At 54.1% G+C, this 57671-nt stretch carries 49 protein-coding genes and 1 pseudogene (2 of these 50 cut by a window edge); 16 read left to right on the top strand and 34 right to left on the bottom strand.

All coding sequences use genetic code 11. The features are described from left to right. The 6 genes from AC6I8I_RS23815 to budA form a co-directional block, all read right to left on the bottom strand. Nucleotides 1–766 carry the 5' portion of an MBL fold metallo-hydrolase gene (locus AC6I8I_RS23815; protein WP_312056621.1) on the bottom strand. The gene continues 74 nt to the left of window position 1, outside the view, so the window shows 766 of its 840 coding nt (coding positions 1–766); it begins with the start codon at nt 764–766; its stop codon lies beyond the left edge, outside the window. A gap of 163 nt (nt 767–929) precedes the next feature. Continuing rightward, nucleotides 930–2243 carry a CitMHS family transporter gene (locus AC6I8I_RS23810; protein ID WP_497821139.1) on the bottom strand — a complete coding sequence of 438 codons (1314 nt, stop codon included), beginning with the start codon at nt 2241–2243 and terminating at the stop codon, nt 930–932. A 356-nt stretch (nt 2244–2599) separates the two neighbouring features. Continuing rightward, nucleotides 2600–4051 (bottom strand): flagellin N-terminal helical domain-containing protein, encoded by a 1452-nt coding sequence (locus tag AC6I8I_RS23805; protein ID WP_312056242.1) that lies wholly within the window; start codon nt 4049–4051, stop codon nt 2600–2602. Nucleotides 4052–4258: 207 nt separating this feature from the next. Continuing rightward, a complete protein-coding gene (locus AC6I8I_RS23800; RefSeq protein ID WP_312760043.1) occupies nt 4259–5032 on the bottom strand; it encodes a (S)-acetoin forming diacetyl reductase in 774 nt (257 codons plus the stop codon). Between the two features lie 23 nt (nt 5033–5055). Then, complete coding sequence (alsS, locus tag AC6I8I_RS23795; RefSeq protein WP_497828947.1) at nt 5056–6735, bottom strand: acetolactate synthase AlsS; 1680 nt, start codon at nt 6733–6735, stop codon at nt 5056–5058. Nucleotides 6736–6749: 14 nt separating this feature from the next. Further along, nucleotides 6750–7532 carry an acetolactate decarboxylase gene (gene budA, locus AC6I8I_RS23790; protein ID WP_069729936.1) on the bottom strand — a complete coding sequence of 261 codons (783 nt, stop codon included), beginning with the start codon at nt 7530–7532 and terminating at the stop codon, nt 6750–6752. Nucleotides 7533–7636: 104 nt separating this feature from the next. Between budA and AC6I8I_RS23785 the strand changes: the two genes are divergently transcribed. After that, nucleotides 7637–8527, top strand: coding sequence for a LysR family transcriptional regulator (locus tag AC6I8I_RS23785; RefSeq protein ID WP_497828946.1), 891 nt, complete (start codon nt 7637–7639; stop codon nt 8525–8527). 87 nt (nt 8528–8614) lie between these two features. Further along, complete coding sequence (locus AC6I8I_RS23780) at nt 8615–8860, top strand: hypothetical protein (RefSeq protein WP_031378213.1); 246 nt, start codon at nt 8615–8617, stop codon at nt 8858–8860. Between the two features lie 52 nt (nt 8861–8912). On the opposite strand, the gene AC6I8I_RS23775 is transcribed toward AC6I8I_RS23780, so the two are convergent. The 4 genes from AC6I8I_RS23775 to AC6I8I_RS23760 form a co-directional block, all read right to left on the bottom strand. Continuing rightward, on the bottom strand, nt 8913–11957 hold the full coding sequence (locus AC6I8I_RS23775; protein ID WP_497828945.1) for an efflux RND transporter permease subunit: 3045 nt from the start codon (nt 11955–11957) through the stop codon (nt 8913–8915). After that, on the bottom strand, nt 11954–13090 hold the full coding sequence (locus tag AC6I8I_RS23770; protein ID WP_497828944.1) for an efflux RND transporter periplasmic adaptor subunit: 1137 nt from the start codon (nt 13088–13090) through the stop codon (nt 11954–11956). The genes AC6I8I_RS23775 and AC6I8I_RS23770 overlap by 4 nt, the downstream gene beginning before the upstream one ends. A gap of 93 nt (nt 13091–13183) precedes the next feature. After that, nucleotides 13184–14353, bottom strand: coding sequence for a sensor histidine kinase (locus AC6I8I_RS23765; RefSeq protein ID WP_031378228.1), 1170 nt, complete (start codon nt 14351–14353; stop codon nt 13184–13186). Then, a complete protein-coding gene (locus AC6I8I_RS23760; protein WP_497828943.1) occupies nt 14350–15045 on the bottom strand; it encodes a response regulator in 696 nt (231 codons plus the stop codon). The genes AC6I8I_RS23765 and AC6I8I_RS23760 overlap by 4 nt, the downstream gene beginning before the upstream one ends. Before the next feature lie 130 nt (nt 15046–15175). Here AC6I8I_RS23760 and AC6I8I_RS23755 point away from each other — a divergent pair, with 130 nt between their 5' ends. Beyond that, on the top strand, nt 15176–15964 hold the full coding sequence (locus AC6I8I_RS23755; protein ID WP_497828942.1) for a MipA/OmpV family protein: 789 nt from the start codon (nt 15176–15178) through the stop codon (nt 15962–15964). A 225-nt stretch (nt 15965–16189) separates the two neighbouring features. On the opposite strand, the gene AC6I8I_RS23750 is transcribed toward AC6I8I_RS23755, so the two are convergent. The 4 genes from AC6I8I_RS23750 to AC6I8I_RS23735 are packed head-to-tail and all read right to left on the bottom strand — an operon-like array spanning nt 16190 to nt 19576. Further along, nucleotides 16190–16504 (bottom strand): PTS lactose/cellobiose transporter subunit IIA, encoded by a 315-nt coding sequence (locus tag AC6I8I_RS23750; protein ID WP_031378229.1) that lies wholly within the window; start codon nt 16502–16504, stop codon nt 16190–16192. Further along, complete coding sequence (locus AC6I8I_RS23745) at nt 16501–17901, bottom strand: glycoside hydrolase family 1 protein (protein WP_497828941.1); 1401 nt, start codon at nt 17899–17901, stop codon at nt 16501–16503. Before AC6I8I_RS23745 ends, AC6I8I_RS23750 begins: the two co-directional genes overlap by 4 nt. A gap of 20 nt (nt 17902–17921) precedes the next feature. Continuing rightward, on the bottom strand, nt 17922–19250 hold the full coding sequence (locus AC6I8I_RS23740; protein ID WP_312056229.1) for a PTS sugar transporter subunit IIC: 1329 nt from the start codon (nt 19248–19250) through the stop codon (nt 17922–17924). After that, nucleotides 19247–19576 (bottom strand): PTS sugar transporter subunit IIB, encoded by a 330-nt coding sequence (locus tag AC6I8I_RS23735; RefSeq protein ID WP_312056228.1) that lies wholly within the window; start codon nt 19574–19576, stop codon nt 19247–19249. The genes AC6I8I_RS23740 and AC6I8I_RS23735 overlap by 4 nt, the downstream gene beginning before the upstream one ends. Nucleotides 19577–19865: 289 nt before the next feature. Here AC6I8I_RS23735 and AC6I8I_RS23730 point away from each other — a divergent pair, with 289 nt between their 5' ends. Then, nucleotides 19866–20819, top strand: coding sequence for a LacI family DNA-binding transcriptional regulator (locus tag AC6I8I_RS23730; RefSeq protein ID WP_497828940.1), 954 nt, complete (start codon nt 19866–19868; stop codon nt 20817–20819). Between the two features lie 18 nt (nt 20820–20837). Here AC6I8I_RS23730 and AC6I8I_RS23725 read toward each other — a convergent pair whose 3' ends face one another. The 4 genes from AC6I8I_RS23725 to AC6I8I_RS23710 form a co-directional block, all read right to left on the bottom strand. Beyond that, nucleotides 20838–21722, bottom strand: a complete 885-nt coding sequence (locus AC6I8I_RS23725) for an ROK family protein (protein ID WP_312056226.1) — start codon at nt 21720–21722, stop codon at nt 20838–20840. Nucleotides 21723–22026: 304 nt separating this feature from the next. Further along, on the bottom strand, nt 22027–23313 hold the full coding sequence (fabF, locus tag AC6I8I_RS23720; RefSeq protein WP_497828939.1) for a beta-ketoacyl-ACP synthase II: 1287 nt from the start codon (nt 23311–23313) through the stop codon (nt 22027–22029). A gap of 247 nt (nt 23314–23560) precedes the next feature. Next, nucleotides 23561–24175: a TetR/AcrR family transcriptional regulator gene (locus tag AC6I8I_RS23715; protein WP_312056223.1), complete on the bottom strand. Its 615-nt coding sequence runs from the start codon at nt 24173–24175 to the stop codon at nt 23561–23563. A 151-nt stretch (nt 24176–24326) separates the two neighbouring features. Next, nucleotides 24327–26285: a sigma-54-dependent Fis family transcriptional regulator gene (locus AC6I8I_RS23710; protein WP_312056222.1), complete on the bottom strand. Its 1959-nt coding sequence runs from the start codon at nt 26283–26285 to the stop codon at nt 24327–24329. Nucleotides 26286–26474: 189 nt separating this feature from the next. On the opposite strand from AC6I8I_RS23710, the gene AC6I8I_RS23705 reads away from it, so the two are divergent. From AC6I8I_RS23705 to AC6I8I_RS23690, 4 genes are all read left to right on the top strand, one after another. After that, on the top strand, nt 26475–27923 hold the full coding sequence (locus tag AC6I8I_RS23705) for a sugar porter family MFS transporter (RefSeq protein WP_312056221.1): 1449 nt from the start codon (nt 26475–26477) through the stop codon (nt 27921–27923). Between the two features lie 12 nt (nt 27924–27935). Next, the gene (locus AC6I8I_RS23700; RefSeq protein WP_312760064.1) at nt 27936–28949 is read left to right on the top strand and encodes a Gfo/Idh/MocA family oxidoreductase; all 1014 of its coding nucleotides are present in this window, start codon (nt 27936–27938) and stop codon (nt 28947–28949) included. Further along, nucleotides 28949–29731 (top strand): TIM barrel protein, encoded by a 783-nt coding sequence (locus tag AC6I8I_RS23695; protein WP_312760066.1) that lies wholly within the window; start codon nt 28949–28951, stop codon nt 29729–29731. Before AC6I8I_RS23700 ends, AC6I8I_RS23695 begins: the two co-directional genes overlap by 1 nt. 72 nt (nt 29732–29803) lie before the next feature. Continuing rightward, nucleotides 29804–30724 (top strand): substrate-binding domain-containing protein, encoded by a 921-nt coding sequence (locus AC6I8I_RS23690; RefSeq protein ID WP_497821125.1) that lies wholly within the window; start codon nt 29804–29806, stop codon nt 30722–30724. Nucleotides 30725–31138: 414 nt separating this feature from the next. Here AC6I8I_RS23690 and AC6I8I_RS23685 read toward each other — a convergent pair whose 3' ends face one another. The 11 genes from AC6I8I_RS23685 to AC6I8I_RS23635 form a co-directional block, all read right to left on the bottom strand. Beyond that, entirely contained in the window at nt 31139–31573 is a 435-nt protein-coding gene (locus AC6I8I_RS23685; protein WP_312056215.1) for a DcrB-related protein, read from the bottom strand. Further along, the gene (locus tag AC6I8I_RS23680) at nt 31554–33743 is read right to left on the bottom strand and encodes a peptidase domain-containing ABC transporter (RefSeq protein ID WP_312760070.1); all 2190 of its coding nucleotides are present in this window, start codon (nt 33741–33743) and stop codon (nt 31554–31556) included. The genes AC6I8I_RS23685 and AC6I8I_RS23680 overlap by 20 nt, the downstream gene beginning before the upstream one ends. 16 nt (nt 33744–33759) lie before the next feature. Next, nucleotides 33760–35019, bottom strand: a complete 1260-nt coding sequence (locus AC6I8I_RS23675) for an HlyD family secretion protein (protein WP_497828938.1) — start codon at nt 35017–35019, stop codon at nt 33760–33762. Between the two features lie 26 nt (nt 35020–35045). Then, the gene (locus AC6I8I_RS23670) at nt 35046–36368 is read right to left on the bottom strand and encodes a TolC family outer membrane protein (RefSeq protein ID WP_497828937.1); all 1323 of its coding nucleotides are present in this window, start codon (nt 36366–36368) and stop codon (nt 35046–35048) included. A 35-nt stretch (nt 36369–36403) separates the two neighbouring features. Beyond that, nucleotides 36404–37066 (bottom strand): response regulator, encoded by a 663-nt coding sequence (locus tag AC6I8I_RS23665; RefSeq protein WP_497821123.1) that lies wholly within the window; start codon nt 37064–37066, stop codon nt 36404–36406. Nucleotides 37067–37127: 61 nt separating this feature from the next. Continuing rightward, complete coding sequence (locus tag AC6I8I_RS23660; RefSeq protein ID WP_497828936.1) at nt 37128–38186, bottom strand: fimbrial protein; 1059 nt, start codon at nt 38184–38186, stop codon at nt 37128–37130. Nucleotides 38187–38194: 8 nt separating this feature from the next. Then, nucleotides 38195–40789 (bottom strand): fimbria/pilus outer membrane usher protein, encoded by a 2595-nt coding sequence (locus AC6I8I_RS23655; protein ID WP_497828935.1) that lies wholly within the window; start codon nt 40787–40789, stop codon nt 38195–38197. Nucleotides 40790–40816: 27 nt separating this feature from the next. Beyond that, the gene (locus AC6I8I_RS23650; protein ID WP_312056204.1) at nt 40817–41554 is read right to left on the bottom strand and encodes a fimbrial biogenesis chaperone; all 738 of its coding nucleotides are present in this window, start codon (nt 41552–41554) and stop codon (nt 40817–40819) included. Between the two features lie 66 nt (nt 41555–41620). Then, entirely contained in the window at nt 41621–42151 is a 531-nt protein-coding gene (locus AC6I8I_RS23645; protein ID WP_312056203.1) for a fimbrial protein, read from the bottom strand. A 110-nt stretch (nt 42152–42261) separates the two neighbouring features. Beyond that, complete coding sequence (locus AC6I8I_RS23640; protein ID WP_312056202.1) at nt 42262–42486, bottom strand: hypothetical protein; 225 nt, start codon at nt 42484–42486, stop codon at nt 42262–42264. 9 nt (nt 42487–42495) lie between these two features. Then, entirely contained in the window at nt 42496–42813 is a 318-nt protein-coding gene (locus tag AC6I8I_RS23635) for a hypothetical protein (protein ID WP_312056200.1), read from the bottom strand. Between the two features lie 384 nt (nt 42814–43197). Here AC6I8I_RS23635 and AC6I8I_RS23630 point away from each other — a divergent pair, with 384 nt between their 5' ends. The 4 genes from AC6I8I_RS23630 to AC6I8I_RS23615 all read left to right on the top strand — a co-directional run bounded on the left by AC6I8I_RS23630 (nt 43198) and on the right by AC6I8I_RS23615 (nt 45797). Next, the gene (locus AC6I8I_RS23630) at nt 43198–43395 is read left to right on the top strand and encodes a hypothetical protein (protein WP_497828934.1); all 198 of its coding nucleotides are present in this window, start codon (nt 43198–43200) and stop codon (nt 43393–43395) included. Between the two features lie 434 nt (nt 43396–43829). Further along, nucleotides 43830–44420, top strand: a complete 591-nt coding sequence (locus AC6I8I_RS23625; RefSeq protein WP_312056199.1) for a helix-turn-helix domain-containing protein — start codon at nt 43830–43832, stop codon at nt 44418–44420. Nucleotides 44421–44466: 46 nt separating this feature from the next. Next, entirely contained in the window at nt 44467–45099 is a 633-nt protein-coding gene (locus AC6I8I_RS23620) for a LuxR C-terminal-related transcriptional regulator (RefSeq protein WP_312056198.1), read from the top strand. Nucleotides 45100–45227: 128 nt separating this feature from the next. Beyond that, nucleotides 45228–45797, top strand: a complete 570-nt coding sequence (locus AC6I8I_RS23615; protein ID WP_497828933.1) for a hypothetical protein — start codon at nt 45228–45230, stop codon at nt 45795–45797. A 697-nt stretch (nt 45798–46494) separates the two neighbouring features. Here the strand turns inward: AC6I8I_RS23615 and AC6I8I_RS23610 are convergent. The 4 genes from AC6I8I_RS23610 to AC6I8I_RS23595 form a co-directional block, all read right to left on the bottom strand. After that, entirely contained in the window at nt 46495–49464 is a 2970-nt protein-coding gene (locus AC6I8I_RS23610) for an autotransporter outer membrane beta-barrel domain-containing protein (protein ID WP_497828932.1), read from the bottom strand. 1065 nt (nt 49465–50529) lie between these two features. After that, nucleotides 50530–50733 (bottom strand): Hha/YmoA family nucleoid-associated regulatory protein, encoded by a 204-nt coding sequence (locus AC6I8I_RS23605; protein WP_497828931.1) that lies wholly within the window; start codon nt 50731–50733, stop codon nt 50530–50532. Between the two features lie 47 nt (nt 50734–50780). Continuing rightward, entirely contained in the window at nt 50781–50954 is a 174-nt protein-coding gene (locus AC6I8I_RS23600) for a hypothetical protein (protein WP_312056194.1), read from the bottom strand. 599 nt (nt 50955–51553) lie between these two features. Then, the gene (locus AC6I8I_RS23595; protein WP_497828930.1) at nt 51554–52564 is read right to left on the bottom strand and encodes a LacI family DNA-binding transcriptional regulator; all 1011 of its coding nucleotides are present in this window, start codon (nt 52562–52564) and stop codon (nt 51554–51556) included. A 108-nt stretch (nt 52565–52672) separates the two neighbouring features. On the opposite strand from AC6I8I_RS23595, the gene AC6I8I_RS23590 reads away from it, so the two are divergent. Continuing rightward, nucleotides 52673–53686, top strand: a complete 1014-nt coding sequence (locus tag AC6I8I_RS23590; RefSeq protein ID WP_312056192.1) for a Gfo/Idh/MocA family oxidoreductase — start codon at nt 52673–52675, stop codon at nt 53684–53686. A gap of 126 nt (nt 53687–53812) precedes the next feature. Further along, a pseudogene (locus tag AC6I8I_RS23585) lies at nt 53813–54320 on the top strand (anti-sigma factor family protein); the annotation flags it as partial. Nucleotides 54321–54331: 11 nt separating this feature from the next. Here the strand turns inward: AC6I8I_RS23585 and AC6I8I_RS23580 are convergent. Continuing rightward, a complete protein-coding gene (locus tag AC6I8I_RS23580) occupies nt 54332–54910 on the bottom strand; it encodes a YceI family protein (RefSeq protein WP_312056191.1) in 579 nt (192 codons plus the stop codon). A gap of 762 nt (nt 54911–55672) precedes the next feature. Between AC6I8I_RS23580 and arnB the strand changes: the two genes are divergently transcribed. Further along, the gene (gene arnB / locus AC6I8I_RS23575) at nt 55673–56818 is read left to right on the top strand and encodes a UDP-4-amino-4-deoxy-L-arabinose aminotransferase (protein ID WP_497828929.1); all 1146 of its coding nucleotides are present in this window, start codon (nt 55673–55675) and stop codon (nt 56816–56818) included. Then, a protein-coding gene (gene arnC / locus AC6I8I_RS23570) for an undecaprenyl-phosphate 4-deoxy-4-formamido-L-arabinose transferase (RefSeq protein ID WP_312056189.1) crosses the window boundary here: on the top strand, nt 56811–57671 show its 5' portion. Its footprint extends 135 nt past the window's final position; only the first 861 of its 996 coding nucleotides appear in the window; the start codon lies at nt 56811–56813; its stop codon lies off the right edge, out of view. Before arnB ends, arnC begins: the two co-directional genes overlap by 8 nt.

Below are 57671 nucleotides of genomic sequence, written 5' to 3'. Positions count from 1 at the left end.
CGCCACGCTGGCAGGAAAGTTCGCGCAGTCGCTGCTGATTATGCCGGCGCGCCGCGTTATCCATCGCCATCATCCACTGATAAAAACGCAGCCCCGGCGTGCAGTGGCGCGTCGGCTGGCGCATCTCACCGCGATAAAACCAGGCGTCGCCACCGTGCAGCAGCCAGCCATCGGGCTGCTGGATCGCGATACCGGCATGGCCTGGCGTATGTCCCGCCAGCGGCACCAGCAAAATCTCCGGCGGCAGATTGCGCAATCCGTGCACCGCCTCAAAGCCAAACCACTTTTCCCCCTGCGGCTGATAGGTTTCCCAGTTGCTGATCCCGCCCCATTGGCCGGGACGGTAGCGCTCACGCGACAGCCAGCTATGCCGCTGATGGGCGGTATCAACCTCCTGCTGAAGCAGATGAATGCGCGCCTGCGGGAAGTCCGTTAAACCACCAGCATGATCAAAATCGAGATGGGTCAGAATAATGTGGCGCACATCCTCAGCCCTGAAGCCCAGCGCGGTAATCTGTGCCAGTGCGGTCAGCTCATCGCGGCGCTGAATGTTGTTCATGGCGCGGAAAAAACCGGACAGGCGGCTGCCGGGTGCCCGCATATCCTGACGGCCAAACCCGGTATCGACCAGCACCAGACCTTCGCGGTCGGTCTCAATCAGCAGACAGTGGCACACCAGCTGGGCCGTCAGGCCTTTGCTGAATCCATCATAGAGCGCGCCGCCTAGCGGGCACATACAGCCACAGTTGAGGTGGTGAATTTTCATCTGGCCTCCATAAGCTCAATACACAAGATACGACGCGGCCCGGCCAGCCTGGCGCGTGGCACGTCTGTCTGGCTTTAGAGTGTAGAAAGGGATGACGCAGTAGGCGGAGCGGTGCAGCGGATAACCGGGCAAAATTGCCGGTTATCCGCCACAAAGCAGAGAGTTAACGGTGGAACAGCGGGAATGCGCCGGTGAGGAGACCACCAGCCATCAGCACCAGGCTGACCAGAATCCCCCACTTAATCGCAAAGCGCTGATGATCGCCGATATCGACCTTCGCCAGCCCGACCAGCAGATAGACCGACGGCACCAGCGGGCTGAGCAGGTGGAACGGTTGTCCGATGATCGACGCGCGGGCGATCTCTTCTGCCGAAATGCCGTAACTGGCCGCGGTCTGGGCGATAACCGGCAGGATACCGAAGTAGAACGCATCATTGGACATGAAGAAGGTAAACGGCAGGCTGACCAGCGCGGTGAATACCGCCAGATAAGGCCCGAAACTGTGCGGGATCACCGCCAGCAGGCTCTTCGCCATCGCATCGACCATGCCGGTGCCGGAGAGAATGCCGGTGAACACGCCGGCGGCAAAAATCAGCGCGGTAACTGCCAGCACGTTACCGGCATGGGCACCAATACGCGCTTTCTGCTCTTCCAGCGATGGATAGTTGAGCATCACCGCGATCGCAAATGCCAGCATGAACAGGATCTGGATCGGCATCAATCCAATCACCAGCAACACCAGTAGTACGGTGGTCAGAAAGAAATTAGGCCAGAACATTTTCGGCCGGCGATTGGCGGCACACTCTTCGGCATCACCGAGCCCCAGTTCGATATTATCCAGATGATGATCTTTCAGGGTCATTACGCCTAAACGCTTACGTTCACGCAGGCCAAACAGCACCGCCATCGCCACCAGGCTCATGCAGGCCATCAACATCGCGGGCAGCATCGGAATGAAGATATCGAGCGCATCAATGCGCAGCGCCGCCGCAGCGCGCGCCGTCGGTCCGCCCCACGGCGACAGGTTCATAATGCCGCTGGCGAGGTTAACCAGGCAGGTCATCGCCAGCACGTTCATGCCAAGCCGCTGATAGAGCGGTAAGAAGGCGGCGATAGCGATCATGTAGGTGGTGGAGCTGTCGCCATCCAGTGAGACCAGTAAGGTCAGCACCGCGGTGCCGACCAGCACCTTGAGCGGATCGCCGCGCACGATTTTCAGGATAAAGCGCACCAGCGGATCGAACAGACCGGCATCAATCATCAGCCCGAAATAGAGAATAGAGAAGGTGAGCATCACGCCGGTCGGGGCCAGCGTTTTGACACCGTCCAGCATCATGGTGCCCAGACCCTGATAAAAGCCGCCGATCAGCGCAAACAGGGTCGGGATCAGGATCAGCGCAATCAAGGCTGACATGCGTTTGGTCATGATCAGATACATGAAGCAAACTACCATCGAAAAACCCAGTATGGTCAGCAAATTAATGGCCCTCGTCATGGCTAAAAAGTAATAGAAAAGTTACATAGTGTGATAAAAACTTAAGGTATATTTAGCGCGATAATGATTAACCGATTGTTTTAATTAACCCTGCACCTAAAGATGATAATAATGAGGCATCAGGATTTAGCATTTTTTTAACAAAAAAGAGTGATCCCGATCGTTATTAAACGGTTGTTAAACGAGTTTGTGTGATTGCGATCAACTGAGGCGCACGATACACCGGCTTTTCAGGGCCAGAGAACGGGCAACGTAGCGGGAGTTTTTATTGCGAAAGCGGAGAGCAACGCAGCATAGCTGAGCCGGCAAGCTCAGCTATAAAATAGAGAGTAACGGGATTAACTGCCTAACAACTGCATGATCAATTCAGGTGATTTATTCGCCATTTTCATCACCGCATTCTGGCCCTGCTGGAGGATTTGACTGCGCGCCAGCTGGCTGGCTTCTTCTGCATAGTCAGCATCCTGAATCCGGCTGCGGGCCGCCGAGGTATCCACGCTCTGCTGAGACAACACCGCGCGATTAGACTCATAGCGGTTTATCTTCGCGCCATAGGTCGACTGATAGCGGCTGACTTTGTCCAGCGCGCTGTCCAGTGCGAGCATGGTGCTGCTGATATCGCCCGCAGTCAGTAAGGTGGTGTTATTCAACCCGAGCGCTTTGGTATCGGACGGCGTGGCCGGAATATGATCAGACTGTATCGGCTGACCGTAGTCGGCGCTGGTGATCACTTCTAATGGCTCGCTCTGATGCGGCGGGGTAACCGGATTCGATTTTGGCTCAGGCAGATTTCCCCAGGTCAGGTTGCTGGTGAACGAACCATTGCCGACCACCACCACAATCAGGTCTTCGCTGACGGTATCCAGCGTAATGCGCTCCAGCCGGGTGGTGGTGTTGGTACCGTTGTTGAAATCGCCGCTGGCGACATCTTCATAGCGATCGCCGTCACCACTGTAGGTGATATTCATCCCGTTATAACTGCCGCTATTACTGCCGGCCAGCGACCAGCTGGCGCCGCCTTCCAGCAGCTGCGAACCGTCATAGGCCGCGCCGCTGGCGAAGCCGTTGTTACTGGTCAGCAGGCGAGACTGCGCGGTGGCGTCATCGGTGATGCCTTTACTCACCCAGGTATAATCGGGCGCGCTGCCGTCAATCGGGGTGCCGGCCAGATGCTTACCGTCGCGGGTAAACAGCTGCAGGTCATCATCCTGACCCAGTGAGTCAATAGAGATGGTGATGGCGGTCGAGCCGGCCGGAATATAGGCCAGCGGGATCACCCCGGAGGTAAATGAATAGCTCTTGCCCGCCACCGGGAATTTGGTGTTGATCGGCTGGACGTTGCCGAGCAGCGCTGGCGGCAGGTCCGGATCGTTGGTGGCTAACGGGTATTTACCGAAAATTTCCGTCTGGTCAGCAATCTCGTTAATGCCGGCCAGAATCTGCTGGTATTCGCCGTTGATGCTTTGGCGGTCGGTATCCGACAGCGTACCGGTCGCGGCCTGGATAGAGAGCGTTTTAGCCCGTATCAACAGGTCCGCTATGCTGCCCAGGCCACCGCCTGCCGTCTGGGCATAGCTGATGGCATCGTTCAGGCCGCGGGCGACCACACTATCGGCACCAATATTGGCCGTCATGCGGTTGGCAATCGCCTGGCCCGCTGCATCGTCTCTGGCACTGTTTATCCGCATCCCTGATGATAACCGTTCAATCGTTCTTCCCAGAACTGACTCAGTGCTGTACCGCATAGTGTTCGTAAATGCGGCGGTTTCGTTATGGTTGATCGTTAACATAGTCGCTTCGAACAGGGAGTAGGGTCTGTGTTTTATCGGCATGACGATTAGCAGCTTTAACCTGCGAAGACGCATATGCTGGCTGTTATAGCGGTCGTACGGGCAAGTGGCTGAAGGCAGTGGGCTTTTTTGATAAAAAAATTTAACGATTCAGCGAGGGGAAAGCCTGCTGCGCGCGGGCGCAGCAGGGGAAGCGTGAGGCGGTTATCAGTTAAACACCATGCCGCCGTCAATCAGTAACGCCTGTCCGGTCATGTAATCGGAGTCGGGACCGGCGAGGTAGGCGACACAGGCCGCCACATCTTCCGGCTCGGAGAGGCGTCCAAGGGTGATGCGTTTGGCAAACTCGCGGGTGCCATAACCGGCGGGCTGACCGGCCGCATCGGAGATCTGCCGGTCAATCTCATCCCACATCGGTGTTCTGACAATGCCGGGGCAGTAGGCGTTAACCGTGATGCCTGACGGAGCCAGGTCACGCGCCGCTGTCTGGGTCAGGCCCCGTACCGCGAACTTACTGGAGCTGTAAACGGCCAGTTCCGGATTACCAACATGACCGGCCTGTGAACAGGCGTTGATGATTTTACCGCCGTGTCCTTCCGCGGCAAACGCCTGGATGGCGGCCTGCATGCCCCAGATCACCCCTTTCACATTGACGTTGTAGACTTTATCCACCACCGCTTCGGTGATCTCCGCGATCGGCGTGGAGGGCGCGATGCCGGCATTATTAACGATCACGTCAAAGCCGCCCAGCGTCTGACGAGCCTCCTCAACGGCGTGCATCACCTGGTCACGCTGGGAGACATCAACTTTCAACGCCACCGCTTTACCGCCACTCTGAATGATCTTCTCTGCCACCTGGCGGGCAGTTTCAGGATTGAAATCGGCCACCGCCACGGCAAAACCGTCGCGGGCCAGCCGCAGGGCGATAGCTTCACCAATGCCTTGTCCTGCCCCGGTCACAAACGCTACGTTGGTTTTCATCATCATATCCTTTCAGGTTGAAATTAAAGAAGCTGGCTCAGATGCAGCTGGCCCATCAGCAGAGGGTTGTCGGCATAATCGACCGGAACCGCCACCACGGCAGGGCCCTGAACATCCATCGCTTTACGCAGGGTCGGTTCAAGTTCTGCCGCACTGTTGACTGCAAAACCGGCGGCACCAAACGCCTCGGCGTAGACTTTGAAATCGACCGGGCCAAAATTTACGCCGGAAACGCGCTGGTATTTTTTCTCTTCCTGCATCGCCACCATGTTGTAGGCGTTGTCGACCCAGACAATGTGCAGAATATTGGCTTTCAGCCGCACCGCGGTTTCCAGCTCCATGCTGGACTGCAGGAAACCGCCGTCGCCCGATACCGACACCACTTTGCGCTGCGGGTCGACCAGCCAGGCACCAATCGCCCACGGCAGCGCCACGCCCATGGTCTGCTGACCGTTGGAGATCATGATCTGGCGGGCGCGGAAGCTGTAGAGATAGCGGGCGATCCAGATGTGGAAGCTGCCCATATCGACGGTCAGGCTGACGTCACTGTTAATGATGTCCTGCATGGCGCGCACGATGCGTAACGGGTGCAGAGCAAACTGATTAAGGCTGGCACCCTGCATCGCCAGTAATTTGCGCTGATGTTGCCGATCTTCCAGCACGCTGGCCGCTTCCGGGCTGAGCTGAAGCGGTGCCGTGATCCGGCTTGCCAGTTTGCGCAATGTGGCAGCGATATCCCCGACCAGCTCGGCGTCCGGCAGATAGCGGTTGTCGGTTTCGGCGGGCATCACGTCAATATGGATCAGGGTGGCGTTGCCGCTGTTCCACATTGCCGGTTCATATTCCACCGGGCTATAACCGATGGTGATAATCAGATCGGCCTGTTGCAGCAGCCGGTCGCCCGCCTGGTTGTTGAACAATCCGACGCGTCCGGCAAAGCGGGAGAAATGTTCCTGTCGGACCGCGCCTGCCGCCTGATAGGTGCTGGTGACCGGAATATGGCTGCTGTTTAGCAGATGGTGAATCGCCTCGCTGTTTTCTGGCTGGCTCGCCATCAGGCCCAGCAGGATCACCGGGTTTTTCGCCGCGGCAATGGCCAGGCCGACGGTGTCGATCATCGCATCAGGCGCTGCGCCGAGCACCGGGCGGCCTTTGCTGCTGAGCGCCTTACCGGTGACCGGCTGATCAACGATATCCTGTGGCAGGCTGATGAACGCACCGCCGCCGCGGCCATGTTCGGCGTGGCGAAACGCATTCGACAGACATTCAGACAGCGCGGCCGGATCGGTTACCTCAACCGCATATTTGGTGACCGGACGAAACATCGAAACGGTGTCCATGCTCTGGTGCACCTGCTTGGCGCTGTCAGAACGCTTCACGGCACCGCCAATCGCCACCACCGGATCGCCTTCGCTGGTGGCGGTTGCCATGCCGGTGATCAGGTTAGAACAGCCGGGACCGGAGGTGACCAGCGCGACGCCAGCGTTGCCGGTCAGCCGGCCCACCGCTGCCGCCATAAAGGCCGCATTGGCTTCATGGCGCACCGGGATGGTCTGAATCGGGGAATCCAGCAGCGAGTCGAAAACTTTATCGATTTTTGCGCCGGGAATACCGAACACGTGGCTCACGCCCTGTGCTTCAAGTTGCGCCACCACCAGGTCGGCACCGCAGGTCCAGAGTGTGTTATCGGTTGGGTTTTTCATCTTCATTCCTCTGTTTAGCTTTCAACTGCACGAATGGCGGCGTCAAGATTGGCGGGATTCAGGTTGGCATTAAGAAAATCGCTGTCCTGCGGCAAATCAACCACCAGCTTGCTGATGGCGCCAAAGGTCAGGGTGCCTTTTTCCAGCGCATAATCGAGAATGTGGCCGCCGCCTTCGCGATCGTCAGTAATGAAATGTTCGTGATAGCCCGCTACGTTGATGCCCTGCATATACTGCGGCGTGCGGAAGCCAATCAGCTCGCCGCCGCGCTGGCTGAAGGTAAAGGTCGGCTGATTGCCAAGCACTTCCGGCATCGAACGGTAAGGGCGGCACTGGCAGGGCACGGTGCGGGTCTCGACGCGGCTAAAGCGTCCGCTGATCCGCAATGCGCAGAACTGGTTATCAGAAGTGATTTCGCTGTCGATCACCCGGTGAATCTCTTCACGTGAGACCGGCCGTTCAAATTCGTACAGATGCTGCGGTTTGAAAAAAGTCATTACCGCAAACGGGGTTTTTTGTTGCGGATCGGCAGGGTGCGCCGTGCCGTCTGAATGCAGCTGATAAACCTGGCTGTCAAAGGCGATCAGTTCGCCATCCAGCCGGTTAAAGGTGCCCAGACCGAAATCCCCCTTGCGCAGCAGATCGGCAATCCGGGTGCTGCCATCGTAAACGCCGCTCAGCAGGGCGCTCATCAGTGAGGTCTGATAGATAACGCTTTCTGGTGCATCCTGTGCCAGTTTTCGCACGGTATGCTTTAGTTGATCCTCACAGGAACAATCAGTTACATAATTGCTCATTTGGTGCCTCATCAGTTAACCGTTAAGCCGTGTTAACCTAAGGTTGAACCGATTCAGTCGGTGGGTCCAATAGCAAAACCTGTTAACTTTGAGACGTTTTTGATATGGAACTTCGCCATCTGCGTTATTTCGTCGCCGTCGCCCAGACGCTTCACTTCACCCGGGCTGCTGAAATGCTCGGGATATCGCAGCCGCCGCTGAGTCAGCAGATCCTGCGGCTGGAGCAGGAGATCGGGACGCCGCTGCTGAAGCGGCTGACGCGCGGGGTTGAGCTTACCGAAGCGGGTGAAGCTTTCCTCGAAGAGGCACAGCAGATTGTCCAGCTGGCCGATCATGCGCTGGAAAATGCGCGAGGCATTGCCCGGGGGATCAGTGGGCAGATGTCGCTGGGGTTTGCCAGTTCGGTGGCGTTTAATCCGCGCATATTTGCGCTGATCCGTCAGTTCACCGAGCGCTATCCGGCAATGGAGCTGCTGACGCGTGAAGAGAACATGGCGCTGCTGATGCAGGATTTACAGGAAGGCTTGCTGGATGCGGCGTTTATCCGCCTGCCGTGCGAGAGCAGCAAGGCGTTTAACCTGCGGGTGATTTCCACCGAGAAAATGCTGATCGCGCTGCCGCGTCAGCACCCACTCAGTCAGGCTCCGGCGGTGGCGCTGTCGGCACTGGCGCAAGAAACACTGGTGATCTTCCCGCGCGAGGTTGCACCCAGCCTGTATGAACTGATCGTCAGCGCCTGCCTGCGGGCCGGCTTTTCGCGCCAGGCTTTTCAGCAGGCACCGCAAATCACCTCTTCACTGGGGATGGTCGGTGCCGGATGCGGCATCGCGCTGGTGCCGGAGTCGATGCGCTGCGTCGATAATCCCCAAATCTGCTTCTGCGAAATCGAAAATAACACCTTATTCACCGACGTGGCATTCGCCTGGCGGCGCTACCATCCGTCAAAAGCGGTGCTGCATTTGCTGTCGATGCTGGCGGAAAAACCACCGGTCTGAGGCGAAGCGGCGTTGATAAGCGCAGGCTATTGAACTGAACACAATAACCGACTGGCTACGCGGGTCCGGGTTGCGAATAATCGAGCCATGACTACATACCGCGTAAGAGTCGGGTTTCACAACCCGTCAGCCCTGACATTCAGGCAACTGGATGAGATTCTGGAGCCGCAGCGATTCTGGAGAACAGCGTCCGCCAGCGGCAGGTTCCGCTATTTTATGGAGTATGAGTATCAATCTGACATCCGCGATCTCTGCTCAGTCTGCTCACTGGCCTACAGCCAGGCCTGTAAGGTCCGCAAGTGCCCGCTGATTCTGGTTGAAGTGATGAAGTAATCCTGCTGGCCGATCCCGCCGCTGCGTGGCGGGATCGGCACGTGCGCCTGAATCAGCCCGGCTTTCGGTTCATCAACAGGCTCAGCGCGGCAGGCAGCACCGTCAGCGTAACCAGCGTGCCGCTCACCAGTCCGCCAATAATCGCAAACGCCATCGGGCCCCAGAAAACCTGATGCGAGATGGGGATCATGCCGAGGATCGCGGCGCAGGCGGTCAGCAGAATGGGCCGGACGCGATGATGTGCCGCCTGGCTGATCGCCCGATCAGCCGCCAGCCCGGCGCGGCTATTGGCATCCACTTCACTGATCATGATCACCGCGTTACGGATGATAATACCGGCCAGCGCGATAATCCCCAGCAGGGCCACAAATCCCAGCGGGGTGCCCGCCGGCAACATGGCTAACACGATGCCCGGCAGGCCAAACGGTGCCATGCAGAGCGCCAGCAGCATGCTGGAAAAGCGCTGAAGCTGGATCATCAGCAGCACCAGCATGGCGCAGATCGTCACCGGCAGCAGCGCGAACACCGAACCGTTACCTTTGTCCGATTCCGCCACCACGCCACCTTCCTCAATACCGTATCCGGTGGGCAGGGTGGCACGCAGCGCGTCGACCTGCGGTGCGAGCTGTGCTGACACCGTTTCAGCACGCTGGCCCGGCGCGATATCGGTCTGCACGGTAATGTAAGCCAGCCGCTGACGTCGCCAGATCACCGGATCGTCGACGCCCCACTGCAGAGTTGCCACCTGACTCAGCGGGATTTTCTGCCCGCTGGCGGTGGTGAGCATCAGACCGGCCAGCACCGCCGTATCCTGCCGACCGGCATCATTGCCGCGCAGCACTACATCGATTAACCGGTTGCGGTCGCGCAGTGAGGTGATCACGCTGCCGGACATCACGGTGTTCAGCGCGCGGGCAATGCTGTCAGATGAGACCCCAACCGCGCGGGCCGCGGTCTGATTGACCGCCACAGTGATCGCCCGTTCCGGTTCGCCGGCAGTAAGATTGACTTCGCGGGTGAGCGGCGAGCGGGCAATCACCGCCGCCAGCTGGTCAGCAGCCTGCCGCACCCGGGCATTATCCGGCCCGGTAATGCGGTATTTGAGTGGCCAGCCGACCGGCGGGCCGAGTTCGAGCGGCGAAACCCGGGTGGTGATGTCGCTGAAGCTGTTTGCCAGTATGCGTTCGAGCCGCTTACGCAGCCGATCGCGTGCCGCCAGATCTTTCGCTACCACCACCAGCTGGGCGGTATTTTCATTATCCAGCAGCACATCCATCGGCAGATAAAAGCGCACCGCACCGGAGCCAATGTAGCTGGTAAAATTGGCGACGTCAGGATCGTGATGGAGGCTCTGTTCCAGCCGTTCAGTGCGGCGCGCGGTTTCGGCCTGGGCGGCATTGGCGGGTAGCGTCAGGCTGACCAGCAGTTCGGGGCGATCGGACGACGGGAAAAACTCTCCCTGCATAAACGTGGTGGCGTAAAGGCTGACGGCTAATACCGCCAGCGCTGCGCCGAGGGTAATTAACCGTCGCTGCAGGATCGCCGCCAGCAGCCGGTGGTAGGCACGCATCAGGATACCCGGCGGCCGGTGTGCCTTGATGCTGTCCGCTGACAGCAGCCAGCTACCGGTCAGCGGTGAAAACAGAATGGCGACCACCCACGAGCAGAGCAGGGCCAGGGCGATCACCACAAACAGTGAGTAGCAATACTCGCCCGCGCTGGAGGCGGCGAATCCGACCGGAATGAAGCCGGCTATCATCACCAGCGTACCGGTCAGCATCGGGAAGGCGGTGGTTTTAAATGCATAGGTGGCGGCCTGCCATTTGCTGTCGCCCGCTTCCAGCCGCGCCACCATCGCTTCCACGGTAATCATGGCGTCATCCACCAGCAGTCCCAGCGCGATGATCAGCGCACCGAGCGAAATGCGTTGCAGCCCGATCCCCGCCAGCAGCATGCCGGTGAAGGTCATCGCCAGCACCAGCGGGATCGCTGCGGCCACCACCAGACCGGCCCGCAGCCCCAGTGACACAAACGAGACGGCCAGCACAATCACAATCGCCTCGCCCAGCACCCGGACAAAGCCGCTGACCGCCGTTTTGACCACCGCAGACTGATCGGCCACCCGGGTCAGGGTAATGCCGTGCGGTAGCTGACTGGCTAATCGGGTCATCCGCCGATCCAGCTGCAGGCCAAAGTCGAGCATATTGCCGGTCGCGGCCATGGAAATAGCCAGTCCTATGGCCGGTACGCCGTTAACCCGAAATTCTGGCGCTGGCGGCTCGGCGGATTGCAGGCTGATGGTCGCCAGATCGGTCAGCGGAATAAAACGCTGGCCGATATGCAGCGTCACCGCCTGCAGGCTGGCGACCGAGGTCAGAGTCCCGCTCACCCGCAGCGCGATGTTTTCGCGGTCGGTACGCAGGCTGCCGGCAGGCACTACGTCATTTTGCGACCTGAGCGCATCGCTGACCTGTTGTAAATCCAGCCCCATCCCATCCAGCCGGCGCGGAGAAAAGGCAATCACCACCTGCTGCTCCTGTACTCCGAGTAAGCGGGTTTTGCCGATGTCCGGCAGATCGGCCAGACTGCGCCGCAGATTATCGACCCGATCGCGCAGCTCCCGCGAGGTGAAGCCTTCGGCGGTAAAACCATAAATGGTGCCGAAGGTGTCATCAAATTCATCGTTGACGGCAGGCCCCTGCACGCCCTGCGGCAGCGAAGGCGCGATATCCTGCATTTTTTTACGCAGTTGATACCAGATGCCTGCTACCGCGGCAGGTGAGGTGTCATCGCGCAGATTGACATAAATCACCGTCTGCCCGGCCCGGGTTTCGCTCTCAACCGCGTCCAGTGACGGGATCTCCTGCACCTTTTTTTCCAGCACGTCGGTGACCAGCTGCACGGTAGTGTCCACGTCCGCGCCCGGCCATTGGGCGGAGATCACCGCAGTTTTGACGGTAAATGCTGGATCTTCGTTACGCGACAGGTGCTCATAGCTCAGAACGCCTGTCGCCATCACCAGCAGCATGAAAAAGATCACCAGCTGCTGATGCGCCAGCGCCCAGCCTGACAGGTTAAAGCCGTTTTGCGCTTTCATGGCTGCTCCTGCTGTAACGCGACCTGTTCGCCCGGCTGCAGCGTACTGACGCCGGCGGTCACTACCTGGTCACCCGGCGCGATCCCGCCGCTGATGAAAATCTGATCCGCCGTGAAGCGGGCCAGTACCACCGGACGCAGCTGCAACCGCCGGGTCGGGCGATCCACCACCAGCAGCGCCGGCTTTTCACCGGCGCGGGTCAGGGTGCTGGCGGGTAAGGCGATCACCGGCGGCTGACCATCGGGCAGGCTGACCATCACCGTGGCACCCAGCGCCATCGCGGGCGGTGGGTCAGTCAGGTTGAGCCGCAGTCGCCAGGTCCGGGTCTGCGGATCGGCCTGCGGACTGATGTCACGCACCCGGCCGCTGACCTGCACCTGCGGGTCGGCAAGCAGCGTCACCTTCAGCGGCGTGGCGTCGTCAGGCCGCAGCAGACCCGGCTCTGACAGATCAAACACCGCATCGCGGGCGTCGCCCGCCGCCAGCGTCATCACGCTTTGCCCGGCGCTGACGACCTGACCTGGCTGAACGTTGACGGCCGTGATCCGGCCAGCGGCTGGTGCCCTGAGCTGGGTCCAGCTGAGCTGATCTTCGGCATTTTTCAGCGCTGCTTCACTGCTGAGGCGACGGGATTGGGCGCTCTGAAAGTCCGCCTGCGCGCTGTCCAGCTGGCTGCGGGCGATAGCACCGCCTGGCATCAGCAACCGCATCCGGTGCAGATTGAGGGCGGCAACACGTTCGGCGGCGCGGGCGCTGTCCAGGTCGGCCCGGGCGCTGCTCAACTGGTTTTGCGCCGGGTTGTCATCAAGCATGGCCAGCGGCTGACCGGCTGTGACGCTGTCACCCAATTCGACCGTCCGGCGGATAACGCGGCCGTCGAGCCGGAAGGCCAGCGCCACCTCCTGATGGGCGTGGATCTCACCGGTCAGGGAGGCAGATGCATCATTGCTGAAGGGCGGCGCAACCACGGTGTTAACCGGCCGCAGCGGGGCAGCGGGCGGGGCGGAATTATCATCACGGCAGCCGGTGATGATCAGTACGCCCAGCAACACCAACACTATCGGGGCAAAGATGTGAACATTGAGCAGATGACGCCACAGCTGTCGGGCAGCATCCGGAAGTAAGTCTGTCATAACCGGGTTCCTGTAATGAGTTGTGCTCATTGAACCCGGCTTGTGTCCAGAATCCTTCGATGATCCGTCAAGAAACGGTCAAGTTGCGCCGATTCAGCTCACCGGCAGGGTCATACCGATTAACAGACCGCCTCCGGCGGGCAGGCTGGCGTGGAGGGTACCGCCGTGCGCGTCGACTATCGCTTTGGCGATCGATAAGCCGAGGCCGCTGCCGCCGGAGTGGCGGGCACGTGACGAATCTGCCCGGGTAAAGCGATCAAACAGCGTCGGCAGGAAATTAAGATCCACTGCCTGGCCGTAATCGCGGAAGGTCAGAACCGTGGCGCGATCGCTCTGGCTGGCGTGGATCTCCAGCCGTCCGCCCTCCGCGCCGTAGCGCAGGGCGTTTTCGCAGATGATGGTCACCACCTGACCCAGACGAAACGGATCGGCAGTGAGGTAAAGATCCTGCGCCGGCGTCACGCTGATGGCGACACCCGCTTCCCGCGCCTGTGGCATCAGCCAGCCGGTCCGCTCCCGCAGCAGTTCACTGAGATTAAAGCGATCGCGGTTCAGGGTCAGCTGGCCGGCATCCGCCAGTGACAACAGATGCAGCTCATCGGTCAGACGACTGAGCTGCGTCAGCTGTTTCATGATCATCGCCAGCTGCTGCGGCTCAGGCTGGAACACGCCGTCGAGAATTCCCTGTAACCGGCCGATAGCGGCCGTCAGCGGCGATCGCAGTTCGTGCGCCATCGCAACGTGCGAGGCACGCAGTTCGCGCTCGTAGCGCGCCAGCTGTTGCGTCATCTGGTTGAAGTCTTCGGTGAAGCGCACCAGCTCCTGCGGTGCCTCTTTCACCAGCGCTGCCGATCGACCAAATTCCCCTTTTGAGACTGCACGCGCCGCCGTTGCCAGTTGGCTGAACTGCGCAGACAGCGGACGGGCGAAACGCAGCGCCATCAGCACCATAAACGGGATCGTCACCACCACCAGCACGATCACCGTAAGCCAGTCTGACGAAGCCAGCGACGGATCAGAAAAGTTGATGCCCCACCACTGATCGATAATTTGATGGAAGCGGGCCGGATCGCTGGCGGGATGTTGCCGCAGCTGGGTGAACTCCTCCAGCACCGCGGGCGGCATACGGTAATAAACCCAGAATGCCTGTACTGCGAATCGCAGCCACATGCAGATGGCGATCAGCACAACGCTGCCTATCGCCAGAAACAGCACCCGCAGGCAGATCCAGCGCCAGAGTGAAGGATGAGAAGTGTTTTTCATGGTTGTCTGAACCGGTAGCCCACGCTGCGTACCGCCGGTAACACGTCGGTAATACCCGCCACTTCCAGCTTGCGCCGCAGGTTATAGACGTGGGTATCCACCACCCGCTCCAGCGCATCGCTTTCCGGCAGGCAGTGCTCCAGCAGGAACAGGCGGGTAAACGGGCGGGTTGGCGCACGCATCATCGTTACCAGCAGAGAAAACTCGGTTGGGGTCAGATCGAGGCGGCGGGGTTCGGCACCGTCATGCTTTACCACGGCGATCAGCGCCAGCGGATCGACCTCTAACCCGGCCCAGCGTAAGGTTTCCGGCTGCGGTGTTGGGTTCTGACTGCGGCGTAATACCGCCTGAACCCGTGCCACCACTTCGCCTGGGTTGTAGGGCTTAACGACGTAGTCGTCCGCGCCATAGCGCAGCGCACCGATGCGGTCCGGTGCATCGCCCATCGCGGTGACCATAATCACCGGCGTGTCGTCGCGCCGCCGCAGCGCCGCCAGCACTTCGGTGCCGTTCATGCCGGGCAGCATGATATCCAGCAGGATCAGATTGGGCTGCCAGCGTCGGGCCGCATCCAGACCGCTCAGGCCATCTCCGGCAATCGTAACGTCATAATTTTCACGTTTCAGATAGGCCTCAAGCACGCCGGCCGCATCCGCATCATCTTCAATAATCAGTACACGTTTTGACTGCATTTTCGCACCACCTTGACTGTTTCTTCATAAATCCCTGGCCGTTCATTGATACGTGCCTCGCATACTCCGGCCAGAAACGCGGCACTGACCCCCTCAGTTCCGCAACGTGATGTGATGATGAGGAAAGGTGATGATAACCGGAAAAATAAAGCTTCACATGGTCTGTTTTTCGCTGAGCATAAGCGCAGCGGCAGCCATGGCCGATCAGGGTACAACGCCCGCGCCCAGCCTGACGCTGGGCATCGCGGGTATCAATGCGCCGCGCTACAGCGGGGCGGATAAACGCCACTGGCAGTTAATGCCGCTGATTCAGGCGCGTGACGGCGCCTTCTTTCTCGATACGCAAAAGGGTGTCGGTTATGACCTGCAGGCGGATAACGGTCTCTATCTTGAACATACGCTGGGTTACGGGCTGGGGCGGGCTGATAGCCACTCTTCGTGGCGTGACGGCGATGATCGACTCAAAGGCATGGGCAAGATTGACGCTACCGTCAATACTTCACTGGCCGTGGGCTGGTCGATCACATCCTGGCTGACAGTAGAAGGCAAGGCGACCCTGCCCTTGAGCGACAGTCAGGGCGTGCAGTATCGCCCCTCTGTCACCCTTATTCCCTGGCAGACCGACAGCGACACGGTCGCCCTGCAGGCAGCAGGCCTGTTCGGCGATGGGCGTTACCTTAATACCTTTTATGGCGTTAACAGCCAGCAAAGTGCGCGCAGCGGTTTTGCACGCTATAACGCGGCCGGTGGATTTTACGGCACTGACACCAGCCTGACCTGGAGCCATCAGTTCACGCCGACGTGGGCCGCCAGCGTGATCGGTGATTACACCTGGCTGGATAAACACGCCTCGGATAGCCCGATCGTTGCACGGTGCAACGGGGTCTCCGCCACCCTTGCACTGAGTTACACCTTCTGATGACGACATGGCGGGGAGGATGAGATGCGCAGCCATCGAACGCTGCTTGCCGCACTGCTGCTGTTGTATCTGCTGGTGTTTGGGCTGCTCGGGCTGGCGATCAGCCTGTTTGATGCCCCACGGGGATAGCACCTATGGTGCAGGGAGGGCGAAGCGCACCGTGCGTCGCTGCATGGCGCAGAGGGACTGCGCCAGCTTTTAACGATGTGGTCCGGTTGCCCGCTATCAGGCGCGCGGTTGCCGCTGATACAGATGAATAATCTCTTCAGACAGTTCGCGCGCCAGCATCGACGTCATTAAGTGATCCTGGGCGTGGACCATAATTAAGGTCATCGGCTGGCGGCCTTCACCGGCATCCTGTTCAATCAGCCGGGTTTGCATTTTATGCGCCTGGCGGGTGAAGGTATCGGCCTGCTGCAACAGTTCCCGCGCCTGCTCGATCTCCCCCTGACGCGCCGCCTGCAATGCTTCAAAGCAGAGACTGCGCGACTGGCCGGCATTAACAATAATCTCCATTACCGCCTCTTCCTGATCGATCATGATAAATTCTCCGGGTGGTTAAAACCGTTACGGGCCGAGGTCGCCGCAAACCATTCACCGCTTTTTTTCACCGTGCGCTGCTGAGTGGTGATATCCAGCTGAACAAAGCCATAACGGTTCTTATAGCCGTTACACCATGACCAGTTATCGATAAAGGTCCACATGTGATAACCGAGACACTGGCTGCCTTCGGCAATCGCCCGGTGAACCCATTTAAGGTGTTCGGCGACAAAGTCGATGCGGTATTGATCGTTGATCTGTCCGTCCTCAACAAAACGCTGTTCATTCTCTACGCCCATGCCGTTTTCTGAGATAAAGCAGCGTGGATTACCGTAATTCAGCCGCAGGTTGGTGAGAATGTCATAGATGCCGGGCTCATAGATTTCCCAGCCGCGGTAAGGGTTCATTTTCCGCCCTGGCATCTCATAGCTGTCAAAGAACCATTCCGGCATAAACGGCGCAGCGGGATTGATTGCGCTGTCGCGGCATTTTACCCGACGCGGCTGATAATAATTGACCCCGAGCAGGTCGATGACGCCGTCGGCGATCAGCGCCTGATCCTCCGGCTGGGTTGGCGGTAGCTGGTCATACTGCCTGAGCAGCGCCACCAGATCCGCCGGAAATTCGCCGCGTAACACCGGGTCGAGAAAGCTGCGGTTAAACAGCAGATCGGCGTGATGCGCTGCGGTCAGATCGGCCGGGTTTTGCGAACGCGGATAAGAGGGAGTCAGATTGAGCACGATGCCGATTTCACCGCCAAACCGTCCATCCCGGAAGGTGCGAACCGCCGAAGCATGGGCCAGTACGGTGTGATAAGCCACCGTTGCCGCCCGGCGAAAATCGACCACGTTGGGATAATGGAAGTCGTACAGATATCCACCCTCAACCGGCACAATCGGCTCGTTAAAGGTAAACCAGTGCTGCACCCGATCGCCGAACAGCTCAAAACAGAGGCGGGCGTAGCGACTGAACGCCGCGACGACCTGACGATTCTCCCAGCCGCCCAGCTGCTGCATCGCCATTGGCATATCAAAATGAAACAGGGTGATGAACGGCGTGACGCCCTGTGCCAGCAGTTCGTCAATCACATTGTTGTAGAACGCCACCGCCTGCGGATTGACCTCACCGTTGCCGTCCGGAATCAGTCGCGCCCAGCTGATTGAGGTACGAAAGCTGTTATGATTCAGCTGCTTCAGCAAGGCGATATCTTCGCGCCAGTGCTGATAAAAGGTCGAGGTGTCAGCCGGTCCAATCTGCTGATGGAAACGCGATGGCTGTTGCGAATACCAGTGATCCCAGATGGTGGCACTTTTGCCGCCGGTTACGCTATCGCCTTCAGTCTGCAGCGCGGAACTGGCGCTGCCCCACCAGAAGTTATCGGGAAATGTGTAGTGCATGGTGCCTCTCTCCAGCGGAATTAGTGAGTACTGGCGCTTTCAGCCAGTGGGGCCTGTGACTGCGCCTTTTCCTGATCGGTTTTCATCAGCGATCGTTCGTAGGCGCGCAGGAACGGCAGGTAGCACAGGGCGGAAAGCACCATGCAGACCAGACACATCACCACCGGACTGATCGCCCAGTTGGCCGCCCAGGACGCGCCAATCGGTGCGGGTGTGGTCCACGGCGTAAGCGAAACCACCTGCGCCAGCCAGCCGAGTCGGGTGGCGGTGTAGGCCAGCACGGCGTTCAGCATGGGTACGCAGACAAAGGGAATAAACATCAGCGGATTCATGATGATTGGCGCGCCAAACAGGATCGGCTCGTTGATATTAAAGAAGCTCGGCACGATGCCCATTCTGCCGATGGTGCGCAGATGGGTGGCGCGGCTGCGCAGCAACAGAAAGGCCAGCGGCAGGGTAGAGCCGACACCGCCGATCAACAGGTAGTGATCCCAGAAACCTTGCAGATAGATGTGCGGCAATACCGTGCCCGCTGCCAGTGCGGCCTGGTTAGCGGAGAGATTAGCCATCCAGAACGGGTTCATAATGCCGGTCACAATCAGCGCACCGTGAATACCGGCAAACCAGAAGATCTGACACAGCAGCACCGACAGCAGAATCGCCGGCAGTGAGTCAGAGGCGGAAACCAGCGGTGCCAGCAGATGCATGATCGCCTGCGGAATGATCATCCCGGTTTTCGCCTCAATCAACAGATTGAGCGGATGCAGGGTGCCGATAATCACCACCACCGGGATCAAAATCTCAAACGATCGCGCCACCCCGGTCGGGACCTCTTTCGGCAGGCGGATAGTGATGTTGTTGTGCTTCAGCCAGGCGTAAACACGGGTGGCATAAATGGCGGTCAGCAGTGCGGTAAAAATCCCCTGGCCGGAAAGATATTCGGTAGAGATGGTGTGATTAGAATAGGGTGCGGCCACCAGTAAAAAGGCCATAAAAGAGAGCAGGCCGGACATCACCGGATCCAGCGAGAACTGCCGTCCCAGGCTGGCTCCGACGCCCACCGAAATAAAAAAGGTCATTACCCCCATGCTGAGGTTAAACGGCAGCATCAGCTGCTCACGGTAGGTGGCGGAGAAATCGAGCCAGGCCCGGGCCACGCTGTTGGTGCTGGTGGCTGAGAAGGGAGGAAAGATAAACACCAGCATAAAGGAGCCAATGATCATAAACGGCAGGGCAGCGGTAAAGCCGTCACGAATGGCGATGACATATTTCTGCTGCCCCAGCCGGCCAGCCAGCGGCGTAATCGATTGCTCGATCACCGCAATCATCGATTGATAAAGTGAGCTCATAGGGCCGCCTTTTCATTCGACGCCGCGATCAGCGACAGCGCAAAATCCAGCACCTTGTCACCGCGTTGCATGCCGTAATCCATCATATCGATCGGTTGTACCGGCACATTCTGGCCTGCCGCTTTATCGGCCAGGCTTTTCAGCATGTATTTCACCTGCGGCCCGAGTAACACCACCTGATAGCGGGAAAACTGTTCATCAAACTCCGCCACGCCAAACGCCTTGATTTCAACTTCCAGCGCCCGTTGCGCGGCAGCTTCTTCCATTTTCCGCACCAGCATGCTGGTAGACATTCCTGCTGAACAACACAACATGATTCTGTACATGGTTACTGTTCCTCACCTTTGACACCAAAGTGAGGCTGATTGGATATCATATGGAAACCGGTTTCCATCGGCGGCGATCAGAAGTGTGATGGCGGTCAATAAGCCAGTAATACAGGCTTTTTTAATTGGATTCCGGTCACAAAAATGGCTGTAATAGCGCAGCCTTTTCGGGTATTTGGAAAATCGGTTTCCATAGAATGATGTTATGGCTATACTTTGGCCGGCGAACAAATGGGCAGATAGCTCAGGTTGGCTTTTTTTGGCATAGCGCCGTTTTCAGGGGAATAACATGTCTACTATCAACGATGTATCACGGTTAGCTGGGGTATCGAAAGCCACAGTTTCCCGGGTGTTGAGCGGGTCACGCGGCGTGAAAGAAGCCAGCCGGCTGGCGGTGCTGAAGGCGGTCGGGGAGCTGAATTACCGGCCTAACGTCATCGCTCAATCGCTATTCAGCCAGACTACCCACTGCATCGGCGTTATCTGTGCCCAGGAAAACGTCAATCAGATCACCGCCTGGCTTTTTGCGCTGGAAAAGCAGCTGCGCCAGCATCAGAAACATCTGCTGTTGCGCTTTGCCCGCAGCAAAAGTGAGGTTCTGACCGCGCTGGACGAGCTGAGCTGTGGCCTGTGCGATGATGTGCTGATCTTCGGCGCGCGCTTTCCCCTTAATATCGATGATGAACATGTCATTCTGGTCGACTGCGCCGATGCCGAAGGGCCGAACAGTATTCAGTTCGACCACGCTTTTGCTGCTGAGACGGCCTGCAATTTTCTGATTAATCAGGGCCGCCGTCAGATCGCCTTAATTCAGCCTGACAACGGGGGCAGCACAGAGAAAGTGTTACTGGGCTACAAGCTGGCGCTGGAAAATAACCTTCTGCCCTTCAACCGCAACCTGGTGATTACCGAGGCGATCTCCTCATCGGTGGCAATTCAGATGCTGCTGAATAATGCCAGCAGCCGCAGTTTTAATGCGCTGCTGGTGGCTGACGAACAGGAAGCGCAAAATACGATGGCCCAGCTACAGGGGTTTAATAAAGCGGTGCCACAGGACGTGATGGTATTCAGCCTGGCGGGATCGGTTAATTTGCCGGGATTACCCACCATCCCGGCCATTGAATATTCACTCGATCTGCTGGCATCACGCATCGTCAGCTGGTTAACCGCCACTACCCAGCAGATGCTGGGTAGTTCGGTGTTACGCGGCGATTTAATTATTCCTGACTGGCGGCAGCGTTAACCAACGCTGCGTGGCCGGTTAGCAGACCTCACTCTGCTGGCTTTGCAAAAAATGATAGGTTGCGCCTAGCATGCCGGAGTCATTGCCGTAGGTGGCGGTATCAATGCGAATATCGAGCGGGTACTTTTTTAGCTGGTCGGCGAGTTCATCGAGGAAGGCTTCACGTTCGGTTATGCCGCCGCCGATAAAAATAGTCTGCGGATCAAACACGCTGAACAGGTTATATAAACCGGCGGCAAGATGCTGGTAAAAGGTATCAACCACCTTTTGTGCCAGTTCATCCCCCTGATCAAAAGCGTCGAACACGTCTTTACCGCTGATATCATCGGCGGGCTGGCCGCTAAGCTGGCTATAATTTTCACGCAGTGCGGTCATGGTGCAACTCTGGGCCAGGGTATGGGGTTCGATGTTGCTGTCAGTTGGACGCGACGTTAGCAGGCAGCCAAACTCACCGGCACGATTGCGCCCTCCGCGAATCAACGCACCGTTACAAAAGGCCGCGCCACCTAATCCGGTGCCAATAGTTAACATCAGAAAATCATTGAGCTTCTTTGCTTTACCCAGCCAGCGCTCCGCCAGTAAAGCACAGTGCGCATCATTTTCCACCGTAGCGGGCAGCGATGTTTTTTCGGTCAGCCACTGGCTCAGCGGGAACCGATCAAAGTCGGAAACTGTGCCGCCCATCGCGATATAGCCGCTGTCCGGATCGATATACCCCGGCGTGCTGACCGCAATCCCGCTGCATGAGGGATTTTCCTTCAGCCACGCGATAATCTGATCCAAAATTTTATCGCGATCGTTGTGAGAAATATCAGTACTGTCACTGGTCTGAATTTTTCCCTGATCGTCAATCACGCCCATTTTTAAAGAGGTACCGCCAATATCGAAGGCTGCAATATTCATTCGCTGTCTCTGAGGTTATTGTCGTCGATATAATTGTAGCGTTGAAATTTAACCGTAAGCGGCGACGGGCGGGCGATAGTGTCAGGAAAAGTCCGGAATTATAAAGATAATACCGGCGGCCCGGCGCGGTCAGCATCGACTTACCGGAAATCAGCAGCAGGCGGGGGAAGTAAAAACAAGCATTTAGGTTAGCAATAACAGGCGGTGAGGCCTGGTTCCGAAACGGCTAAGCGTGAGAGAGTGGATCCCGCTGCCGTGCCACAGGCAACCGCACGACATTGGGATCCGGCTCAGGCGGACGGGGTCACCACTTACGCAGCAGGATGCTGGCATTTACCCCGCCGAATCCAAAGCCGTTCGACATGGCATAGGTCAGATCCATCGGGCGGGCGTTCAGCGCCACCAGATTGAGATTGCCTGCCGCTTCATCGGGATGATGCAGGTTGAGCGTAGGCGGAACGCACTGATGACGCAGCGCAAGCAGGGTAAATATCGCCTCTAACCCGCCCGCCGCGCCCAGCAGATGCCCGGTTGCTGATTTAGTCGAGGTAATGGCTACCGGTGAATCGTCGCCAAACACCGCGCGAATTGCCGCGAGCTCACCGCGGTCGCCAACCTGCGTTGAGGTGGCGTGAGCGTTGATGTGCTGCACCGCTTCCGGGCCAATCCCGGCCTGGCGCAGGGCCAGTCTCATCGCCCGCGCCGCGCCGCTGCCATTTTCCGGGCTGGCGGTCAGGTGATAAGCATCAGCACTGGTCCCGTAACCAACCAGTTCTGCCAGTGGCGTAGCACCGCGCGCTTCGGCATGCGCCAGCGACTCAATTACCAGCAGGCCCGCGCCTTCAGCCATCACGAAACCGTTGCGGTCGCGATCAAACGGCCGCGAGGCGTGATGCGGATCATCGGCAAAGCCCACCGACAGCGCACGTGCGGCCGCAAAGCAGCCCAGCGTCACCCGATCCAGCGCTGCCTCCGTGCCACCGCAAATAGCAATATCCGCTTCGCCACTTCTGATCAGTCGGGCGGCATCACCGATCGCCTGCACGCCTGCTGCACAGGCGGTGACGGGTGCGCCGAGCGGCCCGGTAAATCCATGTTTGATTGAGACATGACCCGCCGCCATATTGGCGAGGAAGGAAGGGGCGGTGAAAGGGGAAAGCCGGCGCGGACCGCGAGCGTCAGTGGTACGCACCGCGTCCGCAATGGCACCAAAGCCGCCTACGCCTGAGGCGATAATGGTGGCGGTGCGTTCGCGCGCGGCCTCATCTGCCGGCTGAGGATGCCAGCCCGCCTGCTGCAGCGCTTCGTCCGCCGCCAGCAGCGCAAACTCGATAAAGCGCGCCATTTTTTTGCGTTCTTTAGGCAGAATCAAGGCTTCAGGATCGTACCCTGCCAGCGGATCTTCATCGACCGTTGGGACGCTACCGCCAACCGAAATACCGGTGCCGGCACTCATCTCGTCGGACAGGCCACGAATTCCCGACTGACCTTGAGTTAAACGTTGCCAGACCGTCTCCACGCCGCAGCCGAGCGGCGAGACGATGCCCATACCGGTAATGACGATGCGTTCAGACGCCGCTGAATGACTCATGTGTTTCCTCCGGTGGTCAGTCTGTGCAGTGGCAATTCATCTGCTACAGACGCGTGAGTTTAATCAATGCACGCTTTCAACCTTAGCGTGGATGAGGCAACCCTGCGCACCTGGCGTAGGGTTGTCAGCAGGCCATCAGGCTTAACGGGAAGAAAACCGGTGAGCGTAACGACAGCAATGACCTGATCGGCCGATCAAAGTCATCGCTATCTTTGATCAAGTGACCGATTTAGTCAATGGTCACAGTTCAGGGTGCCAGGCTGCGCAATACCAGCGCCGCCAGCTGAACGGAGGCTGCTTCCGCCTCATCAAGGTTGTACTGCAGCTGCACCGGGCTGGCATAAGGTTTAATCACCCGATAGATCGCTTCTGCCGCGTCATCGGCCGGGGTTTTACGTTCAAATTCGCCTGCCTCTCTGCCCTGACGCAGTATTTGATGAATCAGGTTCAGCAGCCGCTCTTCATGCGCCTGGGCCGAAGGCCAGCCATCGCGCGAGGCCACCGCGGCGATGTCATACAGCTTACGATCGTGAAAAAACAGCTCGGTGCCGGTCACTGACAGAGTCCGGAACAGGCGGCGGAATTGTTCAGCGGCGCTGGGCGCGTCGGCCAGCGCCGCTTCCACCCGCTGCATAATCATTGCCAGCCGGCTGGCGCAAATTACCTCGCCAATAGCCTGTTTAGACTCAAAAAATTTGTAAATATAGGCTTTGGAGAAGCCAATTGCCCGGGCAAGGTCAGCAACGGTGGTTTTTTCATAGCCGTAATGGGCAAAGTGCTGCATCGCGGCGTCAACGATCTGATCGCGCACGTTATGCCCGGCAGGGCCGCGGTTGCCGGCATCGGTAAGCTGGTCTGACATTTTCACCGCCTGGTAAGTAAAGTGGCTTATTCAGTGACCACTGATTTAGATGGTCACATTTTAAGTGTTTTAACCGGCAAAAGCCATGATTCGCGCTGGATGGTGATGACCGATGCGGGTAGCCTGCAGCCTGCCCCGACGGTGCGGCAGGCTACTGGCGCAGGCTGTCAATCGGGATGTTCCACTGGTTCAGCTTGTTGTAGAGCGCGGTGCGTGAAATTCCCAGCAGCTTAGCGGACTGCCGCAGATTACCGCCCTGGGCGCGAATGGTCTGTAAGATGCAGGCCCGCTCATTATCCTGCAGCAGGCTGGCTGGTTCTGCGGCGACCGGTGAGGCGCTGGCAATAAATTCGGCTGGCAGATCGGTTAGCCCGATGGTGCTGCTCTGGCAGAGGTTAACGATCCGCTCGACCAGATTTTCCAGCTCACGGACGTTGCCAGGCCAGTGCCAGGCCTGCAGGCAGCGCATCGCCTCTGGCGTCACCTGCGGCGGCAGTTTGTTCAGTCGCTGACAGAGCGCGCTGATAAAGGTATTGACCAGATCGGGGATGTCGCTTCGACGATCCCGTAAGGCCGGAATGGTCAGCGAAATGACATTGAGACGATAGAACAGGTCACGCCGGAATGCCCCCTGCTCCACCGCGCTCTGCAGGTCACAATGGGTGGCCGCCACGATGCGCACATCCACCTTTACCGGATGCGCAGCTCCGATGCGCAGCACCTCATTCTCCTGCAGCACGCGCAGCAGGCTGGTCTGCGCCTCCAGCGGCATTTCGCCAATCTCATCAAGGAACAGGGTGCCGCCATCGGCCAGCTCAAACTTTCCGGCCGATCCACCCCGTCGCGAGCCGGTAAAAGCGCCGTCAACGTAGCCGAACAGCTCGCTCTGCACCAGATCGCGCGGCAGCGCGCCACAGTTGACCGCAACAAATGACTCCTGCGACCGGCTGCTGGCGTTATGAATCGCCTGAGCAAACAGCTCCTTACCGGTGCCGCTTTCGCCGGTCAGCAGCACGGTGCTGTCGCTGCGGCTACTGGCTCGCGCATGCTGTATCGCCTGTTGCAGAGTGGGCGCATTGCCACGGATCATCTCAAAGGTATAGCTGGCGCTGACCCCGAGCACCCGCCGGGTGATCGCCCGAATCCGCTGGTTTTCGCGCAGCGATAAAATACGTCCACCATCCGGCGCTGGCATCAGTGATACCAGGCAGGAGACGCTGCGTCTGCCATCCGGGCGAAACACCATCTCGCGATCGTTACAGCAAGGAAGGGTGAGCAGCGAGCCAGATTGCGGCTGTAGCAGCTGGTCGATCGGCGCATCGTCCGTCGCCATGCCGGCAAAAATCTGACGGGCGTAACGATTCAGGGTTTTGATGCGGCCGTCGCGATCGCAGACCACCACGCCTTCATTCAGGGTTTCCAGAATCGACTGCTGCTCAGCCAGCAGGCGGCGCAGGGTCAGTTGCTGCCCAATCGCTTCGGCCGCCGCCTGCACCGTGCCCAGGGTGTGAACGTTGAAACTGTCAGGCGTTGCCGTCAGCGTCAGGACGCCGATCATCCGCCCGCTGGCATCACGAATCGGTGCCGCCGCGCACTGCTGGTTACGCGCACGAAGGGCCATCTTCCAGTTCTCTCCGCTCAGTACATAGACCAGCCGCTGTTCGCGTAAACAGCGTGCGGTGCAGTTGGTGCCCAGCACCTCTTCACGCAGGATGCTGCCGACCGGCGTCAGATCGCTGCCACAAAAGCTCAGCACCACGCCCTGTGCATCAGTCAGGTTGATGTGACCATCCGGATTGTAGGCCAGCAGGTTCTCCATCACGCTGTGCGCCACCGCAATCAGTTCACTGTTCTGGCTGAGAATAACGGCCACCTCGTCGGCATCGGGCGCGCTGTAGCTGAACCGGGTCGGATCGATGCCGCGTTGCCGGGAGCGTGTCCAGGATTGCAGGATGCTACTGCGGATCCAGTGCGGCTGTTCGCCCGCCACAAAAGCCTGCCATCCCTGTGCGAGTAGCTGTTCCCAGCGTGCCGCATCGCTGCCTTCAGGCAGGCTGAAAATGGCGTCGCTCTCTTCTTTATTCGGCAATAAATCGTGCAGCGTGGGCATTTCTGCCTCCGGGTCAGGATGAAATGTCCATTTTAATGACATGTTAAGTTGACATGTAAATTTTATTTTCATCCGGCCGCGGTTATCTGAGAGGTCGTTCACATAAAACCCGGTTTTAAAACTGGCACCTGTTTTGCAATCTTCAGACTAACGCTCACCGGAAAAAATTAACGGGAAAGTTAAGCTGTTATGCGTAAACATAATCTGAAATTGTTGCTGTTTATCTGTTCCATCGCCTCGCTCAGCGGGGTGATCCTCGGCTATGACGCCTCAGTTATTTCCGGGGTGATTGAGCCACTAACCGAACATCTGTCCCTGTCGCCGTGGCAAAGCGGTTGGGCTGTTTCAAACGTGATCCTCGGTTGCGTCGTGGGTGCCTGGAGCGTTGGCGCACTTTCTGACAGGATCGGCCGCAAGCCGACGCTGGTGATCACCGCGCTGCTATTTACGCTGTCAGCGGTAGGTTCAGCGCTGGCGGATACCCTGACCCAGTTCGTGCTTTACCGGCTGGTTGGCGGACTGGCCGTCGGCATGGCTTCAGCGATTACGCCGCTCTATATTGCTGAGGTTTCACCGAAAGACTGGCGCGGTCGGATGCTGGGTCTGCAGCAGATGCTGATGGTTGGCGGGCAGGTCACGGTTTATGTGGTCAACTATCTGATCGCCCGCGGCATGTCTCACAGCTGGATCGTCAGCGAAGGCTGGCGCTGGATGCTGGCGTCCGGCGTGGTGCCTTGCCTGCTGTTCCTGGCGCTGGTGCCGTTCATGCCGGAATCGCCGCGCTGGTTAGCGTTGAACGGGAAACGCGATCGCGCGCTGGCGGTGCTGACCCGTTTGTCTACGCCACAGCATGCGGCCCGCCTGCTGGCAGAGATCAGCGCTTCCGCTGCCGATCAGCGTGACGGCGGTGCCCGGCCCGCGTTACTGCGTGACGCCCGGGCGCGCTACATCCTGCTGATTGGTTGCGCCATCGCCATCCTGCAGCAGATCTCCGGCATTAATATTCTGCTCTATTACGCACCGTCACTGCTGCAGAACATCTCCTCCGATACGCAAACCTCGCTGTTCCACAGCATTTTCCTCGGGGTTGCGCTGCTGGCCGGGGTGGCCTTCTGTCTTAACGCCGTCGATCGCTGGGGACGTACCCGCCTGCTGCGCTGGGGGGCGCTGGGCTGTGCCGTCTGCCTGATGGTGACTTCGTGGGCCTTTATTTCGCAGACTGGCGGGCTGCTGCCGGTGATCGGACTGGTGGCGTTCGTGCTGATTTTCGGCATGTCATGGAGCCTTGGCGCCTGGTTGCTGATCTCGGAAATTTTTCCCAACCGGATCCGCGCCGTCGCCATGGGATACGCCTTCTCATCGATGTATCTGGCTAACTTCATTGTCACCCAGAGTTTCCCGATGATGAATCGCAGCAGCCTGCTGATGGACCATTTTCACGGCGCGTTTCCGCTGATGCTGTGCGCCGTTGGCTGTCTGGTGGCCTTCTGGTTTGTGCAGCGTTTCCTGCCGGAAACCCGCGGCGTCTCACTGGAGCACATCGAGCCGCTGATGTTATCGAAATCCCGTCGCTTTGCCGCTGAGGCACAGCAGACATCCGGACCCTCTATCCAGCCTGACTGGGCAAACAATAAATAAACAGGAGTTGTTATGAATCATAAAACTGTGCGTGTGGGATTGATCGGCGCAGGCCGAATGGGCAGTTTTCATGCGGAGAATCTGGCGCTGCGGGTGCCCGGTGCCCGACTGACCGCCGTGGCGGATCTGCAGCCTGGTGCCGCGCAGCGGCTGGCGGATCGGCTGGGGGTTGAGAAGGCCTATACCGACCTGCAGGCATTACTCAACGACAGTGAGATTGATGCGGTGGCGATTGCGACGCCGGCCCGTACCCATGCTGAGCTGGTGATTGCCGCCGCGCAGGCCGGTAAGCATGTGTTCTGTGAAAAACCGATGGCGGTGACACTGGAGGAAGCTGACCGGGCAATTGCTGCAGCGAAAACGGCGGGCGTGGTGTTACAGGTCGGCTTTAACCGCCGCTTCAGTGCCGGCTTTGCCGCCGCCATCAGCGCAGTCAAAGCCGGTGAAAACGGCACTACCCAGCTAAGCCGCTCGGTGACCCGCGACCCCGCCTTACGCGATCCGGCCCCGATCCCGCAGTGGACCATCTTCCTGGAAACGCTGATCCACGACTTTGACACCCTGCTGCATTTCAACCCTGGTGCCCGACCGGTTGAAGTTTATGCGCTGGCGGATGCGCTGGTCCGGCCTGATTTCAAAGATAAGGGGCTGCTGGATACCTCAGTGGTGACCATCCGTTTCGATAACGGAGCGATTGCCACCGCCGAAGCTAATTTCCAGGCAGTCTACGGTTATGACGTGCGCGGCGAAGTGTTTGGCAGTAAAGGCATGCTGCAGGCCGGTAATTTCAATCAGGATAACTGTGTTCGTTATCACGCCGACGGTATTGCAATAGCAACCTCAAGGATGGATACCGACCTGCTGCGTGACGCCTACGTGGCGGAAATGACCGAGTTTGCGCATTGCATCCTGCACGGTGAGACGCCACGCGCCACCGGCATTGATGCCCGCAATGCGCTGGAGATCGCCCTGGCCTGCATTGAGTCGGTGCAGCAGCGCAAGCCTGTCTTGCTGGGAGCACGCTAATGGCTGGTTATCAGTTATCCGTCTGTGCCGAAATGGTGTTTCTCGATTTGCCGTTTATCCGCCGGGTTGAGCGTATTCATGCACTGGGATTTGGGGTCGAGATCTGGAACTGGGCCAACAAGGATATCGATGCGCTGGTGGCGACCGGCGCGCGTTTCACCTCGATGACCGGCTATCTGAGCGGCAACCTGACGGATGAGGATCAAATCGAGCCGCTGCTGCAAAGTGCCGAAGCATCGCTGGCGGTTGCGGAACGGCTTAACTGCCCGAGCCTGAATCTGCACGGCACCGGACTGGATGAGAATGGCCAGGCGATCAGGCCGGTGGAGAGGGTGACCGGGGCGATGTGGCTTAAAGCGGCGGATACGCTGCGCCGCCTCGCCGCGCTCGGTGAGCGGGCCGGACGCGTCTTTACCCTGGAAAACCTCAATCTGGCGGTTGACCATCCGGGCACTCCCTTTGCCCGCGCGGCGGATACGCTGGCGCTGGTTGAGGCGGTCAACAGTCCGGCACTGAAGATGAATCTGGATCTCTATCACGCCCAGATTGGCGAAGGCAATCTGATTGAGCTGATCCGCCGCTGTGGTCCGGCAATCGGTGAAATACAGGTTGCGGATGTGCCGGGACGGATGCAGCCGGGCACCGGCGAAATCAACTATCGGGCGATAGCCCGCGCGCTGGAGCAGGCCGGCTATCGCGGCGTCGTGGCGCTGGAAGGCTGGGCGGCCGGCGACAGCGAACAGGCACTGGCGGAGTTCCGCGATCATTTCACCGTGTTGTAATCACCTCCCCGTCGGGTATTTGTCTGTTGCCCGACGGACTTATGACAATAAAAAACCCTACAGGATAACACCATGAAAACCAGACTAATCGCGTTGTTTCTCGGCATGCTGATCAGCGTGTCGGCCGCTGCTAAAACGCCCAAAATCGGCGTGGCGCTGGCAAACTTTGACCTTAATTTTGTTTCGATCCTGCGTACTCAAATGGTTGGGGAAATCAGCGCACTGAAGATGGATGGGCAGTTCGTTGATGCCAAAGGCGATGTTGCGCTGCAGGTACAACAGGTTGAGGATTTCATTAACCAGGGTGTGGATGCCATAATTCTCAACCCGGTGGATACCCAGGGCGTGTTACCGATGATTAAAGCGGCCCAGTCAGCAGGCATTCCATTGGTGTTTGTTAACCGCAAGCCGGAAGTTAAGCTGCCGGAAAATATGGCTTATGTCGGCTCAGATTCTGCGCTGGGCGGTGAAATGCAGATGGAAGCGCTGGCAAAGAGGATGAACTATCGCGGTAACGTCGCCATCCTGATGGGCGCGCTGTCGAACGAAGAGGCGCGGGAACGCACGCGGGCAGTGGAAGCGGTAATCGCAAAGTATAAGCAGATGGCGGTTATTGAAAAGCAGACTGCGCGCTGGCAGCGTAATGAAGCAGTGGATGTGGTGTCTGGCTGGTTGCTCAACCAGCGCCCGATTGATGCGATTGCCGCCAATAACGATGAAATGGCCATCGGGGCGATTATGGCGCTGAATCAGGCTAAAAACAGCCACATTCTGGTGGCGGGCATTGATGGTACGCCGGATGGTCAGCAGTTCGTCAAAACCGGCAAAATGGCGCTGACCATTTTTCAGGATGCAAAAGGGCAGGCGACCGGGGCGGTAAAAGTGGCGAAGGCGCTGCTGGATAAGCAGAAAGTGGATGAGATTAACTGGGTCCCCTATAAAACCATTACCCACGATAATTACGCAGAATTTGCGGCGGCCAACGCGCTGTAACATTGAGCGTGATTGGGCTTATATATTTATATCATAGGCGCCAGGTATATTCAGATATTGCCTGGCGCATCGGTAAATATTACTGGAGGCTTAATCAGATAAACCTGCGGTTTAATATAAACCGTGTGACGCTGAAAATAGCAACCTAAGGCCAGCAGGGTTCAATTATTGATATAAGAGAAAATGTGCTTCCCGACCGTTACCTCTTTGACAGGCTGGGTTATCCGTCAGGTCAAAATAGTTGCACACCGCTGATCTGTTTGTTTTGTCAAAATGTGAAACTGCACTCTTCAATAAGGATTTTAATCCTGACAGCATACAGGAATAAAAAAGCCGCTTAGCAGCGGCTGAAAGATTTTTATAAGATAACAGGTTGAAATAAATAAGCTTACCCGGCAGTGTGCCGGGTGGATGTTAATCGTACAGTTTAAAACCGTTCACAATGTCAGCTAAGCACTGCTGATCTTTTTCGGTCAGCATGGATGGCTTCGACAGGGTTAAGATCAGCAGATCTTCCATGTTCAACGTAAAAATGGCCTGTGTCTGATACTGGCGAATGTTATCAGGACGCAGGAAATCATACTTTATAAGTACACCCTCTGCCAGATTGTCACCCAGCGCAATCGGCTTGTATGCCGCCTGCTGCCAGTCTTTAACCTGCTTTTTTAAAATAACAAGCTGGCTTTCAATATACTCTTCGATACTGTTGTGATGGCCCAATACATCACGCGAAAGAGTAATTGGCGGCAGGGCAGAACGCTTATCGACAAAGGTATTAATTGTACGTTCACTGTATCCCTCAGGTAACGTAATCATACCTTCACTAAACTTACATATCTGATTTTTCATTTTTCGTTTCCATATGGTGTTCATTTTCTGTGCGCAAAAATAACTGTTCGGCAGTGATTTCGCTGATTTTACCGTTGTTTAGCATAACGATTCTGTCTGCGCTGCGGATGGTTTCCGGGCGATGCGCAATAATGATGCGTGTAGTGTTCATACGCTTAATCGCGTTATTGATTTGTGTTTCGTTATAAATATCCAGATGACTGGTGGCTTCATCGAGTACCAGGATTTGCGGTTCACGATAGAGTGCTCTGGCAAGCAAAATACGTTGCAACTGACCGCCAGAGAGAAAAGATCCCATATCGCCGACCAGACTTTGATAATTCATCGGCATTTTCATAATATCGCCATGAATCTGCGCCAGACGTGCCACGCGAGTAATTTTGGCCTGGTCGGGTTCATTATCAAAAAAGCTGATATTTTCACTAATCGATCCAGAAAAGAGTATATCGTCCTGCATCACACAGCCAATACGGTTGCGGTGATTCTGCAACCCGGTCTGTTTGATATCCATGCCGCCAACGGTGATGACGCCACTCTCCGGATGTAATAAACCGAGAATAATTTTCGCCAGCGTGGTTTTACCCTGACCCGATGGGCCAACTATGGCCACGCTTTCACCTGCTTTAATCGTGAGGCTGATATCGTCAATCACCCAGGGTTCAGTCGGTGCATAGCGGAAGCAAATATTTTCGAGCACCAGATCCGGAGCGGAGTGGGGTTCGTCGCGGTGACCGCTCAAATCAGGGCTGACTTCTGCAGTGGGTTCGGTCTCAGATAAGACGATGTCAGCCAGACGTTCTCCATGCATACGCAGCATACGGAAATCAATAATCGCATTGATTAAACCTGCACCACGACTCATAAACTGATCGGAAAAGCTGATAAACGCGGTGAGCATACCGGCAGAAAAGTTACCATCCAGCACCTGTAACGCTGCCAGCCATACCAGTACCACCCGACCTACCGAGGTCAGTATTCCCTGCGCCGAACCAAACAGGATATTGAGCTTCTGCATCACGATCCCTTTATTGGTACTCTCCACCAAAAAATTCATGTAGGCGGCAAGACGTGGGACCTGTTTATTGTTGGTTTTTACCGCCTGGATACCGCGCAGCGTTTCCAGCAGCGACGACTGGGTGCGCGCTGAGCTGATGATCTGCTCCTCATTTGCGCGCCGCACCGGATCGTAGGCGAGGAAGCGCAACAGGCCGTAAGCAATAAAGAGCGCGATGACCAGCCACGCCAGTTTGGCGTTATAGATAAACAGCATCATGACGGTGACAATCGACATCACACCATCCAGTACGGTACTGATGAAACGTGAAGTCAGCGTGCTTTGAATGGTGTTGAGTGAACCGTAGCGTGACAAAATATCGCCGACGTGACGTGACTCAAACCAGTCAAGCGGCAGCTTCAGCATATGCTGGCAGACATTAATGGTCCATTGCACACTGAGCTGACTTGAGAACCAGCTCATCACCCAGGAGCGGAGTGCAGTAATCATAGTCTGGAAGACAGCAATCATGATGAAGCCAACCCCCAGCAGGGTTAACAGCGAATAGTCGGCGGATACCAGTACCATATCCATTACCCACTGCATAAAAAACGGGGATAATACGCCGAACAACTCCAGCGCTATCGACAGGATCAGTACCTGAGCGAACGCAGACTTGACACCCGTTACGCTGCCGACCAACTTCATCATTGAGATGCTGGCTTTTTCCTCTTTCACTTCAAAGGTCGAAGAGGGAATAAGCTCCAGTGCGACGCCGGTAAATGCGTTTGAGGCTTCTTTAAAGGTCAGTACCCGAATACCGCGTGCGGGATCGTGCAGGGTGATCTTATTGCCGCGGACTTTTTTAAGCACGACAAAATGGTTCAGCTCCCAGTGCAGAATGCAGGGCATACGCAGTTTCGACAGCTCTTCAAGATCAACGCGCAGCGCACGTGAACTCATATTTAGCCGTTGTGCCATCGCAATGACATCGGCAAGCGTGGCACCTTTAAGCGAGGTTGCAAACTGTCTGCGCAGGGTGATCATATCGATCTCATGCCCATGATAGTTAGCAACCATGCCCAGGCAAGCCAGTCCACATTCGGTCGCTTGTGACTGACGGATCATCGGCAGACGGTTAAACCATCTGAAATTAAGCTTATCTTTTAACAACACAGCACAGACCTTTTAATCAGAGCGAAATTTTGTGGCCGAGCGCGAATAACGGCTCCAGGACCCACTCGTACAGGCGACGTTTGTCGACAATAAAATCGGCGTCGAGCGCCATACCGGGTTTAAGGGATTCATTTTGTTGATAGGCCTGGATAGTTTGCTTATCCAATGCCACCAGCACCCGGTATTGTTGTTCCTGGATGTTGTTTTTCCCGGTTAATATGGTGACTTCTTGCGGGGTGAGGGCGGTGCGTGAAACTTCGAGCACTTTGCCGTATTGCTGACCAAACTTTTGATAGGGGAAAGCTTTATAGCGGAGCACGACGCGTTGTCCGGGCTGAATAAAACCGATCGATTGGGTATTTACCATGACGCGAGCGACCAGCTCACTGTCACTGGGCAAAATGGCAATTGCCGACTGCCCTGCATTCAGCATTTGACCGTTCTTGATCATAATCATGCCGATATAACCGCTTTTCGGTGCCCGTAATTCAAAAGAGCGCCGGGCTTCGTTTTCAACCAGCGACTGCCGATTATCCGCCAGCTGTCGCTCAATATCGTTGCGCTTTTTCGCTTCATCGAGCGGCTTTTCATTCAGTTGCTGCTGCGTCTGAAGGATTTTCTGAGCAATATCCAGCAGCTGTCGTTGATATTCCTGATAGCGCGCCTGACTGTCGAGCAGTGCCGACTCCTGCTCTTCCATTTGACGATTAGAGGCGTAGCCCTGGTTATGCATGGCATTCAACTTAGTCAGCTGCAATCGCGCCAGCTCGACCTGTTTTTTACGATGCGTTAACTGAAGACGCAGTTGCTCCTGCTGTAATTTAAGACTATTGACGGTCTCTTTTAGCCCCTGCATTTCCACTTCATGCAACTTGCCAAGGGTCGCGAGATCCTGTTCCAGACGTTTACGCTGCGCAGCCAGGTTTTCTGCAACCACCTGACGCGTCTGACCAAATTGAGTCGAGACTTCTGATGACAACACCATCAACACATCGCCTTTCTCGACACGCTGACCCTCTTTAACCGGAATATCGATAACCGTTGCGCTTACCGGTGGGGGAATAATCAGCATGCCGTTTTTTGGCAACAACTCGCCGGTAGAGGATTCATATTTGGTATAACTGCCAAAAATAAAAAAAAGCGTGGTGGCGGCAGTAATAATTATCACGATGGAAATAACCAGCCATCGGTACGGCGGACAATAAAGGGCGACGGTGCCCAGACTGCCGCGATTAGCCGCATCAAGAGCTTCCTGGCGAAAAAGTGACTGTTCCATTTAACTGTTCATCGTAAGTGAGGGGATTAACGGCACTGAAAAAAATTCAGCATCTCGATTGATAACGATCCGGTGCTTTGCGCCAGGTTTAGCAGTGCGTTGAGGTAGTTAAACCGTGCCTCAGCCTGGTCTTTCAGCGCACTGTAATATTTTTGCTGGGCGTCCATTTCATCATTAACCGTTCGGAAGCCCATCTCGCGACCATATTTAACCGAGACGACTTTCTCCCGCGCCGATGAAACCGCATTTGTTTCCGCGTCGATAAGCGCTTTACCATTGGTAAGACTGAGCCAGGCAGAGCGAGTTTCCTGAATGGCTTTGCGTTGTGCTTCTATGGTGCTGAACCTTGACGCTTCGCGACGGTATGACGCTTCAAAAGATTGGGACAATTGACTGCCGCCGGCAAACAGCGGAACGGAGACGTTTACCCCATATTGCAGGTTATTACTTTTTGAATTTGTTCCGAAAATAGCGTCATAGAGGAAGTTTTGGTCATTATCATTCCGGCTCCAGTTGGTGCCATAGCTGGCATACAGCGACACCACCGGCATATGAGCGGCATCGGCGGCCAATACATCCGCATCCGCCTGATCGTGCTGGAACATCGCAACCTTTATATCAGTGTTACGCTGCTGACTGGCACTGATCGCTTCGGATAATGTTGAATAGGGGATGGCGTTAAGACACTGGAAATTAACCGGTTCCAGGGTGTCAGGATTAATACCTGATAAGCGACGCACCGCTTCTCCTGCCAGCAGCAGTTGATTGCTGGCCTCAATCTGTTTGGCCTGAGCAATGGCATAGTTCGCCTTCGCCTCATCCACTTCGGTACGGGTGTTTTGCCCGTTGTTTAAACCGGCCTGCAGCTTTGCCATTTGCTGTTTAAAGTTGTGACTTGCCGCCTGTGCTGCCTGCAGAACTTCCTGCTGATACAGCACGGTAAAATAAGCATTGGCTACCGTACCCAGCAGTTTTTCTTCAGCCTGACGTGCCTGTGCTTCGGCGGTATTGGCAATAGCAACGCCTTTACGCCATCCTGCATATTTACTCATATCAAACAGCGGTTGCCTGACGCGAACATCATAATTATGCGAAGTAACACCGCTCTGGTATTTCTTATCAGGCTGTTCCTGACGATCCCAGCTGCCCTCAAGCGTGAGCGTTGGTAACATTCCTGACATTCCCTGCCAGTATTTTTGTTTATCTGCCTCACTGGTTTGCTGGCTGGCCTGTAGTGCGGAGTCGTAATTCAATGCGGCTTGCGCAGCTTGCTGTAAGTTTGTTGCATGTGTATAAGCTGGCATACACATAAACATCAGCACGAGTCTGTTTACGTTATGAGTTTTCATTTTATTCGCTGTTTCATACATTAAAAATGCCTGGGTTAAATTAATTCCTGGGCAAAAACATATTTTATTAATTCTGTATTAGACTGCAGATGTAGCTTTCGCATTGCATTATATTTTTGCGTTGCAATAGTGCTGACGCTGCGCTTACGTATTTTGGCGATATCCATCAGGCTGTAACCCATAGCAAATAATCGGACGATCTCATTTTCTGACGGTGATAAAAGGCTGTTCGTTGTGCCGATAATTATCTCCTGTGCCAGGTATTTCATTTTCTCTGAATAATATATTCCTTTGTTGGCTGAAGATATCCAGTGAAAAGCCTCAATCAGTTGCTTGCAATCATCACGTTTATTCACAATGCCTGCGACAGGGATTTGCAATAATTTATTCAACATGGAAGGGCTGTTCTGACCGGTGAAAATGATGATGTTAAGATCAGGTAGTTGCTTATGTATTTCCTCAATTATTTTTACACCATTTAAGTCATAACGTTCAAAGCTAAAGCTGAAGTCGGTAATCAATATATCAGGTGTGGTATCCTTAAGTTTGACTAGCAGGTCTTCTTTATTAACAGGAAGGGCCTGGATTTCGTGCTGAAAGAACCCCGTTGATAAAATGGACTGAACTGCGTAAAAAATGAATGGGCTCTCATCAGATACACCAATCCGTAGCGTATTTTTGGTTTGGTTAAAGTCCACTGACAAATCCTTTGATCAGTTAGAATTGAATAAAGCAGGCTCTGACGAGCCTTGCTTGTGTTTACTGATAACTTATTGTGTAAGTTGCTACTGCATTGGCACTTCCCGGACTTACTGTCTCAGCAGTCTGATAGTAACGTGCATATAACGGCACGCTGACTAAAGCCGTTGATAAAGGATAAGAAGCAACATTAAAGGGCGACGCTAATGCGATCGGTTGCTGGTTTTCGTTCAGTATCTGAACACCGACGCCGCTGGCGGATGAGCTTGAATTCAGGCTTAGAACACCCAAATCCGATAAACCGCTCACCGCATCGCCATCGAACTGCATCAATACATCAAACGTACCTGATAACAACGATTCACAATTTAGCTGAATATTAAACGGAACAGCATCGCTGGTCTGTCCAACCCCGGCCCCTAATCCACTGCTTTTACTGGTCGAATAACTGCCTAACGGCACCACCTGATTCACATTACTGGCGACGGAACAGGTTTCATCTTTTATGGTGATAGCATTATTTCGCAGGTTAGTTGCTACATAGTTTTCATCACTGCCAATCACCGCAGAGCCGATCTGAAACAGGTTAAGGGTGGTACGCGTTACCGGTTTTAAATCAGAAGACGTGCGCACAATTTTAAAAGGAACGTCCAGAGTAAACTCAGTATAATCATTCAGAACGCCGCCGCCGGTGATACCCGCATAAGTGGTAATCATTTTCCCGGTAGCCACACTCCCGGCCTGATTTGAATATTCACCACCGTAACCCAGGTACAGTGTTAGTCCGTAGCCTAACGACCCCTCAGGCATTGCTAATCGTTTAAAATAGACTTCTGCACTCAGGTCTTCTTGATAATCGAGGAAGTTGAGGCCACATTTCACGTCAACTTTCATACTACCCTCATAGACCGTGGTACCAATAGGGATCGCTGAGGAAAGCGTAATGCCTATCGTTTTCATATCTAACGCTGTAGTCGTTAAGGGCGCCTTACAGATTAATTTGGTATCAGCCGCCGCACGCGCGCTGGTTGCGGTTAAGCCGATGATGTTAAGCGCTAAAAGAGTCAGGGCACTTATTCCGGTTATTTTCTTAACAATCATAAAAAAATTCATAATCATGCTTCCCGTTAACCCTGAGTGTCATTGTCGTTTTTGCCGTTCGAAACATAGCGAACAGGCTGATTTTGATCGCTGCTACATATCGTGGTGAGTCTGGCAAGCGTCTTAGTTTCGCTCGCTTTCACTGCACCCGACTCCAGGTTAACCAGGCAGTTATCAATCGGCGCTTTGCCCCATGAGACATGCAGACGACTAATATCTTTATTCAACCTCACATAAATTTGCCCACCCTGAGAAACGGTGGTAACCAGGTTGCCATTTTCATCATTAACCGATGCACCAAAAGGTAAAGCTTCTCCGTTAAGCTGATTAGCGCGAATCAACAGCGGCTTACCTTTACTGGTTTTATAGTCGAGTCTGACGACTGCCCCTTCAACCGGAATGACGCGTTGCTGCGTCGCTTCCATTTCGACATCAAGCGGGATACCTTTCGGATCGATTGCCAGCTCGTTTATACGGTACGGATTAAGATTCGGTACTATAGCCCGACCACTGCTATTAAGCACAATGTTGGGATAACCCAGAACCCTGGCTCCCGCGGCATCTTCAGCACTAACCACAGCATAGGTTGATGACTGATAAGCGCTGAAAGTCAGGCTATCTGGTAATACTACCAGGGCGCCGCTGGCCCCACCCGATGCTGAATAATAATTCTCGCCTTTAGTATAAGAGGCGGTTAATGTGCTGTAAGGAGAACGGTATTGTCCACTCACCGAACCTGACTTATTATTTTCAATATCGCGTGCTACGCCAACGTTATAATTGAACTGGTTTTGATCACCTGCAATCCCATTGATCGACGTTTGAGCATTAACGCCATCTTTACTATGCGTTGCACTGGCCGTTAAATAGCGTCTGTTATCGCTGCCTAAAGGGACAGAGAAATCAAGTGATAGTTGTGTATCATGTCCACCGGTTGAATATAATAATCGGTTCGCCGAGATTGTATAGGATATTTGCCCGATTAGATTGTTATAGCCGAGTTGGAATTGAGTATTGGTACCGGTATCATTCCAGTAGTTTTGAATGAAACCAGTAAGATACAGACTCCCAAATGACTCTTCAAAATTTTGGCTGGCGGTCAATGAAAAACGTTGTTTAGGACGTGAAATATAATTACCAGTACCATTTTTACCATGAATTTTATAATAGTTGTTAATTTGTAAGGCGTTATCAAAGCTGTAATAGCCGGAAGATGAGAAACGATAGGCAGCGAGGGTGAAGTTAGTATTAGTCTGAGATACTTTTTTACTGTAAGTCGCCCGATAGCTGACGCCCTGTTTTTTTTCATCTGAATAGGTTGTCTTCGCGGCCGTCATATCCAGAGAGATGGAACCAATAGGTAAGCCAAACGCGCCACCGAATAGTAGTGAGGTGTAATTATCTGAGCCTAAAATACCTGAGTAACCGGTAAAGCTATTACTGAAGCCATGCTGCAGAGTGCCCTGGTAGACTGACGGGGTATAAACCAAATTATCACGGCGTGAGACCCCGCCAGTCAGTGAATAGTAAGTCATGCCGGGGCGTTTTAAGCGTGCCATCGCTGCATAAGGTACAGAAAACCGGCTTTCACTACCGTCAGCTTCTTTAACGGTAACGTCCAGATCTCCGCCATAACCGGTCGGGTAAAGGTCAGTGATATTGAATGCACCTGGCGAGACGGTGGTTTCATAAATTTTATTACCGTTTTGACTCACGGTAACCTGAGCGTTGGTTCGCGCGACACCACGAATTTCGGGAGCATATCCGCGCTGTGAGTCTGGCCACATCTGGTCAACGGTTGAAATCTGAGCGCCGCGGAAGGAAAGGGTGTCGAAAATTTCACCACTGGTATTGCCTTCGCCCAACAGTAAACGCGATTTCAAGAGCGGGATATCACGCTGCACATAAGTGTTCATGTCATCATAACGATGATTTTCTTTTCCCTGCTGACGCCGCCAGCTGAGCGCACCATCGTGACGGAACATCCAGCCGCCAAGGTTGAAGCCGGCCAGCGCCCGGCCATAGAAAGAGTCATACTCCCGGCCGCCGTTGTAAACGGACCGATAATAGTTAGTGTTATAGTTCAGACTAAAAGCGGTTTCGCCTTTATCCCAGAACTCCGGTGCGACATAGCCCCGCGCCGATCGCAGCAGGTAGATTTGCGGAATAGAAATATCCATTTGCATATCTGCACTATTTATTGCAGCATTACTGTTCTCGATAACGTCTTCGAGAGACAAACAGTTTTTTCCGGCGCGTAATTCTTCTGCCTGCTGAGAGTTAAATACACTGTCTTTGATAGACAGGCTTTTTACCAGATCGTATGAAAGACACGCCTTAGTATCGTCTCCGTCACGTATAACGCGAACGTTATCCCTACCGATCTGGCGGCCATTAAGAAAAATGTCCAGCGTATAGATGCCAGGATCTATTGGATTGCCATTAGCATAACGCGTGACGTCAACTTTTACCCCTGCCCGGTTTTTTACAAATGATTCATCAAAGTCAACGTTGTTTTCAGCGAGTGCTGAGGTTGTTGCAGCGGTCAGAAATAGAGCTAAAAAAGAGCGACAAAAATGTTTGCCCGCTGGCTTCTTTACAGAGACTGTCCTTGCCATCATGATTACCCTAAATTATCACCATAAGAATTACTGGCTGATATGTCCTTCGACACGCCGTGCTGCGCCGAAATCATCCAGATACTGGTACTCGAACGTGGATTTTATTTGATTTACGCTGGCCCCTTTCAGGATGAAATCTTTGCTTCCACCAGGTAGCAGCATGTCACCCTTTTCACTTATTACTTTATGACCAGCAGTGTCTTCTGCCGTAATTTGTGCCACATTAATGTGGTAGGGTGAGTTATTGAATGCCGTTAACTGATTACTTTTATTACCTTTGCGCCATATAAGACCAGATGCTGCTGTTTCCGCACCTTTATAATCCAGCGTGGCTGGACGATAAAAAAGTTTAATACGACTTCTGATAGCCATTTGCAGTTGGTTTTTATCGGCAAAACTTTTATCGCGAGGAGGAATGTCCAGTACATTGAGCCAGAACAACGACTCTTTATCAGAAGGGAAGGTAGTGCCAGTAACAACGATACGTAATGTTTGTCCTTTATTTGCTTCCATTCGGAATACCGGGGGCAGCAAAACAAAGGGAACGTCAATTTTATCCAGCGGTTGATTAGGATCGCCATTATCTATCCATGCCTGAACCAGAGCTGGACGTTCACTGCGATTATCCAGTCGTACCGTTACCTCTTTTTCAGAAGCAGGGTAGATAATACGGGTGCCTGTAATTGTCACACTGGCGAGAGCTGGCATTGAAAAAACGCAAGCAATCATCAGTGAGGCGATGAAGTTAACACTTTTTTTTTTCATAAATGGCTGAGTTTTTAAGAGAGGGGGAGAAAAAAGGTGGGGAAGTTAACTCCCCACCCGAATCAATTAGAGGTAATTGATTGAATAGGTTACTGATGAAGCAACAGTACCTGAAGTTGCTGCAGCAGTAGCAAAGTACTGAGCGGCATAAGTCAGGGTTGCCGCGCCATCAGTCAGGGCTGCAGTAAGCGGAGAAGCTGACTGCTCGGTGCTGCCAGCGTTCAGCGCAACGCTGTTATTGTCCAGCAGCTGCAGGTCGACGTTAGTTGCGCTACCAGTATTGGTCAGACGGCCGTTGGCATTAACATTAGCGCCTTGCTCAAAATAGGCAAAAACGTTACCGGTTTTAACCGCACAATCGCTCAGATCGATGTTAAAACGTGTAGCACCAGCAGTCTGACCTGCGGTTTTCAGCAGGCTTGAAGAGACCGCAGGCAGTGCCACGGTATTGGTACTTGGACCACCGTTAACACTTACGGTACAAGTCTGGCTGTTAATCTGGCCAGTAAAATTGATGGTGCCATCAGATGCTTCTGCTGCATTAACCTGCGCCGCTGCCAGTAACAGACCAAGAGAAATCAAAGATACCTTTTTCATATACTTTCCTTTGTATAAAAAATAAAAAGATGAACTGCATTAACAATGAGCAGTGACGATGACCTGCAACCACTCAAAGTAGGGTTACGGGAGAAATCATCTCGCCGTAATTAAAAAAACAGCAGGCCAAAGGCCACTGTAATGCCCAGACCAACAATGCCAAGGCCAAAGTCACGACCACTAACGGTACTGACATCAGGAACGGCATCAGGACGGATCCATTCGGTTTTTTCTTCCTGAGAAGGCGCGTTCAGGTTTTTGAAAAAGTCGAGAATCATTGAGGTTAATGAACCTCCACTGACGCAGGAAACTTCACTTGCTTTTAATTCACGCATTTTTGTACCTTATGCCGCAACGGGTTTGTTATTCAAATCAAACTGGTTTTCAGTCATTTGTGTAAACCAGGCTGACGTTGCATCCCAGCCATTCATCGCGCCATACAGAGCACCATCAACCAGACCAACTACGGCGCCGACGATTAAACCTACACCGCCAGAAATAATGCCAGCGCCAAGCACGCCACCCGCACTTCCACCACTCATTGCCCATTTCAAACCGAAAGAAGTGATGCCAGCAACAGCCCCAACAACAACTGAACCAATAAAATCAAAAAAGCCTGCACCTGAAACGTGTTGCATTTCAAAAGAAGTTAACTCTCTCACTTATCTGTCTCCCTTATTAGTTTTTAATACTTTTCCACTTGAGCTGCGCTATTAAATAAATTAATTGAGGCTATTTAAATAGTAAATCATCCATAATGAGTTTTGTTTTTAGTTTTGGTTGGTTTATTTACAATTACGTAACCTGCATGGTAATTATGTAACCTTCGCATTTCCTCTCGTCTTTATTATAGGTAAAGGGGGGCGGAGTTACGCTTTGTTAGGTGTTTAGTCCCATTTTAATTATCCGGATCCTATAGTTAATGATATCTGTTACCCGCAGGATTCTGAGGTCCCCATCTTCTTAACGTGCCACAAGATTGCCCCTTACAAGAAAATCAGCTCAATTTATAGAACCTTACTCAACTACAAATAACGATAAAGACATTGGATGAAATGGTTGGGCCATTTGACTATATAAAGGCAAATAAACAGAATAAATGGCCATTTATTTTGTTGCTACATACAATATCCTCTGTTTGGTGGTGGGATTCTTTGCCTGCTTCGGATTGCGCTTTTGAGGATAAAATTTTTTCTGAACAGGCATTAACATTGATTCCAATATTAAGGAGGAAATTAAGATGATTTTTTTTTGGTTCAGGATTTTGTGATGGAGGGTGTTTAAATTGCCACTTCGATAACATCGGTAATCATATGGGTATGTGAAAGTGAAATTTTAGGAAAAAAGTTATAACACAATAACTATATCCCTGTTTTGCGGATATATGATCTGAAAAATAAGTTTTAAGCAGTGTATGGTGTGGTTGTTTCCTTGCTTACTGGATTTTGATCCTTCCTTTTGACTGGTTTGTGGGATTGAATTTTACTGAGCTGATTTTATTATAGCGAACCCGATAATTCTCTTTTCCCAGTTTATGGGTTGGAGAACAGGTAGCGAAAAAATCGGCTCACCAGGAACAAGCAAAGATAACAGCGCAGACTGGTTTTTCTAAAATTTAAATATTGAACATGAGTTGCTTATCCCAGGCTTGTGTATCAATTGAATTGGGTTAATCGATATGTATAGAGTGAGTGAGAATCATGAGCGCATCATCGATGCATTGGCGGGTTATACCCAGATTGCTAATCCCGATGAGATATCACGGGGAAAGCGCCGCTATCATTTGACTAAAGATAACGTCCGGCGGGTCATGTTTATTCTTGATGGTGATTTTTTGATCAAGATAAAAGGTGAGAATAAAGTCCTTAACATTCTGGCTGCGCCTTCTGTTATCGGCGTTACGCCAGCGCTGGACGAGCCGCCCATATACCTCGAAAGAGTTGATTACGGTAAGGTTAGTTTTATTGATTATGAGAAATTCTGGATGCTGGTGTTTGAAAAGAACCTGTTTAACGATGCGATGTCAATTCTCTCAGGACAGTATTCTGATCTGATGAATTACATTCAACTGCCAAAGAGCAATTCTTATGATGAGGTGATTTCGTTGATTGGTCGCTGGAAAAAATTACCTCCGCACCTTAAGAAGCGCTTCTCGGCACTTTATCTGATCGAGCATAGCTCTCATCTTTCTAAGAGTTCCATCTGTCGGGTGTTAAAAGACCTGAAAGAGAAGGGAGAGCTTGAGTTGGTAAATGGTAAGTTTACCTAGCGTAATTTACTGCAGCTCGAATATCTGGGCGTTAAAAGGAAATAAAATGGATGTTAAGGTGATATGCAAGGATGACAATCTTTACTTTAAGCTGGGTATCATCGAGCTGATTAAAGAAGCCTTTCTGTTCAGTGCAAATGTGGATTTTTTAACCGGGTTTGACAGTAATAACCTGGCGAAAGCGGACATTATTATAATCAACTTCTCGCAATGGCGACTTCATTTGTGTCAGCCTGCGTACCAGTACAGAAAAAAAGGCTGCCTGCTATTGGTGTTTACCGATCAGCCTGACAAAATTATCGCGGAAGAACTGCCAATATGCTACCAGTCATTGACGGTGATCTCATGGAGCACAAGTGTAAAAAATGTCAGAGATAAGATCACCAAAGCCTGGCTGCTTGCACACGATGAAAGTTCGCACGGATTTCATTCATCAGATTGTGCACGTTGCAATTTTTCGCGGATTTCATTAGTCCAGTTGCAGGTCATGAGTTTCCTGAAAAAAGGCAATGACGCTCAGCATACAGCAAAATTTCTTGGTCTTTCCGTCAAGACTATCTATGCACATAAGTATAATGTTATGAAAAAATTTAATATCAAGGGAGATTATGAGTTTCACTCATTTCTTAATGCTGTTTCTTTACTGGAATTATACAAAGGGATAATAAAAGATGAATAGACAGGATACCCAGCTAAATTCACACTCATCTGTCTGGTGAATAGGTGAAATTTTTATAGATGATAACTATCAGAAGCCTCTGTAGAGCCAAATTCATGAGGCTCTTAATATTTCTGTGAGAATCCTTCATGAAACATCCTTCTCAAAATGCCCCTCGCTGGATAAAGTTTCCTTTCAGCGCCGCTATGGCTATCGTGTTTATAATGATAATCGTTTTATTTAGTTACCTTTATTGCAACTATGCGGCGGCGGCGTCATTGAGAACGGAGCCTTATACTGAGATTACCCACTCCCGCTCGGTATCTGAGGCATACGCAAAAGTAATTCTTTATCGGGTAGATGATGATAACTCGCCTGCGTCAAGAAAAGTGGTGAGCATTTTTATCAATAAGCAATATTTCACCAGCATTCTTCCCCGCAATCGTGCAGTCGAGCTCATTCTCTGCCCGGGCGCTATCGCGCTCGATATTTCAGTTGGTCAACTGGATAAGCGTCGTTTCGGACAATCTGAAAATATTTCGGCGACATCCCTGACGTTGCAGGCAGGAAAGCGTTACTTCAGTCAGATTGTTTTAAACAAACCGGATAAAATGACGGCTCAATGGGTTTCGGCGAGCGAAGCAGATAGGGCGCCGTTTAGCCTTAATCCTCAGTTGCTGACGCTCTCGGCCGTCGCCCCTCAACACTGCCAGCCATAAGCGCTGAGACGGATTGAGTGGGCCTTAACGACGTTATAAAACGACATCTGTGTTGATATCACTGCGACTGATGGGCTGGTAAGCCTGAAAATCCTCCGATAACGAACCTGACAGGATGTTAAAAAACGCTAAATGTCGCGCCTGCCGGTATCCGTCAATGCTGGATACTGCGGCTTTGATCAGAATGCGTTATGTATTGTTCTGAGTCTGCAGTCAGAATCCCTTTCCTGGATGCCTGCACTATCGGTGTAACTGCGGCGAAGGCCCGATGCTGCAGCAGTATTGACCTCTGCACTACCCGCTGATGTCTATCCGCAACTACGATTCAATAAAAAAATCGGCTACGGCAGCGCCACTGGTCAGCTTCATCGGCCAGGCTGCCGTTTATCGATAACAGTGTGGCAAAATCATTCTCATGCCCCTTTTTGACCGTCCAAAGCCGGCGAGTACAGGTACCGGGCTAACATGCCCGACTGTTGCCGAAATAATAACCGGCAAAACAAAGCCAGCTTCAGGGCTGGCTTTGTTGGTTCACAGCAGATCACTGACTGCACGATAACGTGCTAAGCCCTGGTACCTGTCTGGCTGGTCAATATCGTGCTGGGTTTTACTGTTCATGTTTAGTGTTTATCGATCAACCGCTCTTCATTATCATCAGCGGAAGCCGCAACATTGTTGCGGCTTCACGGGTTGACGATCAAAAGTTAAAGCGATAGCCGGCATTGACCTGACGCTGATTGAAACGACTGCCGTCAACGCTATCGGCTTCCAGAAAGAGGGTATGATTGCTGCGCTCAGCACTGATACCAATGCCGTTATTCCAGCCGGTTCCCTTAAAGGAGATTCGCTCATCAGAACCATTCAGTGCATACTTCGCATCACCTGAAAACTCACGCATCATGCCGGTTTTAAAGTACCCATTAAACTTATAACCACTTTGAGTAATCTCATAACCCGCCAGCAGACTGCCCCGGCCAATCACAGATTTATAACCAGACAGGTCGATCTTCAGTCCATTAGAGGCACGTAGCGAGCTGCCGTCCTGATGACCCGCCGTCAGCTGCAGCTGAGGTTCCAGGTAAATACCGTTGGCGCTGTCTGAGAAGCTGAATTTTTTTCCGGCTTCCAGTGATGCGCTGTAACCGGACGAGACGCCCGTTCCGGACACACGGTTATGCTGCGTATCGTTGACGCTGAACTGATTTTTAAGCCGGTTGAATTTAATGACGCCATCGAGATAGTAGCCGCTGTCATTTATCCAGGTGCTGTAAAGGCCGAAATGGCTGGAGTGGGTTGCACCCTTGCCGCTTTGATAGTGTGGAGAGCCGTCTGTTGCTCCCATAAACAAACCCAGATAAACAGGGACTTCATCAGCAACACGTTTGTCTGCGCCGAACTGATAACCGCTATAGTTCATACTGAAATGACTTAACTTGCCGCTGGCAAAACCGCTAAAGCGACCATCAATACCACGCAGCCATACGTTGCCGGTGGTTTTACCCTGGCGTACATCGCCCATCCGTTGCATCAACGTTTGGGTTTCGGCGTAATTCAGTAAATAACCAATATTCAGGAAGTTTGCACCGGCATTAGCACTGCTGCTGATCACTGTCGGGCCGCTGGTTGCCGGCGGTGCTGCTGGAGCGGCGGGTGAAGCGCTGTCTTCACCCACTGCCGGTGGAACTGGCTCTGCTACTGGCGGCACGGCTGGCGATGCTTCGCCATTATCGGCTGGCGGAGAAGGCTCTGCTACTGGCGGCACGGCTGGCGATGCTTCGCCATTATCGGCTGGAGGAGAAGGTTCTGCTTCAGGCGACTCTGCCGGGGGAGCGGGTATCTCTTCCGGGGGGACGACTTCGACTTTTGGCGCGGAAAGCACCCAGTCGGTGCCCTGTTGGTTAACGGTGTAGACATAACCACCCAGTTCAACATCTGTGTCTCCTTTGAAGGTCGCGACGCCATCGGGCGTTTCAACCACGGTCAGCACTTCGTTACCGGTCGTGGTGGCGCTGCCCCGGTTTTGGATGAATAAGGTGTAATCACCCGCGCTGCTTTCAGTCACCACAACCTTATCGCCAATATTATTGACGCCATCTCCCTCCCCGACCAGATCGGTACGTAAGGCAAAATCGCCGTTGCCGCTCAGGTTAGCAACAGTAAGAGTGGAGTAAGCGTCGACGTCGCTGGCTGCGGTCATGTCGATCAGCGAATTATGCATTTGCAGGTTATCCAGCTCAGAATTGCCGGCTACCAGCCACTGACTGTCGGTCAGATTGACGTTAAGATGACCCTCATTGACATGGTCGCTGCCAGCACTGCCTGACCAGCGCGAGCCGGAGGCAAAATTGAGATCGATTAACCCACCTTGCGATATCACGCTACCGGTAATCGCCATTGTTGCGTCAGCGGCAATCACGCCCGGCGCATAGCCATCATCATGCTGAGTGGCGATCGCAACCCCTTCCGGCGAACCCATATCAACGGTTAAATCGCCGTGAAGATTAATCTGCCCGCCGCTTAAGGCGTAAACCCCGATGGTGCTGTCCGCTAATCCGGTGATGGTCAGGTTCTCACCGTTAATCTGCCCATTGATTGCCAGCAAGCCAAACCCGGAACTATTGACACTATTAATGGCAATGTCGGTATTCAGCAGATTGACCATTGAGCCTGCAGACTGCGATAAAGCGCCGTATAAGCCCGCGGATTTTAGCGTGTTCCGTTCTTCCCCGGTGCCAAAAAAATTCAGAACGGCGTGCTCACCCATCGCCACAATTGCACCGGTTTGAGTCGAGGAAATGGTACTGCCCGCGCCAACGTCGGCGACCCCGTCTTCCCTTACGGACAGGCCTGCGGCTTCCACTCCGGAGGTACTGATGGTCAGATGATCGGCGGTTAAATTACCCAGGCTCCAGATCCCCGCAGAGATATCACCTGTAGTAATGATGTTGGAATGGCTGCCAAGGTCTACTGAACTGTTTGCCTGAATATTAACCCCATTAGAGCGTTCGCCCAGCGTATTAATCGTGAGCTGATTGGCCGTCAGTAATGGCAGGCTGTCTGTAGCCTGGCCGGTCGCCGCATCAATCTGAACGCCGTGGCTGTTAGCGCCGTTTGTCTGAATGGTGCTGTTATCTCCTAAGCTGACCTCGGTGCCGTAGCCGGAAACATGCAGGCCACGTCCGGCAGTACCCTGAGTGACAATTAGCAACTTCTCCGCTGTCAGGCTGGAGCCATTGCTCACCGTTACGGCATCAGCGAATCCATTGCCGGTTCCGACGGTAGCCACCGAACTGCCGGTACCTAATTCAGCGTGGGAATGCTTACCCGCCAGCTCAAAGCCGTTGGCTGTTTTGCCCGATACACTGACAATGAGTTTATCCGCAGTAAACTGGCTCTCCGGGCCTCTTAACACGATGCCCTGGGCGATATGGTCAGCATCGGTAACGCGGACGGTGCTGCCAATGCCTGCATCAACGGCCGCAGTGGTTCCGGTCGGCACCAGAATGCCGTAAAGTCCGCCACTGCTGATTTTGTCGCCCATCAGGATGGTGCCGTCTGGCAGGGAAATATCGCTGCCGGTCTGGCTTCCGATTATTGCCGCAGTGGTCGGGGCGGGCATAACGCTGACGCCACTGGCCAGCATTAGCATCTTCGCGATCTTGCTCATTCTAAATTTATTATTCATAGCCGTAACTCTTCCTTAAGATTTTATTAATGACCCTAATTCAGCGCTGTTAGTCCTGATATCAGCAGAGGGATATTAAGCAGAATGAATGAGCAGACCGAGCGAATACCGGCCAGCTCAGTTGAAGTTAGTAAGTTGATTACCTCATTTTTAACCAACGTGACAGGATTATGCCGGGCAGAATCGAATTGTGTAAAGGAGCTGAGATTGCCGGGTTTTACCTTCTGAAGGCGGCAGTGTTCGCCTCTGAAAAGGATCTCCTTTGAAAATTAAGGCGATGCGACAATTGTCGTCAGGATATAGATGTTAAATAAATTCACCTGCATTCTTTTTTGATTATGCCTTTTTGCGGTTAATCCGAAATTCGAAGAAGAATATCTGACGTTATAGCAGATTGTTTATAATGAATTTAATTGGAAGCGCGCAAATAAACCCAATGCTTTTTCGACAAGTAACGCCTTATTGCAGGCTGGGAATGAATGAAGTCATTAACGTTTATCGATTAAATGATAAGCCGGGCAGGTAACCATTCCCCAATCATTGAAATGATTTTAAAGGCTGAGGAAAACGGATCAAGGTGAAGTTCATGCGGCGGCACTAATCAGTAATTAATAGACATATTAAAAAACCGACGCAGTTATAATGGCTAATCGCGCCGCTAACGAGTGATTTGACCGCCGTTAATAGGATTAGCCGGCACCCGATGTCGCCCGAATATGATGATTATCATTCATCGGCAAAAGCGGAACACTGCAGGTTGTGTATTCAGACGAAAAGATGAGGCGTTGCATAAAAGGTAAGCCGTACGGGTTAATGGGTAGCGGCAGGTTGCAATTGTGCGGGCAGCAGCCAGCGATAGCGGTTGTGATCGGACGCTTGAAATCGATCATAGCGACGGATTGTTACACCCCTGCCGGAACCTAAAAGACTGAGAATCTGGCGGATGTTGTTCTGTCTCTTAGGTTCCGGCAGAAAAGTAAATTCACTAGCCGGATTTGTCGGTCCTGGCACAGAGAACATCTGGTTTTGCGTGATCAATATGGGTAGCTAATTGACATGCCGCCAGGCTTCGCTGGGCACTTCAGTGTAAATTTTATTCATTGCCAGTTCGGCTCGGCGGTGATCGTAAGCACCTTCGAAGCAAGCACGATCTTCTATTGGTACACCTTTGCGCATATAGCTGGTCGCAATATCAAGGATGTCTTTACTTGGGCAATTTCGTAACTGTAATAAATAATCAATCTTCTTCATAAACCCTCACTTGAAAAGATAAAATTTTGGCCGTCTTAGTTGAGGCGTCAATTATCAGGCTGGCTGGCGGTTAACAGATTTGTAAGCTGATCGCGTTTGCCCGGCCAGAATGATGTCACCGGGTTAAGCATCAGGATCAGCAGAGCGCCAGGATAAATCAGCTGCGTATCGCGGTCGGGCCGCTGTTGCATCGAACCCATCCTGCTGACTTTCAGACTCACAATATTACTCTCCTCGTAAAGTGAAAGTGCCCATAAAGGCGTAACCCTTGAGTGGGTTTATCATCCTGGCCTTATCTGCTTACTGCATGCTGAGCTATCGGTGTCTGTTGTGGCGCAGTTCAGGACGGAAATATCCGACTGTTTGGAAAATTCTGATGCAGATCGGTCAGCGTCGCTATTATCAGACATTTTAAGTGCTAAAAAATTTGATGTTAGCCGCTATAATGGGTTTGATTGGTTATTTATTGAGCAGGTTGGTTTGGGAGAAATAATATTTATGACTGTGTGTTATTTGCTCTAAATAGGTATTTAATTGTAATTAAAGATTATTTTAACCAGGTTGAATTACCGCTGATTTTACAGTTAACCCGATATCAACATTCAATGAATAATAAAATAACGGCTGTTCCAAAAGTAGTCTGAAAAAGAGGAAGAGTGAAAGGCCAGAATAATGCTCTGGCCGGAGCACGCCTTGTATTGGCTGGCCGGGGCTGAATCAGGACAGGTAAACCTGCGGTCGCCATCCTGACCGTTTACCCGCCGGGGAGTCTGGAGGTTAAGACAGCGGCTGTCGAATGTGTGTGGTCATCACCTGATGCCTAAACGCTATTTTCAGAGGTGTAAATGACGAACTCAACTTTGCCGGCAGTGTAGACTTGTGGTTTCTCTCCCTGCTCCAGATAGTTGAGCATCAGTTGCAGCGCCAGCTGCGCGTGTTGCCGGGTGTTCTGATCCAGCGTCAGGGCGAGACTTTGCTGCGCCAGCAGCGTGCGGGTGGTGGAATAAAGTTCATGGGCGATCCACACGCACTGATTAAGACGACGATGACGCGCCAGCGCCTGGCCAATTTCGGTATTGCCCAGACCTGTATTGTAAATACCCAGCAGGTTGCCGCCCTTGATCAGCTGTTTTTCCAGCAGTTTGCTGATGACATCGCGATTTTCCTCCGCTGCCAGCTCCTCGCGCAAATGAAGATGCGGAAAACGCGCGCTCAGCACATCCCGAAAGCCGTCGATTCGCTCCCGGTGCGCGGTGTAATCCATCCGTCCACTGACCATCAGTACCTCACCCGGCTGTTGCAGCATTTTGCCCATCAGTTGTCCGGCGGTGCGTCCTGCTTTGTGCTGGTCTATACCGACATGGCAGAGCCGGGCTGCGTCAGGCAGGTCGGTCACCAGCGTAATTACCGGCACACCACGCGCCTCACAGTGCGCCAGCGCAGCGTAAATCGCCGGATGCGCATGCGCAAACACCATCAGACCGTCCCGCGTTTCGCTGCCTGTCATAATGCGCTGTGCCAGTCGCTCATGCTGCGCTTCCGGGACAAAGGTACGGTGCAGCGTCACCCGCTGATAGCCCGGATGCATTGCCGCTTCAATAAAATCCTGCGCCAGCTGGCGGAAGAAAAAAGCATCATTGCTACTGATTAACACCTCAATCTGCCACGGCTGGCGATGCTCTTGCGGCAAAATACGTTTCAGCCCGCTGTCACGCGCCGCCTGCAGGACTTTACGCACCGTCAGGGGAGAGACGCCACCGCGCTCGTTTAGCACCCGATCCACGGTCGCCAGACCCACACCCGCACGCCGGGCGATCTCTTTCAGCGACATTCTTTTCTCCCTGAGGTAAAGACCTCAACAACGCGATGTCACCAGTGTAACCAGCAAGGCTAAGCTGCAAAGGCCGCTTTCCGCTGGATTATGATGGAGTTCAAATAAATGAATAAAAAGCAACGTGTTGCCCTGTTGGGCTGTGGATTTATAGGTGAAGTACATGCCGCCAATCTGCAGGCCCATCCGGCGACTGAGCTGGTCCTGGTGACCGATCCCGATAGCGCGCGCGCCGCTGCATTTGCTGCGCGTTTTGCTGCTCACGCCGCGCCAGTCAGCCAGGTAATGAACGATGACAGTATCGATATGGTACTGATCGCCAGCGCGACACCGACCCATGCCGATCTGCTGGTGGCGGCGGCGCGTGCCGGCAAAGCGATCTACTGTGAGAAACCTATCGATCTGTCACTGGAACGCGCCCGCCGGGCGGTGGCGCAGGTGTTGCCCTGTAATGTGCCGGTCACAATCGGGTTTAATCGCCGTTTCGACCTCAGCCACCAGCAACTTAAGCAGCAACTCCGGCAGGGCAGAGTCGGGCCAGCCGAGCTGATTCAGATGGTCTGCCGTTCTTCTGATATGCCGCCGCTGGCCTATCTGCAGGCGTCCGGCGGACAGATGCGCGATCAGGCGATCCATTTTTTTGATCTGCTACGCTGGCTGACCGATGACGAAGTGACGGAAGTGGCCGCCATGGGCGCAGCGCTGGCGCTGCCTGCCATCAGCGAGTTTGCGGACGTGGACACCAGCATGCTGCTGCTGCGGCTGCAGCGTGGCGGGCTGGCGCAACTGGATAACGCCCGGCGCACCGGCTACGGCTACGATGAGCGGATCAGCGTGATGGGGCCGCTTGGTATGCTGGCGTCCCGCAGTCAGCAGCAGCAGGGCGTGACCTGCTATCAGCGCGAGCAGATCCAGCAGCCCGGGTTGCTGCCCGACTGGCTCAGCCGGATAAAGGCGACCTGGTATGCGCAGCTGGATGCGTTTGTCCGTTCGCTGAATGGCGAGAGGGTTGACGATCTGCCTGGGCTGGAAGATGGTCTGCAAGCCCAGGCGATTGCTGAAGCGGCGGTGATTTCGCTGGCCGAACACCGCTTCTGTCGGGTTGAAAAAGTGTCGATCTAATCCGGATCGGCAGGACGATCTGCCTGCCGGTCAGCCAGTAATACGTTGCTGAGGTTACCGTCTGTCACCCCTGCGCCATTAACGTAATAACAGACTCAGCCCGCGCTGCGGATTATCCCGTCCCGTGCCGCCTCGGTGAGTTTTCTGCTGCTGGGAAATGGCCTCGGTTTACTGGCCCGCCCGGAACGTGAAAGCGCCGATGAAAGCCAGAATGTCCGCGATCTTGAGGCGCATTACATGTCGCTTTACAGTGCGGAAACCCTGGCGGATACCCCGGGCGCTCCCGATCTGCTGCAACGTGGACTGGATCGCACCCGGCTCGATTTGGGCATGCAGATTACGCCACAGCAGCTGCACCTGCCGCAGGCTGAGCTGAAAATGGTGCGGATGCTGCGCTATGAACGCACCTCAATTGCGCAGATTGCCTGGCTGCAGGCTGATTTCGGCGCCGCTGGCGCTCTGTATCTCGCCCGAATCCCAGGCAAGCCACGCGGTTTAGCGTGAGCAGCGCCACGGTATGCAGCTGGCCTGGTGGGCCGATCAGCGACATCAGTTTGTCCTGATCGGCCGTAATCCACCGGGGCAACTGGCCGCCATTGCTGAAACATTACGTTCAGCGCTGCGCGGAGGCTGATTGGACAGCAGTTACAGCGGGGGTTTGGTCTGAGCGGTGATGGTGAGGGCTATCGCCACGCGGTCATCGACTATTCCGACCAGCCGGTCAACCCGGAAGGCGGTGCGGGATATCGCGGTGGTAGCATGCAGCGTCAGCGATTGTGATCCAGAGGTGAGCGGCTGGCCACCCTCCAGCGTCGCCAGCATCACCACCGGCCGGCTGACATCTTTCACCGTCAGGATGCCAAAGATCCGGTATTCCCCCGCTCCCAGCGCCGCAACCCGGCTGCTGACGAAGCGGATCCGCGGATAATGCTGCGCATCAAAGAACATGTCATTTTTTAGCTGCCAGGTTAATAAGGCGTTTGAGGCGACCAGCGTATCGACGGGAATGTACACCTCAACACGATCGTCCCTGTCCTGCCCGGCGTTGAGCGTCACAGTGCCGGTCACGCCTTCAAGATGCGCCTGTGAAAAGCGGTGGCCAAAGGCACGCCACGACAGCCCGATGGCGGTCTTATCGGTGGCGATGAGGTAGGTCACCGGCGCGGCGTGAAGCGACGCGCTTAAGAAACAGCTCAGGCTTAACAGACAGGCGATGCGGATCATCAGATGGTTCTCTTTATATGTGCAGCTAAGGTGTTAACGTCTGTCGGGCGGAATGTATTCATTTTATCGCACGGCCAGCTTTACTTTTGATTGAATAAAACTGGCCAGCAGTAAACGGTTGCAGCGCGAATACCGTTGTTGCCCGGAATCGCGCCTGACCAGTATCCCTGCTAAAACAGCTGACCTGCAGGTAAAAATCTGACGCTAACACAGTGGCCCTCAACCCACGATCAGTGCGTGAGTAAACCGGTGTGGCTAATATTAAGAAAACCTTAAGCCGATAACATTTATTCTGAAATTATTTTCCCGTGCGCGTTACAGCAGTTTTTAATTGCACTTGCGTGTCGTGATTATTTTTATTTTCATGAAAACAAACGATTTTTAATCGGTTTTTGGTCATTGATTCAATTTGATGGCAGAGCCGTTAACCCACCTGATACTCATCGATTATAAACCTGTTGTCAATAAGACGAAAAGAGTGAAATCGATATAATTATTAATATTAAATAACTGAACTTTTCCGAAAATGATTAAATGAAACTGTTTTTATTTTATTGGATTTAACCCACTTCATTTAATGTTCAGTTAACTTTTGTGCGTTAGCGTGTATCACCAGTCAGATATTTTTAATTTGTTAAAAGATCGACGCGCGCTCTTTAAAAGGGTGCCAGCGGGAGATGCGCTATTTCCTCGCTATTACTGGCGTTGCGCATGATTAACCGTGCGTGCCTGTTTATTGTGTAGAACTGCAGGAGCTTCACCATGGCATTTTTGCCTTTTTCACGCCCCGCGTTTGGCGATGAGGAACTGGCCGCCGTAAAAGCGGTTTTTGACTCCGGCTGGATAACCACCGGCGAGAAATGCGCCGAACTGGAGCAGGCATTTATTCAGCTGACCGGCAATCAGCATGCAATCGCCGTCAGTTCGGCGACGGCGGGGATGCACGTCACGCTGATGGCCCTCGGCATTCAGCCGGGCGATGAGGTGATTACCCCATCGATGACCTGGGTTTCCACCCTCAATCTGATCACCCTGCTTGGGGCAACGCCGGTGATGATTGATGTCGACCCGGATCATCTGATGGTGATGCCCGAACAGATTGCCCACGCCATCACGCCGCGCACCCGCGCCATTATACCGGTGCACTATGCCGGTGTGCCGGTGGATCTGGACCCGATTTATCAGCTGGCGCGCCAGCACGGCATTGCGGTGATTGAAGATGCCGCCCATGCGGTCGGCACCACCTATCGCGGCCAGCATGTCGGACATCAGGGCACCGCGATTTTTTCCTTTCATGCGATTAAAAATATCACCTGCGCGGAGGGTGGGCTGGTAGTGACGGATGACGCCGCGCTGGCCGATCGGATCCGCAGCCTGAAGTTTCACGGCCTGGCGGTTGATGCCTTTGATCGCCAGACTCACGGCCGCCAGCCGCAGGCAGAAGTGATGATGCCGGGCTTTAAATACAACCTGCCTGACATCAGCGCCGCCATAGCGCTGGTGCAGTTAAAAAAGCTGCCGGGTTTTATCGCGCGCCGCAGTGAGATTGCCCGGCGCTATCTTGATGCCCTGCAGGCGCTGCCGTTCACGCCACTGTCGTTGCCCGACTGGCCGCATCAGCATGCGTGGCACCTGTTTATTCTGCGCATTGATGAGTCGCGCTGCGGACTGTCACGCGATGCGTTTATGCAGGCGCTGAAAACGCGGGATATAGGATCGGGACTGCATTTCCGCGCTGCCCATACCCACAAATATTACCGTGAGCACTTCCCGCAGCTGCGGTTGCCTGCCAGCGAATGCAACAGCCAGCAAATGTGTTCAATCCCGCTGTTCCCTGGCATGACCGATCAGGATGTGGAACGGGTGATCGCGGCGTTGCATGACATTGCGGGAGCCTGCGATGCGTGACGTAAAACCTATCAAGCTGCTGTCCGTGGTTATCCCGGTCTACAACGAGCAGCAGAGCCTGCCTGAACTGATTCGCCGCACCTGTGCAGCCTGTGATCTGCTGGAACTGGAGTATGAAATCCTGCTGGTCGATGACGGCAGCAGCGATCGCTCAGCAGAGGTCATCGAACAGGCGGCAGCCCGTCCGGGTAGCCCGGTGATTGGGGTGCTGCTCAACCGTAATTATGGTCAGCACTCCGCCATCATGGCGGGCTTCAGCCACGTCCGCGGCGACCTCATTGTAACGCTTGATGCCGATCTGCAAAATCCGCCGGAAGAGATCCCGCGGCTGGTTGACGCCGCCCGTCAGGGCTATGACGTGGTCGGGACCGTGCGGCAACAGCGGCAGGATAGCTGGTTCCGTCGTCAGGCTTCCCGCACCCTGAACCGGCTGATCCAGCGGGTGACCGGCCAGGTGATGGGCGATTATGGCTGCATGTTACGCGCCTACCGTCGTCATATTGTCGATGCGATGCTCAACTGCCACGAACGCAGCACCTTTATTCCGATACTGGCTAATACCTTTGCCCGCCACACCATTGAGCTGCCGGTCATCCATGCCGAACGGGCGTTTGGCGACTCGAAATACAGCTTCATGCGGCTGATCAACCTGATGTATGACCTGGTGACCTGTCTGACCACCACGCCACTGCGTTTACTCAGCGTGGTCGGCAGCCTGATTGCGCTGACCGGCTTCGCTTTTTCCCTGGTGTTAATTGTGCTGCGGCTGTTCTTTGGTGCAGCCTGGGCGGGCGACGGCGTTTTCGTGTTGTTCGCCGTGCTGTTCATGTTTATCGGCGCGCAGTTCGTCGGT

Source organism: Pantoea sp. X-Soil-YNGN-775, from assembly GCF_059730575.1.
Note: the sequence above shows the minus strand (reverse complement) of the source record. Positions and strands in the feature narration are given on the sequence as shown.

Coding starts and splice junctions, on each gene's coding strand:
- AC6I8I_RS23805 (WP_312056242.1), bottom strand. CDS start 4,051: ATGTTAACGATCAACCATAACGAAACCGCCGCATTTACGAACACTATG.
- AC6I8I_RS23800 (WP_312760043.1), bottom strand. CDS start 5,032: ATGAAAACCAACGTAGCGTTTGTGACCGGGGCAGGACAAGGCATTGGT.
- alsS (WP_497828947.1), bottom strand. CDS start 6,735: ATGAAAAACCCAACCGATAACACACTCTGGACCTGCGGTGCCGACCTG.
- budA (WP_069729936.1), bottom strand. CDS start 7,532: ATGAGCAATTATGTAACTGATTGTTCCTGTGAGGATCAACTAAAGCAT.
- AC6I8I_RS23785 (WP_497828946.1), top strand. CDS start 7,637: ATGGAACTTCGCCATCTGCGTTATTTCGTCGCCGTCGCCCAGACGCTT.
- AC6I8I_RS23780 (WP_031378213.1), top strand. CDS start 8,615: ATGACTACATACCGCGTAAGAGTCGGGTTTCACAACCCGTCAGCCCTG.
- AC6I8I_RS23775 (WP_497828945.1), bottom strand. CDS start 11,957: ATGAAAGCGCAAAACGGCTTTAACCTGTCAGGCTGGGCGCTGGCGCAT.
- AC6I8I_RS23770 (WP_497828944.1), bottom strand. CDS start 13,090: ATGACAGACTTACTTCCGGATGCTGCCCGACAGCTGTGGCGTCATCTG.
- AC6I8I_RS23765 (WP_031378228.1), bottom strand. CDS start 14,353: ATGAAAAACACTTCTCATCCTTCACTCTGGCGCTGGATCTGCCTGCGG.
- AC6I8I_RS23760 (WP_497828943.1), bottom strand. CDS start 15,045: ATGCAGTCAAAACGTGTACTGATTATTGAAGATGATGCGGATGCGGCC.
- AC6I8I_RS23755 (WP_497828942.1), top strand. CDS start 15,176: ATGATAACCGGAAAAATAAAGCTTCACATGGTCTGTTTTTCGCTGAGC.
- AC6I8I_RS23750 (WP_031378229.1), bottom strand. CDS start 16,504: ATGATCGATCAGGAAGAGGCGGTAATGGAGATTATTGTTAATGCCGGC.
- AC6I8I_RS23745 (WP_497828941.1), bottom strand. CDS start 17,901: ATGCACTACACATTTCCCGATAACTTCTGGTGGGGCAGCGCCAGTTCC.
- AC6I8I_RS23740 (WP_312056229.1), bottom strand. CDS start 19,250: ATGAGCTCACTTTATCAATCGATGATTGCGGTGATCGAGCAATCGATT.
- AC6I8I_RS23735 (WP_312056228.1), bottom strand. CDS start 19,576: ATGTACAGAATCATGTTGTGTTGTTCAGCAGGAATGTCTACCAGCATG.
- AC6I8I_RS23730 (WP_497828940.1), top strand. CDS start 19,866: ATGTCTACTATCAACGATGTATCACGGTTAGCTGGGGTATCGAAAGCC.
- AC6I8I_RS23725 (WP_312056226.1), bottom strand. CDS start 21,722: ATGAATATTGCAGCCTTCGATATTGGCGGTACCTCTTTAAAAATGGGC.
- fabF (WP_497828939.1), bottom strand. CDS start 23,313: ATGAGTCATTCAGCGGCGTCTGAACGCATCGTCATTACCGGTATGGGC.
- AC6I8I_RS23715 (WP_312056223.1), bottom strand. CDS start 24,175: ATGTCAGACCAGCTTACCGATGCCGGCAACCGCGGCCCTGCCGGGCAT.
- AC6I8I_RS23710 (WP_312056222.1), bottom strand. CDS start 26,285: ATGCCCACGCTGCACGATTTATTGCCGAATAAAGAAGAGAGCGACGCC.
- AC6I8I_RS23705 (WP_312056221.1), top strand. CDS start 26,475: ATGCGTAAACATAATCTGAAATTGTTGCTGTTTATCTGTTCCATCGCC.
- AC6I8I_RS23700 (WP_312760064.1), top strand. CDS start 27,936: ATGAATCATAAAACTGTGCGTGTGGGATTGATCGGCGCAGGCCGAATG.
- AC6I8I_RS23695 (WP_312760066.1), top strand. CDS start 28,949: ATGGCTGGTTATCAGTTATCCGTCTGTGCCGAAATGGTGTTTCTCGAT.
- AC6I8I_RS23690 (WP_497821125.1), top strand. CDS start 29,804: ATGAAAACCAGACTAATCGCGTTGTTTCTCGGCATGCTGATCAGCGTG.
- AC6I8I_RS23685 (WP_312056215.1), bottom strand. CDS start 31,573: ATGAAAAATCAGATATGTAAGTTTAGTGAAGGTATGATTACGTTACCT.
- AC6I8I_RS23675 (WP_497828938.1), bottom strand. CDS start 35,019: ATGGAACAGTCACTTTTTCGCCAGGAAGCTCTTGATGCGGCTAATCGC.
- AC6I8I_RS23670 (WP_497828937.1), bottom strand. CDS start 36,368: ATGAAAACTCATAACGTAAACAGACTCGTGCTGATGTTTATGTGTATG.
- AC6I8I_RS23660 (WP_497828936.1), bottom strand. CDS start 38,186: ATGATTATGAATTTTTTTATGATTGTTAAGAAAATAACCGGAATAAGT.
- AC6I8I_RS23655 (WP_497828935.1), bottom strand. CDS start 40,789: ATGATGGCAAGGACAGTCTCTGTAAAGAAGCCAGCGGGCAAACATTTT.
- AC6I8I_RS23650 (WP_312056204.1), bottom strand. CDS start 41,554: ATGAAAAAAAAAAGTGTTAACTTCATCGCCTCACTGATGATTGCTTGC.
- AC6I8I_RS23645 (WP_312056203.1), bottom strand. CDS start 42,151: ATGAAAAAGGTATCTTTGATTTCTCTTGGTCTGTTACTGGCAGCGGCG.
- AC6I8I_RS23640 (WP_312056202.1), bottom strand. CDS start 42,486: ATGCGTGAATTAAAAGCAAGTGAAGTTTCCTGCGTCAGTGGAGGTTCA.
- AC6I8I_RS23625 (WP_312056199.1), top strand. CDS start 43,830: ATGTATAGAGTGAGTGAGAATCATGAGCGCATCATCGATGCATTGGCG.
- AC6I8I_RS23620 (WP_312056198.1), top strand. CDS start 44,467: ATGGATGTTAAGGTGATATGCAAGGATGACAATCTTTACTTTAAGCTG.
- AC6I8I_RS23615 (WP_497828933.1), top strand. CDS start 45,228: ATGAAACATCCTTCTCAAAATGCCCCTCGCTGGATAAAGTTTCCTTTC.
- AC6I8I_RS23610 (WP_497828932.1), bottom strand. CDS start 49,464: ATGAGCAAGATCGCGAAGATGCTAATGCTGGCCAGTGGCGTCAGCGTT.
- AC6I8I_RS23605 (WP_497828931.1), bottom strand. CDS start 50,733: ATGAAGAAGATTGATTATTTATTACAGTTACGAAATTGCCCAAGTAAA.
- AC6I8I_RS23595 (WP_497828930.1), bottom strand. CDS start 52,564: ATGTCGCTGAAAGAGATCGCCCGGCGTGCGGGTGTGGGTCTGGCGACC.
- AC6I8I_RS23590 (WP_312056192.1), top strand. CDS start 52,673: ATGAATAAAAAGCAACGTGTTGCCCTGTTGGGCTGTGGATTTATAGGT.
- AC6I8I_RS23580 (WP_312056191.1), bottom strand. CDS start 54,910: ATGATCCGCATCGCCTGTCTGTTAAGCCTGAGCTGTTTCTTAAGCGCG.
- arnB (WP_497828929.1), top strand. CDS start 55,673: ATGGCATTTTTGCCTTTTTCACGCCCCGCGTTTGGCGATGAGGAACTG.